This window comes from uncultured Streptococcus sp., from assembly GCF_963456385.1.
Taxonomy (GTDB): domain Bacteria; phylum Bacillota; class Bacilli; order Lactobacillales; family Streptococcaceae; genus Streptococcus.
The window spans coordinates 57672-113780 of the sequence record NZ_CAUOLF010000003.1 but is presented as its reverse complement, the minus strand read 5'-3'; the positions used below and the strand labels follow the sequence as shown (position 1 = coordinate 113780).

Sequence of the window (56109 nt, the reverse complement as noted above, 5' to 3'; positions counted from 1 at the left end):
ATCTCATCGGCGCCCTTGGAAATATCCACCTTTAAGGTATGCTCCTTGCCGATAATTTGGATACTGCCTGCTGGAATCGTCCGAGCCTGAACGTCACCTGCCGGTGTCTTAATCACGACAGCCGAGCGGTTGCCAATGAGGGCACGGGCAATGGGAACGATGCTTTTCGTCTCTTCTGCACTCAAGCCAAAGACCGTAGCAATGCCATAGGGATTAGACAATTGGGAAATCACCTTCCCCTGCTCTACCACTTCAACAGCAGCTTGCATTCCCAAAGGCACCTTGTCAATAAAGAGAATCTCATCCACGATTGGAATCTTCTGGCTAATGCGGTTATTGACCAGAACCCCATCATCCGCTTGCAAGATTGCAGCGGTAATCTGATAGCCCTTGGCTAGATAGGCATTGATCAGCTGGGCAACTAAGTCAAAATCAATGATCTTCGGCACTACCACGATGTATTTCCCATCAATCGGATGATGAACCAAGTCGAGAATATCTACCGTGAGCCCAATCCCCAGACCCAGACCGCCTGGAGTACGGGGATTATGACCAATCATGGTAGACTCAGTAATGACCGTCTCTGTGATGGTTTCCATGGCAACATCGCCGATAACAGGCGTCGCTTCATTAATCCGAATCAAATCAACTTGTCCCAGTTCAAAGGCTGTTTGCTCCATCAATTTTCTCAGAGATTGATAAATCCCGTGGACATTTTCCTTGGTCCCTTTGATACCTGTTGTATCCGCAATGGCTGAGGCAAGAAAGTGAATGCTTCCATCATCTTGCACTTCAGCTAAGGCAGACTCGGTCGAAGAATTTCCTATGTCTACTCCAATGATTCGTTTCACATTTTCACCTCCACCAAGATTAGGCTATTTTGAGCAGCATTTATAAAAGCAGTGATAATAATCTTTTCTCAACCCAAAATAGCCTTGATAAACCGGATTAGTTGTCGCCTTTCAACTTCTTGCGGCGCTCATAATTTTCAGCGGCTTCTCTGACAAAGCCCGCACAGATAACAGCTCCATATTGTTTTTCCAATTCATTGGCAATGTCCAATAATTCCTGTTTGGAAGACCGGTAAGGGCGCAGGGCATTGTAGATTTCCAGCACACGCGCATCCGGAACCTTGGTCAGTTCGGCAGCCCGAGAAAAGTTATACTGGATTGCTTCACGGCCGGCATTCTTAGCAATTTCACCTTGCTTGATCAAAATCTCTGGCTTAATCCGCAAATCCTCTGCAGTCACATAGCCAGACAAGATATTTTCCAGTGTAATATCTTCGAATTTCTTATCCTGACCAACCTTTATCCAGTCTGGATGTTTTTTAGAAATAGGATAATCAGCCGCTGTCGCTTCATCAGAACTGATAGGACGATTGGCTGCTCCTTGACTAGCTGAGCCGCTATCGCTTAGCTCGGCTAATATTTGTTTTACTAATGTTTCTACTGATTCACTCATTCTGATTTCTCCTTGTAGACATCATATGCATTAAATCACCTGACATTCATCAGCTGGTTTTCCTCTTTTAACCAGTTTCGTTTCCTTAATATGCAGCAAGGCTGAGTATGCCTGGTACTTAGGACGAGCCATTTGGTCGTTAAGGGTTGGCACCGGATTTGGTGTTTCACCCTTGGCATACTTAGCAGCATTTTTACCAATCAAACGATAGGTTTCAGGAGTTAACAAAGGTGCCTGCGGGAAGAGTTCCAGATTACTGAGCGGTGGCAAATCACGTTGGTGAATAACCGTTGTTCCCTTAGACTGAACACCGATAGAAATGCCAGAACCAGACAAGTGGTCTCCTTCTACCGCTACAAAGGCAACGTCAGAAGAACGATAGACCTTGACAATGCGAGCCTTGAGCCCTTCTTCTTCGATACCAGCCACCAGCTGACGAAGTACTTCCGTATGAGGAATGTCCACCATTGTCTTCACCTGCTGTTCCCCAAAGGCAGGTCCAACTGCAATAACGACTTCATCCGTTGACTGGCTAGGCTTAGCCACACCAACTGTACGGATGACAGCTTTTTCATTGGACACAGGCTTTGTGGCAGGCTTTTCGCTTGTTTTAGCAGCTGTTTCGTTGGTATTGGCGCTCATCTCTTTCATCACTTCTGCAATAATGGAGCGCAGTAAAGTTTCATTTATCTCTGTCATCTTAGCTCCTCCTATACATCACGCGGGTCAATCGCTTTAGGAATGTCTTTGACTTTTTCCCATTCTTCGCCGACCAGACGATGGCCTGTACCGACACCAACATAGTCATTCGGTGAATTCACCGCTGAAATAACATTCCAATCTCGATCAAAGATAGCAGATGTTTGCAGGAAATCCCCTGCTACACGTTGCTTGAACAAATTGAGCAGCTCATTGGCAACTTCAGGGAAGCCATTATTAGCCAAGGCTTTTATCAAATCAGCCCCTTGAACTCCGCGTTCCAGAATACCTTGAGCAGCCTTGATGTCTTCAACCTTATCCCGCTCTGGCATATCTTTAGAGCCATGAGCATAGGTAGCTGCTTCGACTTCTTCGTCGGTAATCGGCGGCAGGCCCAAGCCTTTGAAAAGAGCTTGCATAACGCGTGCTGCCTTGTTCCGAACCTTCACAACTTCCTCTTCACGTACAGGACGAAGACCACCGTCTACCCGCAGGTCACGTTGCAAGACATTGTAGTCGTCAAAGTCTTCCGCATCCCAGTTAGATCCGGCAAACATATTGTCATAGTTTGGTGTAGCAGAGTAGCCAGAGTTGATAAAGTCTGTACCTGGCGCAAACTGCATCAAAGTCCGAACAGAGCGACGTAAGTCTGAGTGAGTAAAGGTTTGGTCATTTGATGAAGCACATTCCAAATCAAGCATGCTGGCAATCAAGTTTTCAGCAACGACTGCTCGAATACCACTTGGAACAGCTGCTGGAATACCGATACAGCTTACTGATCCATTCTGAGTTCCTTGAACCCCAGCTGCTTTTGTTACATAGAGACAGCGAGCTTCCAGATAGAGCATGGACTTGCCTTCGGCTTGTCCCATTTGCACTTCAGACCCTGTACCAGAAGTGAAGCGCATCTTAAGTCCACGAGAGGCATAGGCTGAAGCCAGAAAGGCCTTGGACCAAGGTGTATCATCTCCATCGGTGAAGACATCTTCTGTACCATAAACAGAGATGGTCTCAGCATAGGCCGTAAAGCCACGCATACCAAATTCTAGTTCTGTCGCTTCTTCCAAGGAGCACTGAGTCAGCACCCCAGGACGGCCCACTTGTGAGCCAATCATCAGAGACAGGGCATTGAAAGGAGCGTAACGCACTACGGCAACCGTTGTTTCCTGCTCTGCAAAACCACGCAGAGCTCCTTCAGCCGCATCTGCTGCAATCTGCACTGGATTATCATTAACATTAGTGACGTGGGCTTGAGTAGCTGTTTGCTTACGGGTCCGCATCTTTTGCAGACACATCATGATTTCCACGACATTCATCTGATTGACCACTTCAATGATTTTAGCCGGAGTCATGGCCTTGGTCAGCTTGATGATTTCTGTCCGAGGTACATTCGGTGTCAATATTTTATTGGCAATCTCTCTTGAGTCCATCTGAATAACTTCTTCAGCTCGGCTCAGGTCAATCCCATAGTTGGCAATGAACTGGTCAATCAGGTCAAATTCTTCTTTTGGTTTGCCGTCTAACTCAACCACTTTCCCATTTTGAATCTTGATACTGGGTTTAGGGTCATTGGGGCTTTCCATAGCTACCAAACCTTCTTCAACCCATTCTTTTACAAATCCATCTTGGTTGATAGGGCGTTCGCTTAATACTTCAAAACGTTTGGATCTCATACCGTTTCCTCCCTCTCACTCTTAAATGTAAGATGGCTGTGAGTTGGTTGGCTCGTCACCCATACTGCCTAAAAGTGCCAGTCCAACTTCACGCGCTGAGATAACTGATTGTCTAACTGCTCCAGAATCCCCACTGATAAAGAGGATAGCTTCATTTGAGTGGCTGGTGCCACCATTTCCTGGAGAAGCATAGCCTACAACAGTAACGTTTGCAGCCTTAACAGCTGTATCCGCCATAACAACACCAATGGCTGCAGGTGCTCCGACAATCAAGCCAAAGGCACGACCGTATTCAGCACCAAAGGCAGTCTGACAAGCATAGCTAGCACGCGCAGTATACTGGAGTTCAATATGCCCTGCATCATTAGCATAAACATCGCCGAAGGTTCGATCTACTTCCTTCAAGGTTACTTCTACAGCTCGTCTGACATCTGATACATCTTCGCCACCAAAGATAATCAAACTTCCGTGTCCAGCACCACCCTTAGTATCACGAGGCAGTTCGATTTTAACAATTTCTGTATTGGTTGCTTTGACCGCTTCATCAGCAGCCATGATATGAGGACCTGCACCGGTACGAGCACCGACCACACCGATTGAGCGATAGCTCTTTTCTAGCTTCATAGCATCCAGCACCTGCTGGTCCACATTGGCAATGACAAGTCCAATTGTATCGCCTATCGGATTAACACCGACAAATTCTGTAATATTGCATTTGTTTTCCATAAGACAGCTCCTTTCGCTGACATATATTTTGAAGCGCTTACAATTTTAGGGAATAAGGAAATCAGATAAGAGGTGCACCATAGCTATACGCCTCTTTCTGATTCCTTTTTTTAAACTTTTTTTGGGTCAAAAGAATAGATTATTCTAAGGTTTTCTGTTAGAATGAATATGGTTGTTTTTTAAAAAGGAAGATTTTTCCGCGTTCTCCAAAAAAGCCTAACCAACTTTTTTAGGAATGCCAAGCTAAGCCTACAAGAAATATACTTGACAGGCCTTTCCCTTCAGAAATAACAATCGCAGAGGCAGATAACAGATGATAAACTTTTCGCAGGGTTGCTCATCTTTTATCTGTTTTTTTTATTTTCCATCATTACAGAATGGCAGGACAGCAGGCCGCTGTCCTGCCATTCTAGTAAATCTGATAGTTGAATCTTCCAACAAACTAGCCTTGCCAGTCAGCTGGATAGGTCACATAGATAAAGCGGGCCTTATCTCTGACAGAGAACTGAATGTCACTGCCTTTAGGGATGAAGAGTACTTCACCAGGGCCAGCTGTCATGACTTCGTCACCAACGATAATATCAAGACGCCCTTCAATAACATAGTCCACTTCATCATAGTCCAGATGCCAAGGGAAAGTTGTCTTTTCCATAGTCATCAGCCCCAAGCCCAATCTTGGACTCTCATCTAAGGTCAGCAAGTCTCGTGTATAAACTTGATGGCTCGAATCACCTGTATCCAAGCGATCTTCTGGACGAACATCCAGACCAGGCAGGGCGATAGAAGCTACGCCTGCCTTGCTGACTTTTTTCCCACCATCTTTAGTAGCTAATTCTTCCAATAGAATCTTACGAACCAATGTTTCTAGGTCAGAACGATTAATATCTGCCATACTTCATACCTCCAAGTCTAAGCTTCCTTCTTCGTTAAGAAGAAAGCCAGTAATACCGCTGTGATACCGCCGACAAATTTACCAATCATCATCGGCACAATCATTTCCGGTTTTTGACCAGCTGTGAAGCCTAGGTGATCTCCGATAACAAAGGAAGCAGATACGGCAAAGGCTACGTTGATAATCTTACCGCGTTTGTCCATATCCTTCATCATTTGGAACATGGCAATGTTATTAGCCAGAGAAGCTACCAAACCAGCTGCACCAACTTCGTTCATTCCTAGGGATTTTCCGATAGCAGAAAGCGGTTTGTTGGCTACCTTGGTAAAGACAGCTACCAAACCAAAGGCTCCAGCCAAGGTTACGGCAATCGTTCCGACAACTTCAAAGGCTTCTTTCAGTGTCTCAGCACCTTTTGGATAGATGCTGATGAGCCATTCATTTCCAGTCAGAAGCTGCGCTGCACCAAAAGCCAAACCAAGCGTTGCCAAGATAACAATAATCTGACCAAACACTTCAAAACCTTTAATCATGGCATTAGGTGCCAAAAGCAATCCTATGAAAATCAGAGCAGATACAATGATAATCGGGATAAGATTGACAACCAAGGTTCCAAAAGGCAGACCTGGCACGAAAATTCCTCCGAGGAGACAGCCAATCGGAACAGTTACCAAACCGTATAGGATTCCGCGAGCCAAAAGCGGACGGTCATCTTTTTCAATAATACCCAAGGCAACTGGAATCGTAAAGACGATGGTTGGCCCCATCATAGAGCCCAGTACAAAGGCAGCGAAATTTCCTACTGCTGGATCCTGAGCCAGACTGAGAGCCAGAGGAGCTCCTCCCATATCATTGGCAATGAAGGTTGTCGCAAAGATAGACGGGTCAGCCCCCACCAAGCCATACAAAGGCACGACAATCGGTTTCAAGACATCCGCCAAGAGGGGAGCGATTACCATAATCCCAGCCATAGACAGAGCCAAAGCTCCCATAGCCATGATACCTTCTTCAAATTTTTCACTTAGTCCTAGTTTGCCACCGATACATTTATCCACTGCACCGATCAGCATGAATAGAACCATGATATAAATGATAATTTCATTGATACTCATAACATTACCTTAGTTTCTAATATTCTTCATCACTGTGATAGTCAACCTTGTCAATGATAGCCACAACGACCATATCCACAGGGATATTCGTCTTATTTAGGCTCATCCGGGCAGAACTGCCAGTGGTTACCATTACTTGGTCTCCTTCGCCTGCACCGATGCAGTCGGCCACAATAAGCAGAGCTGGGTCACTTTGATGTTCATTTAGCTGCCGTTCGACCACTAAAAATTTCAAACCATTTAAATTTTCGTCTTTTCTAGTCGCCCAAAGGCTTCCTTTTACTTTACCAACAAACATCTCTACCCACTCCTTTATTCTATGATTTCTATTTTTTGACGTTTTAGATAATCTCTCGCCAAGGCTGTCACAATCATTCCTTTTTCTATTTTAAAGTTTCCATTTTCAGGTAAGCCCATTTCTCTCAGCCTCTTCTCTGTAAGCAAAACCGGCTTGCTCGGAGCCTTAGTCTTCTGGCTGACTTCTTCTGCCACCGCCCGTTTCACTTCCGGGCGAGGCTCTTCAGCCTGATCGCTTTCTAGGAGTGCTAAGAGTTGGCCTTCTTTATAAAATTGCAGACCGTAGCGAATCAGCTTTTCTCGCTGTCCCTGCAGTTCCTGATACAAGTACACTTTAGAAGATTGCTTGTACTGCTGAATAGCAAAGGCGCTGTCTGACACTAGAACTTTTTTGCCTTTCAAAAGACTCTTTAAAATGACTGCTTCCTCCACCGCTAAAGGGCAAAGGGATGAGAGTCTTAGAAAAGCATCAAAACCAAGCGACTCAACAACAACAATCTCTGCTGTGCAAGAATCTTTTACGACTTGAAAGCCTTCCCCTTCTAATAAGTCAGGAATCTTATCGCCTCCAATGACGTATACTGAGGGTTTCTGAGGCTTTTTCTTCAACTTTTCCATCAGGCGGTCTGTAATCAAATCTACCAAATGATCTAGATTTTCCATTCTTTACCTACCTTTTATTTGCTCATAGGACTTATTTTTTAATAATCCGTCCGCGTGTTCCTTTTTTGAAACCACAAGCATTGGCTTCATCGTAGTCAATATGCATATAAGTCGCAAACTTGGGACTAACACGGATAACCACATCGTCAAAAATCAGCGGACGAGCACCTTCTACTCTGACTTGTACAATCTCGTGATTTTTTACATTCAGACGTTCGGCATCTTCCGGTGTCATATGAACATGACGCTTAGCTACAATCAGGCCCTTATCCAGACAAACTGCCTTGTCCCCATGAGCCAAGATGACACCCGGTGTTCCTTCGATATCGCCACTTTCGCGAATGGGAGCCTTGGTGCCCAGCTGCAAACAATCGGTCAGGGAAACTTCTACCTGAGAATGTTTGCGAACAGGCCCCAGAATAACCACATTGTGAAAAGCGCCTTTTGGACCGACAACTGTCAGCCTTTCTTGACTAGCGAACTGGCCTGGCTGTGATAGGTCTTTTGCTTTTGTTAATTGATAGTTGGGACCAAACAAGGCTTCCAAATCTTCCTGACTCAAATGGACATGACGTCCGCTCGCCTCTACCTCAAATGACCCCTGCAATTCTTCCTGAACTTTATCAATTACTTTATTTACCAAATTTTCTAAAGTCATTGCTGTTCTTCTTTCTCTTGTTATTAGCTTGCTATCAACCAGAGCAAGACTTCAATTGATTTTAATAATTGAGAAACCTTACAAGCAAATTGATCTCTGTCACCATCAGCAGCCTGCTCCAATTCTTTGCGCAGGAGGGTCGTTTCGATATATGTTTCATAGCAATTCAGCTGCCAAGTCGGCTCCTGATAACTCATCATAACCGTTTCTTGATCTAACTGCCGACTGACCCGAATGGCCTGCAATTCTGCATTGCTAGGCAGGTCTGTCTGGTAATCAGAAATATCATCCAGAATATGCTGACCAACGATTTGTTCTACTATGTTCAATAGTTGGCCAACTTGCTCACACTTTTCATCCTGAAAAGCTTGATGCAATTCTCTCTGGTTCTTCAAAAAGCAAGTATAAAGTTTAGTCAGTCTAAATAGTCGTGGATACACAGCAGAGTCCTCAAGGTTTGTAATCGGCACCCTGATAGCATCAGCAGCTGAAGCTGTTTTCCCTTTGGTCTGACCTGAAGAAATGATTCGAATATGGTGATCATTGAGAAAACCTCTGGCTGCTGGCGTCAGTTTTTCATCTTTGTTTAATTCAAAGACACCGTTATCAGCGAGAACGGATTCTCTATAAAGCTTTCTGATCTTAGCTTCTGTAAAAACTGACATGTATTCACATCCTTCTACTCCGTTGATACTCTGTGAAAATCAATCTGATACTCTCCGAAAATCAACATTTTCGTTTACGTATAGAGCTACTGCTCATAAGCTTCATTTTCACTGAGTATTCTATTTACCTCAGGGCCTGTATCAGGCCTAAACGCTACAATACAGGCCCTTTCAGCAAATATTTATCTGTCCCAAATTATTTGGGAAGAATAACTTCCACTTCAGCATGTGGACGTGGAATTACGTGAACTGAAATCAATTCACCAACATTTTCAGCTGCAGCTGCTCCAGCATCTGTCGCTGCTTTGACTGCGCCCACATCACCACGAACCATTACAGTTACCAATCCAGCACCGACTTGTTCTTTACCAATCAAAGTTACGTTAGCGGCTTTGACCATTGCATCAGCTGCTTCGATTGCGCCAACGAGTCCTTTTGTTTCTACCATTCCTAATGCATTTGCGTTTGCCATGTTTATTTCCTCCGATTATTCTCTTGTTTTTAATTTTATCCGAAAGTCTGTAATCTTATTCTTGATGAGGCAAGATTACTTCTACTTCTGCGTGTGGACGTGGGATTACGTGAACTGAAATCAATTCACCAACGTTTTCAGCTGCAGCTGCTCCAGCATCTGTCGCTGCTTTGACTGCACCGACATCACCACGAACCAAGACTGTTACCAATCCAGCGCCGACTTGTTCTTTACCAACTAAAGTTACGTTAGCGGCTTTGACCATTGCATCAGCTGCTTCGATTGCGCCAACGAGTCCTTTTGTTTCTACCATTCCTAATGCATTTGCGTTTGCCATGATTGTATCCTCCAATTATAATATTTAATATTGACTATTTTAGTTTTTCCAATACACGTTGAACCAACAAGGTTACCAGTTCTTCTTCGTTTGATCCGTCAACTGCTGCTGCTTTTGGTTCTTCCACTGCCATATTTTCTGCTTGTCGCAGGTCTGACAGTTCTGATGTACCGTAAGCTACACGACGGATATTGAAGAGATTGAGCGGGCTGACATTATCAGATGTCGCGCTGCCACCCACTGCTCCACAACCCAAAGTAAAGGCTGGGAAGAGGCCAGTCGTTGCACCGACACCACCCAGAGCTGCTGGCGTATTGATCAGCAGACGAGATACTGGTTTTTTCAGTGCAAATTCACGAATAATTTCTTCGTTTTGACTGTGGATAGCAAGAGTGTGGCCTGCACCTTCATGATGCAAGATCTTAATACTCAGCTCACAAGCTTCCAACCAGTCCTTGACAGTGTAGAAACCTAAGACTGGAGCCAGTTTTTCCATAGAATATGGATACTGCTTGCCGACGCCTGTTTCTTCTGCAATCAAGACCCGAGCATCAGCTGGAACTGAAATACCAGCTAACTCAGCAATCACTTGCGGTGTTTTACCAACCATTTTCGGATTCATCGCACCACTCGGCTGGATAATGAAGGAGCCTAGTTTCTTAGCATCTTCTGCTGGAACAAAGTAAGCACCTTGTTTCTTGAACTCTGCTACAACCTTTTCCTTCATATCTTCTTCCACGATGATAGACTGCTCAGACGCACAAATCACACCATTGTCAAAGGTTTTAGAATCCAAAATCTGACGAACTGCTTTTGGCACATCTGCTGTTCTTTCGATGAAGGCTGGACCGTTACCAGGACCTACACCGATTGCTGGTGTACCAGATGAGTATGCTGCTTTGACCATGGCATTTCCGCCAGTCGCCAAAATCAAATTTGTATCCTTGTGTCGCATCAACTCATTTGTAGCTGCGATGGATACCCGATGAATCGCACTGATGGCTCCATCTGGACATCCAGCTGACTTAGCAGCTTTCTTGATGATTTCCACAGTTTCCTCAATACACTTAAGAGCATTTGGGTGAGGAGAGAAGACGATACTGTTTCCTGCCTTCAAAGCGATCAAAGCCTTATACATAACCGTTGAGGTCGGGTTGGTTGATGGAATCAAGCCAGCAATGACACCGACTGGAACGCCAACTTCCAAGACTTTCTTTTCCTTGTCTTCGCTGAGAACCCCAACCGTTTTCATATCCTTGATTTCTTCAAGAATACCTTTGGAAGCAAGAGCATTTTTCAATACTTTGTCTTCCCAGCGGCCAAAGCCAGTTTCCTGAGCCGCCATTTTAGCTAGGCGTTCACGCTCATCATAACAAGCTTTCGCTACTACTTTTACAATGGTATCAATTTGCTCTTGGCTCATTTTAGCAAGTTCTGCTTGGGCTTTCTTTGCATCTCGAATCAAATTCCTTACTTCCTGAATTGATACCAAATCTTTATCTTCTAAAAACATCCGCAATTACTCCTCTCCTATTGTTTCCATCAAAGTCTCAACGAGAAGTTTCTTGTTGGCAAATTTGATTTCTTTCTTGCTGAGACGGATACCTTCTTGATGATAGGCAAGGCTGCGTAGTTCGACGACTTTTAGTTTTTCCAGTTCTTCTCTGGTGTAGGTCCTTGTCTCTCCTTCAAGCTTCTCTGCTGGTTCAGCCTTAGTTTCCTTTACAGGCTGAGGCTTTTCTTCGATTTTTTCTGAAGGGATTGTTTCCGCCGTAGAAGCAATCTCTTTTTTAGCTGTTTTACTGTTTCTCTTTGGTACAAAGAGAATGTCTGTCTGGTTATCCAGCCTAGAAATTACATGGCTGGCCAGATAGTAAGGTTTATCCTGTACCAACTCAACTGCCGCATCAACCGCTGAGCGGACTGCACTGACATCGCCTATTAATTGAACTGTGTTCAAACCAGCTTTGACCGTTTCAATATTAAGCAATGATACATTGGCAGCCTTCAAAGCCGCATCTGCCGCAACTACAGCACCTAGATAACCTTTTACTTCAATTAAACCTAGTGCTCTATCTGCCATTTAATCAACCCCTAATCAATAACTTTTAGGATCATTTGCTACTGCGATAACTGCATTCGCAAATGCGTCGCAGGCAGCTCGGCAGGCTGACTGTGATCCGACTAGAAGTCCGCCGGCAAAGTTGGTTTCGCTCGGTGGTCCATAGAAGGCTCCAACTTGCACATCTGCCGCTTTCAAAGCTGCATCCAGTGCCACCATAGCTTCACCCGGTGGAGCAATCAAGTAAGCAATTGCTGTTCCTTCTTCTGCATTAGCTCCCTCTGACAGGTAAGAACCTGCACGAGAGATACAATGAGCAAAATAAGGAATGCTGTCATCATCATTGGCACTGTAGAAGCTAGCCCCATTTTCGATTTCATAGACTGCTACATCCAAACCGCTGCGAACTTCTTCTGGGTTTGGACCAGCCAAGATACCGATGACTTCACCAGCCAGCTTAGTTGAAGCGTTGCCTGCACCAGCGTACATACTGCGAGCATAGACTACTTCGACATCTGCTGCCTTAGTTGCTTCATCCAAGGCTACATAAGTGACATCATCACAGTCAGAAGTGATAATTCCCAGGCTTCTGTGATGTGGTTTAAGCTCCAAAGAAGCCGCCAAACCTGCATCCACGTTCGAAATCAGAAGGGCACTTAATACACTTGCACCTAATCGATCATTTTTCAAAGCCACTACCTCCTATTATTTCAAATCAATTCCTGATTTCTTATTATCAAGAATCTTCTTAATGATTTCTGCTACATAGGCTCCAGCTTCAACGGCTGGTGTTCCGCCTTTATGAATATTGGAAACAACAGTCCGTTTCGCTTCCGGCATACCAACTGTTGGCTTGTAAGCCAGATAAGCACTCATGGACTCAGCTGTTACCAGACCTGGACGCTCACCAACCAGCATACAAATAACTTCTGCACCAGTCAGCTCTGCGATTTGGTCCATAGCCGCCACCCGAGCATGCTTGATAAAGAGTACCTCACCAAAGTCCAGTCCGAACATTTTCAGACCTTGTTTCAGAGCCGGCAAGAAGTCTTTAACATTAGCCTCGATAGCTGATGAGCTAAGACCATCACCAACGACAATCTGAACTTTGGCATTAGGTTTGCATTTTTCCTTGATAATCGCCTGCTGATCTTCTGGGAAGATGCGGCCAAAATCTGGACGTGTCAAGTACTCATCCTTAGTTGCTGCCTTGGTCTGTACAGGAATGAAGCCCATTTCCTTAACAAATTCATCAGATACGTAAGAGAAGACCGCATCCTGAGCTGCCGCATGGTCTGCACGGAAACGCAAAACACTTTGTGTCTTGTAGCGATCACCTGCCCGCCATAAGCCCAGACGTGCCGGAGTAAATTTCTTAATCTTCCTGTAGGCTTCTTCATTGATGGCATTTGGAACCAAGAACTGTTCCTGAATATCTACTTCTGTTATATCCGGAATGATGCCATCTTCAATCACTGAAGTGTCTTGTTTGACTTCCTCCTGCAGAGAAACCGCAGGTTTTTCAGCTTTATTCTGGTCAGTCGCTGCTGTTTCTTTAACAGCTGAGTCGCCGCCCATCTCATTTAACAATGAGCGAATCATTTCTTTTAATTGCAATTCATCCACAATGATTTCCTCCTTGCTAATTTTGTCTCATAAAGATGGAGCCGTCTCCGCCGATTTCTGTCAGGTGGCCATCTTCCATCAAGCCCATCTTTTCCATCCACTCTTCAAATTCCTTGATTGGACGTTTGTTGAGAAGTGAACGCATGGTTGCTGTTTCATGGTAACCAGTTGTTTGATAGTTAAGCATGATATCGTCACCATGAGGAATCGCCATGATGTAGTTAACATTAGCTGCTCCGAGAAGAACCAAGAGATTTTCAGCATCGTTTTGGTCAGCTTTCATGTGGTTAGTGTAACAGATATCACAACCCATTGAGATACCAGTCAGTTTGCCCATGAAGTGGTCTTCCAAACCAGCCCGGATAACCTGCTTAGAATCATAGAGATATTCAGGTCCGATGAATCCAACAACGGTGTTCACCAAGAATGGATCGAAGCGTTTAGCGAAACCATAACAACGAGCTTCCATAGTCACTTGGTCTGCTCCATGGTGAGCATCAGATGAAAGTTCAGAACCTTGACCTGTTTCAAAGTACATGACATTCGGCCCAGCAGCTGTTCCCACTTTCAGAGCTGTATCCCAAGCTTCTTGAATGATTTTAGCATCAAAACCAAAGGCTTCATTTCCTTTTTCAGAACCAGCGATAGACTGGAAGACCAATCCTGTCGGAGCACCTTGATTCATGGCTTCAATCTGAGTAGTAACGTGAGCTAGCACACAGTGCTGAGTTGGAATCTTGTACTCTTCGATGAAGTCGTTAAACTTATGCAAGACCCGCTTGACGCTTTCTACTGAGTCGTCTACTGGGTTCAATCCTAAGAGAGCATCCCCACATCCATAGGCAAAACCTTCCATAGTAGAAGCCATAATCCCGTCTGGATCGTCTGTGGTATGGTTTGGTTGAAGACGAGAAGAGAATGTTCCCGGCATACCAATCGTTGTATTGGCATGTTTGGTAATGACAATCTTATTGGCAGCTACAATCAAGTCCAAGTTGGTCATCAACTTAGCAACCGCTGCTACCATTTCAGAAGTCAACCCACGAGACAGCCACTGAATGTCCACGTTCTTAGTCTTGTTATCCAAGATCCACTCACGCAGTTCTTCTACTGTCCAGTTCTTAATCTTTTCGTAAGTACGAAGATTGACGTCGTCAATGATAATCCGTGTTACTTCATCTTCTTCATAAGGCACTACCGGATTATTGAACAAATCAGACAGTTTCAGCTGAGCTAGTACAACCTTAGCAGCGACACGCTCTTCAGCAGATTCTGCTGCTACTCCGGCTAGCTGGTCTCCGGATTTGTACTCATTGGCTTTGGCCAGCACTTCTTTTACGGATTTAAATTCGTAAAGCCGACCAAACAATTTTGTTTTCAAAATCATGGATTACTTCCTCCTTTGTGTTAATAAAAGTTTAATTAAACACCAATGTTTTCACGACAATCGGTAAGACCGAGCCTTCAATGACTGGATTACCAATATCAATATAGTCGCCATTTTGAACATCCACTGAGTCAATGCAGACAAATGGATAATCCTTAGGCAACTGAGCAAAGAGACATTGACCTAAAACCTTGGCCATATCTTCTCTGACCACCACTAGCAGCGGAATTTTCTTTTCAATGCTTTCGCTCATTCCGCCAACAATAGCCTCTGCGTATTCCAAAACCCGGGCGAAGCTTGGGCTTTTTTCTCCATTGATTGCCAAAGCCACCTGCTGGACTTCATTTTCCAGTGTGAACCAGGCCACCTTGTCCTTGATAATCTGCTGCAGTCCCTCCTTATCCTCATGCTCATCAGAAGCAGCCAGTTTGAGAACTGGAATGTTCTTAATAGGGAGGATATCAGAGATGTAGGTAATGGTACTGCCGCTGACATCAGTCGTATGGCTGCCTGCTCCAACAACGGTTGCCCGAATGGTCTCAGCTGACTGGATGACTTTCTTTTGATCAAAAATCTTGGATTTGCTCAGCGCTCTGCCAAGCAGGATACCGATATCTCCATAGCGGAAATCATCCGCCGAGGTCGTTTCCAAGTATATTCCATCAGCTACACCACCAGAGAAAGATACGCAGTGGAGATCATAGTTCAACTTGAGACCGTGGTTGGTCTGTAGGAGCTCATAGTAAGGACTGTGATTGTCAATTCCTACAGACTGTTCTAATACGGAGACCATTTCTTGAATCAGCCGATCCAAATCAGCCCGATGGACCGTTTCACCAACTGCAAGCTGAAGCCCCTGCTCTGCAATAATAGTCTGCAGTTTTGGAGCAATATAGCTAATCCGCTGGGTCTGCGGATCCATTTTTATCAGCCGACCTCCGATATCAAAACACCCTGTATCAATCACATCTCCTTCTCGGAAAACTGCCAGATTGGAAGTCCCCCCACCAATATCAATATTGACGACTGATGTATGATGCTCTTGGGAATACTGATGGCTGCAGGCCCCTTTACCAGCGATGATACTCTCAAGGTCTGGCCCAGCCGTCGCAACAACAAAGTCACCAGCATAACCACTCAGCGCTTGGAGCACCTGACTGGCATTTTCCTTGCGAGCCGTCTCACCAGTAATGATGACTGCTCCCATCTGAATATCTTTTTTCTGAATGCCTGCCTTCGCATACTCATTCAGAACAAAGTTTTTGATCTTATCCACCTCGATCAAAAGTTGATCCGAAATTGGTGTGAAGATAATTTCACTTTTATAAAGAACTTTTTTATCTGTAATATAGACACGAGGAATAGTAAACACAGAAGCAATATTCTCGATGGTAAGCTCTGACAAGATCAGCTGTGTAGTGGCTGTCCCGATATCAAGCCCCACACTCAAAATTTTATCTGACATACTAAAAACCTCCAAAAAAAGACGCTCAAAGTAATGCAAACAAACTGAGTTCATTTACATTCTTCAAGCGTCATTGCTTTTTTCGACTGACATCATTGTTAGTCTGGTAGTATTTATTTTTTAAAACGAATGGTCGTTGTCGTTCCCTCATAGTCTGAGTGGATAGACAAGGTTCCAAACAATTTTCCTTGGACAAAGCGCTCCACCAAGAGTAGACCCAAATGATTCTCAAAGGAATGCTCTCGATTGTAACCGCTACCATTATCCAGTGCTTTTAAAGTTATTATATCATTTTTAAGTCCAACCTGCAAACGGATTTGCGGTTTTTCTGGATTTTTTTTGTCCTTAAAAGCATGTTCATAGCTGTTCTGCAGTAATTCATTGACGATTAGTGCCAGTGAAGTAGCCCGGCTGCTGTCGAGACAGAGTTCCGGTTCCAGGCTGTAGGTCAGGGTTATTTCCCTATGCCCGGAAAAACAGCGCTGAACATTTTCGATAACTTTTTTCAGCAGATGCTCAATCTGAATGCTGTCATCCTGCTGAGAAGACAGGAGCTCGTGGGTCGCCGCTATGGAGAGCACACGGTTCATACTGTCATTAAGAGCTTTTTTGGTGTCTGCTCCTGGACTTTGCTGAGCCTGTAGTCGTAGCAAGGAAACAACGGTTTGCAAGTTATTCTTTACCCGATGGTTCATTTCACGAATGGTAGTTGTATGGGTTAAGAGCTGCGCTTCCTTTTCCTTAATATCTGTAATATCCTTACAGATCATGACCACATTTTCACTCTCAGCCAGCAGGTAGCGCTTGACCAAAAAGCAATAAGTGCCATAATGTACCTCAACTTGGTGAGGTTTTTCTTGAGGGGCTTGCGGTCCCAGTTGCTGGATTTCTTCAAAAGTCAGACTGTCTAAGACCAGATTGCTATAGTGCATTCCTTCAATCGAGTCCATATAGCCCAGCTTATGGCGATAAGAATCAGCGGCTGCTTGATTGAAATACTTGAGATAACCCTGCTGGTCAAAGACCAGACAAGCTTCATCTATATGATCAAATAAAACAAACTGCTCTTGGGCTGAAATCTCAGGAGTGCTCCGTAACTCAAAACCGTCGTTCTCTTTATCTAAAGAAAAGTGGTCCGGTAAAGTCTGAGGAGCATTTCTTTCGATAATCAGCGTTCCAATGACGCGCTCTTCTCTCACTATCGGAAAGACCGTCTGATGGATGGCTAAGCCCTCCTGCGATCTGGCCGAAAGCCCTATCGAAGGAGCGCCCGTCTCCAAGGTCCGGATAACACCTGGCTCATTTTCCAGATAGGCCATAGCACCTACAACCGAGTTTTCGTACAAGCTGAGCTTGCTTTCCGGTTTTTTGTGAAAGATGACAATGGCATGTTCCGAAAAGATGTTCTTTACATCAATGAAGACATCTTCATTGGCATAAGCTGAGTTTTTCAATAATTCGTCAGCCTGTTGGACAAGATGCTCGATATCAGCCTCATCCAAATTTGTCTGTTCCTGACAAAGCTGCTTTATCTTATCTTTATACATCATTACACATCATCTTGGAGCACCAGCAATTTAGCAATCTCAATCATCGGCACTCTCTTTTGCATACTAATTGTCCGAATGCGCTTGAAAGCTTCTGGCTCTGACAAATGATCACGAGCCATCAGTAAGCCTTTGGCCTTTTCAATCACAATCCGATCGTCTATCTTTTTCGACAGCTTGACCATTTCATTGGACATCTGCTGAAGCTGGCGGCCCTTCTCAATGCAGACCTCTACCATAGGAATCAAGGATTTGGCATCCAAAGGTTTAACCAAGTAAGCACTAATCCCATTGGTTTTAGCTTTTTGAACATAGTGTTCTTCACTGTAGGCTGACAGTAGAATCACACTGTAGGCTAAAGCATCTTCGAGTATCTTCTTACCCGCTGTCAGGCCATCTAGAAGCGGAAGCTTGATGTCCATCATGACCAAGTCACAACGATATTTCTGACACAAATCAATAGCCTCAAAGCCATCGGATGCCTCAGCCACCACTTCATAATCAGCTGCTTCTAATATATTTCGGATATCTAATCTTACAATTGGATCATCATCAACAATTAGTATTCTGCCTTTCATACTTCCCCTCGACAGTTTGATTTTTTATGTCCGCGTTACGACAGTGCTGGAGAAGCCCAAAATCTCTTCCAGACCTTGTAAAACGGCAATGAGAGCTGCCTCAACAGAAGAAACGTCACCTGTCATCACGACAGAGCCGCTGAAACGATCCACAAAACCAACTTGAACATCCGCAGCCTTGGTCGCAATATCAACCGCAATGATAGCCGCTTCACTCGGAGTGATCGTCAAGATTCCAATCGCATCCTTGATTTCTGCCTGCAATCCTAATTTTTCAAAAATGACTTCATCAGGATTAGCGATAAGGTGCGCCAAGGTCACTTGTTTCCCAGGAACGTATTCCTGTATCATTCTTTGTTTTTCTTCCAATTTAGTAAACCTTCTTCATGATTTTAAACCTTCAGAAGTGTACTGCATGCTCTTAATCATTATACAATAATTTTGGCATAACAGCAATTCAGAGGATTAAAACGCTTTCTCTAATACTTTAAGCAGTTCTTCTGCCGTAGGGACGCGAGGGTTAGTCGGAGTACAGCCATCATGCAGAGCAGCTTCTGAAATTTCTACCTTGTACTGAGCAAAAGCATCTGCTTTCACACCATATTCTCTGAGAGAAGTTGGCATCTCCAGCTTTCTTTGTAGTTTCTTGATGGCTTCAACCAGCTGTCTTACTCCTGACACAGGACTTGAAGCACTGCATCCCAATAGTTTGGCAATATCTTGATAGCGGCTCGCTACAGTCTTGTCTGTCGCCTGCCGGTTCCGATTGTTGAATTCGATACCAGCATTATACTGAATGACATGGGGCATTAAAATACTGTTTAAACGACCATGAGGTACATGGAACTTAGCTCCTGCCGCATGTGCCAGACTGTGATTGATACCCAAAGAAGCTGTGTTAAAGGCCATACCAGCCAGAGTGGATGCTGCATGCATCTTTTCACGCGCTTCTACATCCTGACCATTTTTGTAGGCTTTAGGCAAGTATTCAAAGACCAGCTTGATCGCCTTTTCAGCCAAGGCATCAGAGAAGTCCGTAGCCTTGGTCGATACATAAGCTTCAATGGCATGGGTCAGTACATCCATTCCAGTGTCAGCCGTTATGTTACCAGGAAGGGACAGAACCAAATCCGCATCTAAGATTGCAACATCCGGAAGGATTTCTTTGGTCACTAAAGGATATTTGGTCCCTCTCTCTGAATCCGTGATGACAGAAAAGGACGTTACTTCAGATCCAGTTCCGCTCGTTGTAGGAATGGCAATGAGAATGGCCTCTGAGAAGGCACCCTGCTTCTTGGCAAAATAATACATAGCCTTGGAAGCATCAATGGCAGAGCCTCCGCCAATAGAAAGCACAATGCTGATTGGTCTGTCTCCTGCACTCTTGATACCAGCCACAACTGTTTCGATTGGCGGATCAGGCACAATATCTGTGAAAACAACAATATCATTGCTGTCATCAAAGTTGGCTAAAATAGCATCCAGCGTGCCAGATGTCTTCAAAAAAGGATCGGCAACGACTAAAATATGCTCGTTTTTATAATGGCTTAATTGCTGCAGAGCGCCCTTGCCCACATGCAATTCAGTCTTATAGGAAATCTTATACATCTTTTCTCCTTTCTGTTGTATCTGTTTTTAAACAAAAAGAAACTATATGAAAATAAGACTGCTCCCCTACACACGTCACAGCATTTTCATATAGCTTCATTGCTTATTTATCTTCAGTACCCCTTTGTACTATATTGAATTATAACACAAAAGCGCTTTCATGGCAATAAAAAAGTCATTAATATAAGAAGTTTTTAGTGCCGCTTCTCCTTGCAAAGCCAAGCTTATTTGAAGGATTAAATTTTTATTAAAATTTAGTTCATTTTCCTTGTAATTCCCTGTGAAAGGTGTTACAATCTAGTTACTAGGAAATTGATTTTAGTACTTTTAAGGATATGGAAGTCTGGTGCAAATCCAGCGCGGTCCCGCCACTGTGATAAGCTTTTCAGCTTTAAGTCAGGTCTTTATTCTTAAATTTTAGTAGATTTCATGCCTCGATGTAAGGTAGTGATGTCAGTTTGGAACAAACATTTTAGCTTAGTTTCCATTATTGACTCTACGTTTAAGTACGTTAATTTTCTAAAGATGAGGTTTCTCTTGTCTTTCTGCAAAGGAGCAGAGTCAATAATTGGAAAGCTAGTGCTAATCAACGAAGCTTAGCATGAAGATACGATGATGTATAGGCGGCTTTCTTTTTTAGAAGATCAAAATAAGTTCTGTCCTTCCAAGACTTGGTAAAGTCAATTTGGAAAGACAGAACTTTTTCTGTTTCTTTTTGTCACTGGCGTTTGCTTGCCCAACGCTCAACATCCGCCTTGGTGATATTGTGGAAGACCTTGGCACCTCTTTCATAGGCGATGTCTTCCTGGTTTTTAGTAAAGTTGATTACTCGAGCCAAGGCAAAGAAGTAATCTGATAGACGGTTGACAAAAATCAGGACATTATTGTTAATTTCTGTAGTCCACATAGCCCCTACGATATGACGCTCTGCCCGTCTTGCAATGGTCCGAGCCACATGAATCATGGAAGCAATCTCGTCACCGCCTGGCAGGATAAACCTTTCCAGAGCCGGTGGAATTTCTGCGTAGGTATCAATCCTCTCCTCAATCCAGTCAATCAGCTGCTGATCGACCTTATAAGGGTAAACTCCCTGAGGAGTAGAGAGGTCTGAACCACAGTCAAAGAGATAATGCTGCAGCTGGAGCAGCTCATCTCTCAGCTTATCATCCTTGTCCAGCTTGGTAATAGTATAACCAATCCAAGAGTTCAGCTCATCAATGGTTCCGTAAGCATTCACTCGTTCTGCATCCTTGGCAACACTTTGGCCGCCAACTAGCTTGGTCAAGCCCTTGTCACCTGTTTTTGTATAGAGTTGCATATTTTTCCTCCTTTAAGTCACATTTTTGCGAATATCAACATAATCTTCTTCTTTCAAGCTGCCTTCAGCAAAGGTTGGCATGTGCTCCATGGTATAGACAGCATTTTCCAGCAGAAAGAAAGCCAAAGGACAGCCCGAGCCTTCACCTAGCCGCATATCCAGCAAAAGCATGGGCTCCAGTCCTAGAAAGTTACTGACCAGTTTGTAAGCAGGCTCCGTCGAAGCATGGGAAGCAAATGCATAGTCCAAGACATGAGGAGTCAGCTGATGGGCAATCAGAAGCCCCGTCAGAGAGATAAGACCGTCCACTACACAAGGCAGCTGATAGCTGGCACAGGCGAGATGAGTGCCTGCCATAGCCAGCATATCTAGCCCACCAAGCTTAGCGGTCAGATCAAGAATATCTCCATAAGGAGCATGACGATCCAAACACCGCTGGATAATGGCTGTTTTATGAGCCTTCATATCCTGAGTCAGACCAGCTCCATAGCCTGTGACATCTTCTGCTTTTAGACCGAGAACCGCTGCAATGACAGCAGCCGAGGTGGTGGTGTTGCCAATCCCCATTTCTCCTGTTCCAAAGAGACGATAGCCGTCTTTGATCAAGGCCTCTGTCTTCTTGTAGCCGACTAGAATTGCCGCTATAGCCTGCTCGCGAGTCATGGCTGATTCCCTGAGCATATTGCGCGTCCCATGACAAACCTTGTCCTTATTTTCCTCAAAGATATCCTTCTTGCAGCCAATGTCTACCAGACAGATGTCTGAACCTGCATGTTCTGAAATGGCACACAAGCCTGATTTCCCTACTAGAATATTGCGAGCAACAGTATAGGTCGTTTCCTGAGGGTTGGCAGAAACGCCTTCAGCCACAATGCCATTATCTGCCACATAGACGAGGACAATCTTCTTCTCTAGGTCAATAGGTCCAGAAAACATGGCATGCAAGCGAGCATAGATAGTCTCGAGCTTTCCCAAGGACCCCGGAGGTTTCCCTAATTGATCACAATAGCGCTGGCCTTCTTGAACCTTGTCTTTGTCTAATGGAAGAATCTGCTCAATAATTTTTTCTAAGTCTTTCAAACTAGTCTGTCTCCTCCCTGACCGGCTGCACCCCTTCAAAAATAATCCTGCTCAAGGTCCGAGTCTGATAATAAGCCCCACTGGCTGAGCGAGCTAGCTCAGACTCTAGCTTAGGCAAGACTTCTAGCTGTTCCCTGCTCAGCAACAGACCAACCAATGTACCACTATGGGCAACATTGAGGCCTAAACACTGGTGTTCTTTTACCAAAGCCAGTAATTCTTTCAGATAGGGTTTGGGTAGCCGTTGGTTGTTCAACAAAGCACTATAGCTCGCTAAATGGCCAAGTTTTTCCAAACTCTTCTCCTGACAAGCCTCCTGAAAGAGAGGAAGCAAACACTTAGACTCCTCAGCCGGATAGCTAGAACTGTCCTTCATCCGAACCAAGTCAAGAGTTGTCACCATTTCCACAGGCTCCAAGATATAGACATAGAGCTCCGGTCGCCAGTCTGTCTGCCAGACCACTTGACCAGTCAGGGGCTCAATGACCGTCCAGTCCGCAAAAGCCACCGAGTCAGTAGGCTCAATCTCGGCACAGAGACGAGTTAAATCTGATGCCTTTAGAGGCTGCTTTTGTCCCAGAGCAGCTGCCTGCAGGCAGCTAATCATATCAGCTGTGCTGCTGGAATAGCCCTTGCTGATAGGCAGGTCTGACTCCTGAACAAAAGAGAAATCATTGGCCACAGGCAGGAGCTCCAAAGCTCGCCTTACCTTTTCACCTTGGGGTTGCCTTGCGAGAGACGAAACCCCGTCCAATCTCACTCGACTGCGCTTCTCAATCCCATAGGAGAGCAAGATCTCCTGCTCTCCTACTAAACCTTGAAATAATTCACCGCAAGAACCTGGACAGGACACGATTCCCTTAGTCATAAGGAGCCTCTTTCGCCAAGACCTCTGTCAGACAAGCCAGAAGCTGTTCATTCTCCTGATGACTGCGGATGGCTATGCGGTAATGACGTTCTGTCAGATCATGATAATTTTGACAGGAACGGATAAAAATCTTTCTCTGCCGAAGCTCCTGACGCAGATCCTGCCGACCTAAATATTCAAAGAAGATATAGTTGACACTAGGCTTGACCGGCCGAATCTGTGAAAATGCAGTCATTCCTTGAAAAAGGAAATCTCTTTCTACTCGAAGCCACTCCTTGGTAGCTTGCTGATAGGCCTGATCCTCCAAAAGGACAGGCAGGGCGTGATCCGCCATAGCATTGACCGACCAAGGAGCGCGGTTCCCCTCTATCTCATCAAAGCAAGTTGGATGACAGCTGAGAGCATAGCCCAATCTCAGACCAGGAATAGCATAAAACTTGGTCAGAGACCGCACCACTACTGTATTTGGATAGGTGGCCAGACAGGAGACGAAGCTATAGTCCTCCTCATCGTTCAGAAAGTCTATAAAAGCCTCATCTAGTATCAAAAAGATTTGCCGCTCCTGCAAGTAGTCAGCTAACTTTTCTAACTCAGTACGCCGAATCAAGGTACCCGTCGGATTATTAGGATTGCAGATGAGTACAGCGTCTCCTGCAGTCAGTGAATCCAAGGCTGGCAACATGTCAGTTAGACTCCACTCATAGGATGGGGAAGGGAGGCTAAAGCGCTCTACCTTGGCCTGTACCTGCGAGAAGGCTTTCTCATATTCCATGAAAGTAGGGCTCAGAGTAAGGACTGTTTTTGGACGCAGGAAGCGGGCCAACTCATAAAAGACTTCTACCGCGCCATTTGCCAGCAGTACATTGTCCTTTTCTAGGCCATGATGATGTGCCAAAAGCTCTCTGGAGTGGCTGTAGCTGATGTCTGGATAATGAACCAGCCAATCAATGGACTCGGTCAGACAAGCCCTTAGCTTTTGAGAAATCCCCAGAGGATTGATATTGGCACTGAAATCCAGACAGTCTTCTAGAGAAAAACCAAATTCCTCAGCCAAAGCTGCCGCATTTCCCCCGTGCTCTACTTTCATAAATAGACATTCCTTCCTCGTTTCCTTGTTAGAATCTAGTATACCATATTCGGCTTTTCGTCCCTAGTCTGACTCCAGATAAGCCTGAAGACGGTCAATTCCTTCGTTTTCCGTCGCTGATATTTCAAAAATTTCCTTGGCTCCAGCCGCTTTCAGCTGCCGCCGTGCTTTTTCGATTTGTTCTTCCTTATCAGCCATATCAATCTTGGTGACAATGCCAATCACTTCTTTATTGAAGAGGGAAGAAAAGCCTTGAGGAAAGGTCTGCATCTGATTGGAAGCCGCCACCAAGAGACCAATAACATCAGCCTCCGTTGCCGTCACGTTCAGAGCATTATAATACTTACGATGCTGGAGAAATTCTCCAGGCGTGTCAATGATGGCATCATAGAACTCAATAGCCTGAGTCTTAAAGTAGCTTAGCTCCAAGCCTTTCAGTCGCTGGGTCAGAGTAGTCTTACCCACTCCGACTGGACCAACAAACATGATTCTTTTCATATTTTGCATCCATTCCTCTCTATGACAGGGGACCGCCCGCTATTTACTGAGCTGGGCTTCCTTACTATCTAGTTTGATAGTTTCCCTGCCGTTGAGCAGTACACCTTTATTTTCATCGCGGCCTTGCAGGTAGTAAAGTGCATCTTCCTGGCCGTAAGTTTCAATTGCCTTAGTTTGCAAAAGACCGATTCCCTTGCTAGGATCTCTCAGAAGATTGAAGATGATACCCATTTGCAGTTTAGGGAAATCCTTGAGCATAGCATAGTCGCCATTACTGTCACCGGCAATCAGGATTGGTTCTTGATTGTCATGATTGACAGCAATCAGCTTCTTAATAGTCTCTGTCTTGCCCTCCCCCTGAGTCTGAGCATAGTTGGTATCGTATTCCGGCTGAATCACTCCCTTGTCATCCTTTTTCAGGCGCATAGCAGTAACATTTTCTTTAGGAATATTGTAGCCATACTTAGAATTGCTAGCATAAGGGATAATCACATCGATATAAGACGCTGAGCAGATATAGACATCAATGCCGTTAGCCATCAGAGTCTTATAGAGATTTTGCATTTCCTTGACCGAGCGAACACCGCGCTTGAAGGTCACGGTGATTTGGCCTGACTCACCTTTCAAGCCTTCTGGACTTTCCCAAGTTTCAGAAGTCAGCTTGTCCTCAAGAGCCTGGTCAATAGACTTTTCAGATAGGGCTTGAACTTCTTCAGAAGTCATACCTGCATAGAGGTAGGTCACCCATGGATAGCTGATGTCAGAGCTGAAAGTGTCACCAATCGCTTCGTAAAGATAGCGGAGTTTAGCAGCAAAGTCTTGGTATTCATCAGTCTTTTTGACTTCTTCCAGAGACTTGTCTCCTTGCATTCCCTTATAGCTATTGTAAATAGCTGTATAGTCAGAAAGCAAGTCAGCCGCAATCTTGTCGATGTTTACTGGCTCACCATCTTTGTTATGGTAATCCTCAACAAAATCGTCGCTCGGTATATTGGTCCGCACTGCTTGGTCAAATTCTTCCGGCGTCATCTTGAAGGCCAGATTTTCAATTTGATAGGTAAAGGTTGCTTCGCCAATATCGTTAATGACTGTCGTATTGTCCCAGTCAAAGACGGCATAAGGTTTTTTATTTTTATCATAGCTAGAGCTGGTGTTCCCATTTTCCTTGATGAGCTTGGTCAGACGGGCATAAAGCTTGTCTTCCCAGACGCCCTTATCCAAAGTCTTAGCCTTGTCCTTATCTGTTGTCTCCGTCTTAGCCGAGGATGACTCAGTCGTCGTCTTATTATTCCCCGCTTGACAAGCTCCCAGAAGCAAAGCCAAACTACAAAGCAGCACAATTCCTTTTGTCCGCATAGAAACAATCCTCCATAAAAAATAATAGTGCGCAAAAAAATGGCATAGAAAACCCCTTTGATTCTGAAACACTCGCTTCATTGCGATCAAATCAGGCTTCCTTGCCATTTTCTATACTGTTATTATATTATAAACTATCTGGCAGACTTTGTCAATGAAGCGCTTTCAGATTTGTGAAAAAATAAAGGCAGAGAAAAATTATTTCTCTGCCTTAGCAAAGTTTTCTTCTAAATGTTGCAAGATTTTCTTACGTTTAGACATTTGGTAGTCATAATGAATCATAATAAGCGCATAACTTAAAATACTACCGAGTATCATCATCATCATATCACCATCTTTTAAATACAATATGGAAAGTAGTACCACACATGGGGTACCAAGTAATTGTGTTATTCTAATTACTTTATAATGTTTTTTTGCTTTTTCTATAAACTCCTTTCCCTCAGAACCTTCTAAATTTACTATAGAAAAAGTGGTTTTCTTTTTCATAGAAACCATTGCCATTCTAGTAATAATCCCAGTAAGAAAGATGGTTAAAATTAGTATTATTAATCGAATGTTAAAAGAATCTACTACAAGTTTCTTTGCTATCATCCTTAACAATGGACCAACTATCAGTATAAAGGCAGGGGTATAGGTCTGAATTTTCTCAGTATTTTGTAAAACGTTAGATAGTTTTAATTGTTCCTTCTCTAAATCATAATAAAGGGCCTTACCCTGATACCAGCCTAAGTTTACTAAATTAGAATATTTCTTCATTCATTTTCCTTTTAAAGTATATTTTTTATCATTGTTTAACTATATTGGGTATATTCGGTACACCACTTAAATTTTTGTCAGCTAGTAAAAATACCTCAAATCAGTTCATCACTTTTCGGATGTTTCCTTATATAAATAGCTGCATAAAACGCATCTACCATGACAGCTGGCAAAGTCAAGGTCAACAAAATTCCCAATAAAACACCAAAAGCAATCTGAATATAGCCTGTTAGGAGGGAGGGAATGATTGTTGCCCCGGCAAAAGCTACAGCAAAATTATTCCACCATGTTTTCTTTCTATTTCCCTCTTTTACTTGATTAAAAGCCCAGACTTTCCCCTGATTCTTTGGGAGATAGTACCAAGCATAGAGACCACAAGCAAAGATAAAAAGGAACATCATCAATATTACATAAAATGGAGTGAGAGGGGATTGATATATCTCCTTAGCTCCTATAGAACTACCGTCTGAAATAACCATTAGTAAACAAATAAAATTTGTAACTATCACTAAGCTTAACACTGTGAGGGCTATCAAATAATATGTTAAAGCCTTCCATGCGTTTACCAAATAGGGAATAAAAGAAATGATAATACCTAATATATTCACAAGACCGCAAAACAAAGAAAGTCCTTTAAAGATGCCTAGATTGTCTTCATAAGTTCCACCCACATACAGAAAACCAGTTAATGCTAAAGCAATCCATGGATATAACTTAATATAAACTAAACTAACACCATGTGTAATCAAGGGACCATGGTATCTCTCTATATCAGTAATCTTTGCTTGATTTTTTCTATTTATCTTTGCCATTAACTAAACCACCCTCCTATTGTTTTTAAGCCATCATTGCTTTTCTCAACTCTTCTTTTGCTTGTTGAACAATAAATAACTGTTCGTTCTCTTTGGCCAATTCCTCAAAACATGTCAGCACCTTTTCTTCATCACGATTGAGCTTCGCATTTATGCCTTTGTAGTAAAGATTAAACAAATAAGAAAACCTATTTTTAGCAGTATGAGTCTCAAAAAAGGGATTAGGCTGTTTATTTATTACTAAATCATGAATCGCTTGCATTTCTTCTAGCAAAGAATCTTTGAGCTTTAAAAGGGATTTTCTATTTGTCGCCACTCCTTGCAAACTAGACAGCCAATATTGATACTTCTCTTCGTCTGCTAAATAAATAGAACACAGTATCAATTGTCTAAAAATCGTTAACTGTCTAAAAGTTGTTACTTTCTCTAAACTATGATTTGAAATCGTTGTTTCCAATATACTCAGAGCATCTTTAAATCTTCCTTCGGCAAGCTCTATCCTACATTTTCTAAATGTAGTAAAATAGATAGTTTCCGCTTTTTTCCCAGGTTTGCAAATCCCTACAAAGTATCTATAGGCATCCAAATCAATATCCTCTAAAAATAGATTATTAATCCGAATACTCAATTGTATACCACAAAAGATAAGATAAGCCAAAAGAGAGAGATAAATTATCCAAAACAATACGTTAATATGGGGCAGGCCAAGCCATATATACCCAAGCCATATATAAAATAAGAAAATCCAAAAAATAATACCATAAATCATTTGATAAATACTTTTTTTCTTCAATGCTTTATAGCGCTGCTCACCAGTTCCTTGTCTTTGCATCAGCTGGCTCCTTCTATCGTTGATTTTCCCTTAACTTGAGTTTCTTGTAGCGATTACTACCTTCTTGAACAAAAAGAATTATACTATAGTAATATTTTTTCTTCATTTTGCAGCTCCTATACTGATATTTTTGTTTCTTCTAAACTTCTCAGTATTAATTACTCTTATCCATTTTAAATCATTCTTGATAAACAATCCAGTTATAGCGGATGCATTCACATTTACTTCTTCACTCTTAATAAAAAAAGGGAAATCGTTTCTTCGACAATCCCCCTTCAATTCTACCATTTATCAGGCACTTGATTTCTCCAGCCTGTGAAAACTTGTGCATAGCCCAATAGATACAAGGGCGTCAATGCAATGCTCAAGCCTACTAATGCAATAATCATATAGATTCCTGACAGCATAAACAGGCGAGTGATGACTGCTACTGCTGCTGACAGGCAGCACAGGACGATGGCGTGAATCTGCAAAATGTTGATCTTTTGTTTCTGTTCAAAATATCTCAATTTTGAAACGATCACCATCTGATAGAGCAAATTGATCAGCTGATAAGACAAGCTGAGTATGATAAAAATCATAAAAAATGCTAAGTAGTTCTCACCAAAAAAGATGGAACCCCAAAAAAGCAATTCAAAATGCAGAAATAGGTAAGAGCTGGTCGGAATGAGCTGCAAGGCTTTGGTATCAAAAAACTTTTGGAACAATAAGAAGGCTAGCAACAAGATAGCGATGTGCCCAATAGTAAACTGCATGACCATCATGCTCCGCTCATGCATCTCACCGCGTAAGAAAATCGAAACGATAGATACCAGTGAGATAAAAAACAACTCAATTAAACCAGCCTTATAAAAATCTAAGTTTCTGATTGGATTACAATCCGTAACAAGAACATTCAAAAATTCATAATATCTCTTTTTCATATTATAACTCCCATTTATTAAAAAAATTCCCTAAACTTTTCGGAACTTTCTATAAAAAAATTCCATATTTCATTATATCATACAGTATATAGGCTAAGGAAGTCTTATAAAATATTGGTATATCAATAAAGTATAGATACCTTTCTCAATCATTCGCCAAGTTGGCATTTTTCCGCTATAATAGTAGGGATGAACATCAAAGAAGAAATTATTAACTTAGCAAAAGAAATTGGGATTTCTAAGATTGGCTTTACGACAGCGGATGATTTCGACTATCTGGAGAAATCACTGCTCTCGGCTGTAGACGAAGGGCGAAATTCAGGATTTGAACATAAGAACATTGAGGAGCGGATTAAGCCTAAGCTGAGTCTAGCTTCAGCCAAGACCATCATCTCTATCGCAGTCGCCTACCCCCACAAGCTCAAGCAACAGCCTCAGAAAACAACCTACAAGCGGGGAAAATTCACCCCTAACAGCTGGGGGCTGGACTACCATTATGTCCTGCAGGACAAGCTGGACCGGCTTGCCAAGGGAATCGAAGAACTGACCGCTGACTTTGAATACAAGGGCATGGTGGACACGGGCGCCTTGGTCGATACCGCCGTGGCCCAAAGAGCAGGAATCGGCTTTATCGGCAAGAATGGCTTGGTCATCTCCAAGGAATTTGGCTCCTATATGTTTCTGGGCGAACTCATCACCAATCTGGACATCGAGCCTGATCAGCCTGTCGACTACGGCTGCGGAGACTGCAATCGCTGCGTGACAGCCTGCCCTACTTCCTGCCTGATTGGTGACGGCAGCATGAATGCCAAGCGTTGTCTATCCTTTCAGACTCAGGACAAGGGCGTCATGGATCTGGAATTTCGTAAGAAGATTAAAACGGTCATATATGGCTGTGATATCTGTCAAATCTGCTGTCCTTATAATAAAGGCTTGGACAATCCGCTCGCAACAGAAATTGACCCCGACCTTTCTCATCCCGAGCTCCTGCCTTTCTTGGAGCTTTCCAACGGTCAGTTTAAGGAGAAATTCGGTCATGTGGCCGGCAGCTGGCGGGGGAAAAATATCCTGCAGCGCAATGCCATCATCGCTCTGGCAAATGCCAATGACCGCTCTGCCATTCCCAAAATGCTGGAAATTATCGACAAGGGGCAAAATCCGATTCATGTCGCTACAGCTATCTGGGCTCTGAGTCAGCTGGTGCGTGAGGTCCATCCAGAAATTATAGAACTAGTCATGGGCATCAAAAATCCGACTCCGCAAATCCAAGAAGAGCAAGGCCGTTTCCTAGAGAAATTTGGCCTAGAAGAAAAACTTGTGATAGAAAACTAAACCGCTGAGACGTAACTATCTCAGCGGTTTCTTTATTTTTCTTCTTGTTTGCGGATTTCTTTGATAATGGAGCCCATCTTGACCGACTCGTCGTTAAAATAGCGGTAAATCCGGCCATCTCCATCTCCCATGTAGCTGATAGGAGAAAAACGGTCACTGCGGAAAGCGTCATTCTCATCAATCAAGTCTTCATCAACCACGCGCCGAGTGACACGGGCGATGACATTGGTCAAGGCACCGCATTCGACCATATCCAGCACCTGACATTCAATGGATACAGGGCATTGGTCTACCAGCGGCGCATCCACGGTCTCGCCGATTGTGTAGCTAAGACCGGTCAGGGCAAACTTGTCCTTGCGGCTGTTGAAGCCAGCAATTTCAGACTCTTTGGTCAAATCCTTCTCAGGGACATTGATTGTGAATTGCTGGTGCTTGGTAATCTCTGTAATAGCATTCCCCTTGGTACGCATGGCAATAACCATCATACTGCCCAAGGAATAAACCGAGCTTGAGGTTGAAATATTATAACCGTGGACATCGTCCTTATAGCCTAAGAAGAAGACCGGAAAGCCGAAGTAAAGTTTTCTCGTTTCAAAAGTACGTTTCATATATGTTCCTTTATGTTTAATTTTAAAATAGATCAGCTAGTTAAGATATTCGTCAGCTGAAATGTCCTTTGTCGCCTATCAATTTTTTTGTCACGGGGTGATGAGCCTGGATAGGAAGCTCAAAGTTCTTTATCTCATCAACGATTTCCCCGTCTGCCATGACCAAAATCCGATGGCAGAGAGCATAGCTCAGCTTGAAGTCATGCGAGATGAAAAGATAGGTCAGCTGGTATTTCTCCCACAAATCATATAGCAGGCGTAACAATCTGCCTTGAACAATGGGATCCAGACCGCTCAGAGCCTCATCAAAGATGAGAATATCTGGCTTTAAGAGCAGGCCGCGGGCGATGCAAATCCGTTGGAGCTGGCCACCACTGAGCTGGCGTGCCGGCTGACTCAGAAAGCTTTTGTCTAGACCGACGTCTTCTAGAATGGTCTCTATCTCTTCTCTAGCCACATCCTTTGGCAGGGCCTCTGTCAAGACCTGCTCGACTGTAAAGTTCGGATTGACCGAATGGAGCGAGTCTTGAAAGACCAACAGAATTCTCACGCCAGACTTTTTGACTGAGTAGGGCTGACCATCCAGCAGGATCTCACCCTGGCTAGGTTTTTCTAGGCCAAGCAGCAATTTCGCCAGTGTGCTCTTACCGCTGCCGCTCTCGCCCATCAGGCCGATAATTTCACCTTTCTGGACGGTGAAATTGCAGTCTTTGACAACCATTTTGCCATCGAATTTTTTAAATACATGTCTACATTCCAGCATCGTCTCTCACCAACCGTTCGTATGGATTTCCTAAGATAAGGTCTTGGCTATAGGATTGCGAAGGACTTTCAAGGAGCTTGGCCACTGACCCTTCCTCCATGATAGCCCCCTGATACATGACAAGCATCTTGCCTCCCAGCTCCTGCGCCAAATGATAATCATGGGTCACTGTGATGAGGGTCTTTCCCTTAGCTAGCTGCTCTTTTAAGATAAGGATAATCTGCTCTCGGTTATGGATATCCAGCGCTGAAGTAGGCTCATCCAATATAATGGTCTCTGGCTCTAGGCAAAGCAAGATAGCCAGCATGACTCGCTGCAGCATACCGCCGCTGAGCTCAAAAGGATATTTTTTCAAAAGTTCTTCCGGCTCTCCCAGTCTGACTTCTTTCATAGAGGCTACGGCCTTAGTCAGACAAACGCTCTTTGAAATCTTGCTATGGCTGCGCAGGGTCTCCCAAAAGTGACTTTGAATAGTCTGAAAAGGATTAAACATAGCCATCGGATTTTGCGACATGTAGGCCACTTGACTGCCTCGCAGCTGCTGCCAAGCTTTGAGAGAATTTCGCTCCAAAGCCATGGTGCCGTAGTGAACTTCTCCTTGCAGGCTTAAAGATGAAGGTAGCTGCCCAATCAATATCTTGGTTAAGAGGGTTTTACCAGAACCACTCTCCCCAATAATGACCAGAGACTGACCTGCCTCCACTTCAAAGCTGATGTCCTGCAGAATGGTCTTTTGCTCGATTTGGGCTGTCAGTTTCTTTACTGCTATTTTTTCCATATCTGTTTCCAGCCTTTCTCCTCAAAGCATTCGGCAAATAGATTAAAGGCGACCACAGTCAGGAAGATAGCCAGTCCGGGCGCCAGCATCATCCAAGTTGCCGTTTGAAAATGGCTTCTAGCATCATGCAGCATCATGCCCCACTCGGTAATGTTGGGTTGGACACCGATTCCCAGAAAGGAAAAGCCAGAAATCATGAGAATGATATTCCCGATATTCATCAGCACAATAATCAATATGGGCTTGTAGATAAAGGGCAAGATATGAGTTTTGAGAATATGAATCTGGGAGAGTCCCATGGTCTGGCCAGAAATGACATAGGCTTCCTCCTTGGCACTCTTGACCAGATTGGCCGTCACCCTTGCATAGTAGACCCACTCTATGATAACAATGGCTAGAATCATATTGGTCATTCCCTGTCCCAATATCCCAACTGTAGCTAGCGATAGCAGGAAGCTAGGAAAGGCAGAAATAACATTTGCAAACCATAAGAAGGTCGCTTCCGTCTTTCCTTGGTACCATCCAATCAGCAGTCCGACTGTCACACCGATGACCACTTCCAGCAGACTGATGGTCAGGGATAAAAAGAGAGAATAACGAGCTCCATGCAGCAGACGAGACAAGACGTCTCTGCCTAGCTGATCCGTTCCTAGCAGATGAACAGCATCAGGTGGCATCAGTTTATTGGAAATCTCTACATGCTGGGGGTCAAAGGTGGATAGATAGGGTGCAAAGAGAGCGCAGATGAAGAGAGCCAGCAAAATGACACTTGAAAAAATAAATCGTTTAGACATTACTCCTCCTTTTTCTGACTCTAGGGTCTATCCAGAGCGGCAGCTGCTGGGTGAGAACATTATTCCCCAAGAATAATAGGCCAAATAAAAGCATACAGCACTGAATAATGGGCAGGTCCACAGACTGGAGCGCATCTACAAAGAGGGAGCCGACACCATTCCAAGAGAAGACTTCTTCAACAATTAAGGAGCCTGTCAGGAGATAGACCAAGGTCAGGCTCAGGCCTGTCGCAATGGCTGGCAGGGAATTTCTCAAGAGATGATTCTTGACCAGGAAGAACTTGCTGACTCCGCGCAGGAGGGCATTTTCAACATGGACACTGTTCATCTGCTCCAGCACAGCCTTGCGGATCAAAGCGGTATATTGGCCAATCAAAGACATACTAAGGGTCAGACTAGGAAGAATCAAGCTGCTAAAATCCTGCTTGCCCGAAACTGGCAGCCATCTCAGCTGAACAGCAAAAACCACAATCAGCATGTAGCCTAACCAAAAGCTGGGCATGGAAACGCTGGAAAAGGATAGAAAGCGAACGACCTTATCAAAGAGAGATTCCTTATAGACCGCACTGAAAATACCTAAAGGTATGGATGTCAGCAAAATGAGGACAAAGGAAGTCAGTCCCAGAGAAAGGGTGGACTGGAAACGCTCTAACACCAGGGGCAGGACAGGAACCTTTAATAGATAAGATGTCCCAAAATCCCCACGAAGAGCCTTAGTCAGCCAGCCTAGATACTGCTGGGGCCAAGGTTGATTGAGTCCCAGATATTCTCTGGCTTTTTCCAAGGATTGAGGAGTCACTTGAATCTTAGATACCCTTAAATAGTTTTCTGCTTGATCCGCCGAGGACAGCTTGGCCAAGAGAAAGGTCAAGACTGATATCATCAAGAGGGCAGCAAAGAGAGAAACTATTGTTTTAAATAAATCTTTTTTCATGTTTCTTAAAAGAAAAGGGGCGGCTGATAAGCTTTTCAACTTAGCAGCACTACTCCCTTTATATGCAAATTTTTATGTATGAAGTTAGCTTTTATTTTTTCTCAATGTAGCGCAGTGGGAAGGCATTTTCTTCTGGAGCAAAACGCATGCCATCAAGTTCTCCCTTGCGGTAGACGGAAACAACGGATTGATAAGTGATTGGAATATAGATAGCTTCATCATGGAGCATGGTGAGGACTTTCTTGTAGCCTTCATCAACTTTTGCTTCGTCTGGCTCAACCAGAGTCGCCTTTATAATGCTGTCCATTTCTGACTTAGATGGCAGAGCTTCTAGGGAAACATTTTCTGGGTGGCCATGGTCTGCTGGTGAAGTCAGGGCAGTCATCCAAGCATGCGGATCCCAAGGTGCTCCCCAAGAGAAGGTCAGCATCAAATCAAAGTCGCCCGTCTTAATATTTTCCCAATAGTCATCTTCTTCCATGGCTTTGAGCTGAACGTCAATACCGATTTTCTTCCATTCGCCTTGGAAGTACTCAACCAAGTCCTTGTCTGTCGCCTTAGAAGAGATATAAGGGACATTGAGACTCAATTTCTTGCCATCTTTTTCGCGGATACCGTCAGAGCCTTTCTTCCAGCCTGCTTGATCCAGCATCTTTTCAGCCAGTTCGATATCGTATTCATAGGGAGTCAGATTGGCGTCAGAGTGCGGAGTAGACTTGGAGAAGATGGTATCAGCCGGTGTTTCTGTGCCGCGGAAAATGTCTTTCGCGATAGACTTCTTATCAACCGCATGGTTCATCGCCTGACGGACAGTCTTGTCTTTGAAAATTTCTTGCTTGGCATTCAAGAGCATGAGGCGGCTGGACATAGGCTGAGATACGTCTGTCGTGTACTTATCATCCTTGGCATACTTGGCAAAGTTATCCAGACCGATAACGCCATTTCCATAGATCAAGTCAACATTGCCAGACTCAAACTCAAGAGCACGGGTTTGTGGGTCTGGGATAATCTTGACCGTTACTTCTTTCAGTTTAGGCTTTTCACCCCAGTAATTTTCATTACGGGCAAAAGTGATGTACTCATTTGCCTTCTTGTCTTTGACAACCCATTGACCGGTTCCGATTGGCTTTTTGAGGTTGTCCTTAGTTGTGTCATCTCCGTCAGGGAAGGCAGCATCAGCTACGAAGCGGATTGGACGAATCATTGATAAATCATAGAGAGTCGCACTGTAGGCTTGTTTGAGCTTAATCTCAAAGGTATGCTCATCGACAACTCGGTAGCTTTCCAATTGGTTAGTAAAGTCAAACCAAGTGTGGTTTTTCTTATTTTCTTCTGAAAAGACTGTATCGAAATTGCGTTTGACATTCTCTGCATTAAAGTCAGAGTCGTCTGAGAATTTTGCCTTTCTCAGCTTGAAGGTATAGGTTTTACCATCTTCGCTGATATCCCAGCTTTCTGCCAAGGCTGGCTCGATTTTCCCATTGTCACCGTAGCGGACCAGGCCTTCATAGACCATATCCTGAATGACAAATTGGTCTGGATTGTAGCGGTGAGGGTTGACATCCCCAAAGTCTTCACCCCAGACCATAGTGAGTTTGTCTTTCTCATTGACCTGTTGGGAAGAGTTTGAGTTTTGCTGGCAGGCTACCAAGAATAAAGGCAGCAAGAGGACAACTAATAAAAATAATTTTTTTCTCATTTTTATTGAATCACTTTCTTGTATTCATATTTTTTTTGATTGCAGTCCCAAGAGATAGGGGGAATGCAGTTTTTTTAGCTGTTGATTTTTGATGATTAACTCATGCGATTGTACTTGCTGTTGAGAGCATCCCCGAACTTGGTAAAGAGGAGAATAGTCAGAATCAGCAAGATACAAGGGAAGACTACAATCCAAGGGGCTTCCTGAATGTAAATCCGGCCATCATTAATCATGGCTCCCCACTCAGGCGACGGTGCCTGAGCTCCCAAGCCGACAAAGCTGAGACCAGCGATTTCCATGATAATGGTGCTGATGTCAAAGCTCATGGTTGTCAGAATCTGAGGAAATAGACTAGGAAAATAATAGTTTTTCAGGGTAGTCCAAAAACTATTGCCATACATTTTCGAGGACTGGATATAGGGTTCATTTTTCAGTTGCAGGGTCATGGAACGCATCAGGTAGGCGTACTTGGTCCAGGCCGTCAGGCAGATAGCGATGAGTGTCTGCTGGAGACCGATCCCCAAGATACTGACGATGGCAATGACCAAAATGATAGATGGGAAAGATTGAAAGACCGTGATTACCAGCAAGATGAGCTGGTCGAATTTCCCGCCGATGAAGGCGCTGGTCACTCCGATAAAGGAGCCCACCGCCGCAATCAGCATCAAAATCATCAGGGCCGGCAGGACCGTTTCTGCGCCTCCGCTCACGGCACGTGCAAAGACAGAGCGGCCTAGAGCGTCCGTTCCGAACCACTCACTGCTGCTCGGTCCTTGCAGGGCTTGACCTAGATTGACCTTGGTCAAACTGTCACCCAAGAGACGAGGAGCCAAGGAGGATAGGACTAGGGCCAGGATGATAAGGCCGCCCAAAATCAGGAGTTTTCGATTGATTTTCTTATCCATACGAACCCTCCTTGCTTGCTTTTAATTTCTTCATACGCGGCAGCAGTTTGGGATTTTCCTGAGCCAGTCGGATGCGAGGATTGAGCCAAACCGTGAGCAGTTGAAAGACTAGATTTACAGTCAAGACTCCCGCTGTGATAAAGAGGACCGCCCCCTGAATGAGGGGATAATCCCGATTGGCGACTACGCCAATCAGCATCTTACCGATGCCCGGCCAGGAAAAGAGGTGCTCGATAATAGCCACACCGCCTAAGAGCGAGCCCAGAGAAAGGCTGACCAAGGTCAGAAGAAAGGGCAAGACATTGTAAATCACATCGTGCAACAGGATATGGCCCTCTCGAATCCCTCGACCTCGCGCACCTTCGACTTCTGGCGAATGCAGTACTTCTATCAGAGCAGTTCGCAGCTGCGGGATATAGCGAGTGGACATGATCATGGCCAGTGTCATGACTGGCAAGACTAGACCCAGCTCATTAGCCGTTGCCTGAATGGGAAACCAGTGAAGCTGAACAGAAAAAATCAGAATCAGGATAATTCCCATAACAAAGCTAGGAATGGCATTCAGGAAGACCAGACCTGCCATCAGGAAGCGGTCGATAGGCTTTCCAGCATGGTAGGATGTGTAGAGAGCTGTCGGCAGGGAAATCCCCAGAGTCGCTAGCAGGGTATAAAAAGCTAGGTAGACTGTATTGGGAAAATAGAAAACCAGCTGCTCCCAGACCGAAGCTCCAGAATTATAGGTCACACCAAAGTCACCATGGACAATCCTGCCCAGCCAGGCCAGATATTGCTCCATAAAGCTGCCATTCAGTCCCATCTCTGCTCGTTTGATTTCCAACAGTTCCTTGGTATAAGGAATGCCCTGAGCGTTGAGGATGCTCTCAGCCGGATCTCCCGGTGCTAGATAAACCAGTAAAAAGGAGATAAAGCTGACGCAGAGCAGGATGAGGACGAATTGCAGAATAGTTTTGATAATAAATTTAATCATGCGCCTCCCTTTCAGATGTCTGGTAGCTTCCAGGCTTCTTGCTAGCTACAGCCAACAGCACTTCGCCTTGGTGGACGACCAAGGTCGCTTTCTGGTAGAGGACCAGACCATCTTCCTTGGCAGTCACCTTTTCTAAAATATTGCCATAAATATCACAGATTTCACCGATGACCTGACCAGCCTGTACTGTTTGATTGGGACGGACAAAGCACATCCAGCAGCCCGACCTCTGACAGTTCAGATAGTAGCTGTCATCAAAGATCAGTGGCGCCTGCTTATAATAGGGCATGCTCCCTTCAAAAAGATAGCGGGCGACTTGTTTGACCGACTCTTTCATGGCCAGCACATCCTCTGGCAGACAGGTGCCGTTTTCTCCCCGCTCCAGCAGGATGCTAGGCAAACCATAGTCCACCGAGGCAGCGTGATAAAGATTGCCGCGGTCCTGAGATTGATAGATAATCGGTGTCCCAGAAGCCTGCAGCATCTGATAGGACTTTTCGACCACCTCTGGATTCGCCCGCAGAGAATAGTAACCATGAGGGGTCAGCAGTTCTTCCCGATTACCACTGTGCAGGTCAATCAGGAAGTCACTGACACTAAAGACCTGGCTCTCAATCACAGACCGAATCTGATAGCTGAGGCTGGAAACTGGCCCTTGGTCCTGAAAGATCCTGTTTAGATTGAGACCGTCCTCAGGTACAAGCGTCGTCTCCCGAGCCCAGAAGCCGCTGACATTGACTGCATGCAGGAGGAGGACAGAGCCCTGAAAGTTAAAGTCCCATTCATGCGCCAAGTCCATCAGCGCCTTAACTCCGACATACTCGCAGCCATGGACTGCAGCACTGATGGTCAGCAAGGGCTGGGTAGCCTGTCCTTTAAGCAGAGTGTACTGGATAGCCAGCTCATCTGTGATGGGCAGACTGCCTTGATAGCTGCTGCAAGGAGCCATAGAGTCTAGTTCTTGCTTAATCCTCATCTTTATCCTCCCTGTACTGACTGAGCAAGAGCTTGGTATAGTCACTCTTAGGAGCAGAGACGACCTCTCGCATGCTGCCCTTTTCTTGCACGATTCCGTCCTTGAGGACGACCAAATCTTCCGCAAAATTGCTGACCAGTGCGATGTCATGAGAGATGAAGAGAAAGGAGGTTTGCGAGCGCTCCTTGATATCTGCCAGCAGCTGCATGACCTCATATTGAACGGTCACATCCAGAGCACTGGTGATTTCATCGCAGATGAGCACATCGGGATTAATCACCAAGGCACGGGCAATAGCCGCCCGCTGGCATTCTCCTCCGCTCAGCTGGTGCGGCAGCCGCCGGGCAAGCTCAGGTGTCAGACCAACCGATCTCAGCAAGTCATGGATGGCCTGCTTTCTATCTGACTGCTGCTGGTAGAGAGAGAAGTTTCGACAGACCTCTTCTAGGCTCTGCTGAATGCTGCGCTTGGGATGAAAGGTCGACTGGGGCTGCTGGGCGATATACTGGACCCGAGCATAGTAGTCCCTATCCTTGTAGGCAGAGACTGGCTGGCCCAGTAGAGTCAGCTCCCCTTGGTCTGGCTTTAAAAAGCGGCAGATGAGTTTGGCAATGGTACTCTTACCTGAACCTGATTCACCGACCAGACCCAAAGCCTGTCCCTTTTCCAAGCTAATGTCAATATCAAAGACACCGATTCTCCGCTCGCCTATCTGACTGTACTCGTAGGTCAACTGGCGACCGATCAATACTTGATTCATAGCTGCTCCCCTTCTCTAAATGCTGCTAGCTTAGGCACGGCCTTCAGCAATTTCTGGGTATAGGCCTGCTCAGGATGGCAGAGAACTTGATGGGCTGGACCGATTTCGACAATCTGTCCTTCCTTCATGACGACTACTTTTTGCGCCAGATGCTCAGCTACGCTGATATCATGAGTGACAAAGAGAATGGCCATGTTTTCCTCCTGATGAAGCTTGCTCAAGAGAACAAGCAGCTTCATTTTCGACAGGACATCCAGAGCGCTAGTCGGCTCATCAGCCAGCAATAGTTTGGGTCTGCTAGCTAGAGCTAGCGCCACACCGACTAGCTGCATCATACCGCCACTGAGCTCGAAAGGATACTTATTGACGACTTTTTCAGGCAGCAGCCCCACCATCTCTAGGCATTCTTCCAAGGGACGGAGATTTGCTGCTTGGTGGCTCTGATTTTTCACCAAGTCCTGATAATGCTTTTTGATCTTACGGCGGTTATTAAAGCTGAGACTGGCATGCTGGCTAATCCAGGCCACTTCTCGGCCCACAAAAGGCAGATAAATACGGTGGTCCTGGGGCTGAATTTCCTGCCCCTCAAAAGTAATACTGCCCTCTGTTACTGTCAGCCCCCTGAGAGGGAGACCCAGCAGCATTTTGAGCAGGGTAGACTTGCCACTGCCACTCTCGCCCACAATCGAAAGGGACTCCCCCTCAGCAAGAGAGAGGGAGACCCGATCGAGAATGACTTTATCTGCTGACTGCACCAGCAGATCTTTCATTTCCAGCATGTTTTATTCCTTTGATAGTTTGTTGCTGACGTGATAGTAGTCTGTCGGATGGGATTCCAGACCAGAGACCGACTTGTCCATTACCAGAGCGACCTTGAAGAAGCCGATGATGGTAAAGCCGTAGTCCTTATCCATGATTTCTTGGATTTCCTTGCTGAGCTGATTGCGCTTAGCTGGATCAGTTTCAGTCGCCAGCTCTTCGATTTTCTTGTCTGCTTCTGGGTTGCTGTAGTGACCGATATTGGCTGTACCATTGGTCTTAACGGCACTGTTGAAGAAGGCATATGGATCACCGATAGGAGCTGCTACCACCGCGTAAGGTGTGAAGGCATAGTCCTTTTCACTGGCAACGGCACTGACTTCAACTTTCTTAATAGTCGCTTCGATTCCGACTTCCTTGAGTTGTTGTTGGCTTGCTTCTACAGCCAGCGGCATTTCAGGCAGACGAGTAAAGGACAGCAGCTCAATGCTGACTTTTTGATCGTCTTTTTCACGGTAGCCATCGCCGTCAGTATCCTTGTAGCCAGCTTCATCCAAGAGTTTCTTAGCCTTGTCTACGTTAAATTCATGGACGCTCTTTTGCAGAGCAAAGGCAAACCCTTTAGGGAAAGGTCCAACAGCTGGTACAGCTGAGCCTTTAAAGAGGGATTCAGAGTAGGTCTTCTTGTCTACCAAGGTATCTAAAGCCTGACGGAACTTGTCATCTGCTACGTAAGGATTTTCAAAGTTATAGTAATATGCTAGGTAGCGAGAACCTTCTACTTCAGAAATTTTGTAGTTCTTATCGGAAGCATAGGTACTTAGATTTGCATAAGGCAGACCATAGACGGCATCGACTTCCTTAGACTTGAGGGCTGCAGAAATAGCTGTCGGATCAGAGAAGTATTTGATCTTCAGATTAGCAACTTTTGGCTTGCCATCCCAGTAGTCATCATAAGCCTTGAGCTCTGCTCCGCTCTCAGGAGTGTACTTGGTCACCATGTAAGGGCCAGTTCCGACAGGAGCCTTGTCAGATGCACTCTTGCCAGTCGTATCGACAATGGCGGAGTATGGCTCTGCCAAGAGATTCGCCATGATCGGTTGCACAGCCTTTGTCTTGATGGTCACAGTTTGACCCTCTGCAGATATGCTGTCAATGCCCATATCTGATGCTGCCCGTTCGCTGGTCTTAATCAAGCGTTCCAGAGAGGCTTTGACCTTTTCACCAGTCATTTTTTCACCATTTTGGAAAGTCACCTTATCCTTGAGGGTAATTTTCCACTCTAGGTCTGAGACTGCTTCGATTTTCTCAGCCAGCCAAGGTTTTACCTCAAGTTTGTCGTCCATCTTAAAGAGGGTTTCTCCCACTCCGTAACGGACCGTGAACCAGCCATTGTATTCCGCTGCTGGATCTACATTTGCTGGAAACTGGGTATAGCCAATAGTTACAGTCTTGCTGTCACTATCGCCAGTAGGCTCACTGGTTTTGCTAGGGTTTACACAGGAGGCTAGGGCTAGGCCTGCCAAGGCTAGAGCCATAATCTTTTTAAAATGTTTCATAAAATATTCAAATTCCTTTTCTATTTTGTAAACTACTTTAAGACGGTCTGTCCTAGTCAAATCTAAATACGCTTCGCTCTCTGTCTAAGGTGGTTCTATGTCCTGAAGATGAGAGAGCAAACGAATGAAAAACAAGTGATTGCTCATTCTATTTCCTCCTTGGGGATGTGCTTGTCTTAATCTTTTCCTTCCAGATAGCTTCGAGCATCTTCGACAAAGGCAGTTGGCAGAGCCAAGTCTGCCTGCAACTCATCGCGATAAGCTCGGATGACTTCTGCCTCTCGGCCAGAGACAACCTTTTCTGCCCAGTCGGGGTCTAGGAGCAGGGCCTTGCCGAGGGCAAAGAGCGGAATCCCCGCATCCAATACACGCTGGGCATCCTGCTTGGTCTCAATCTGACCGACACCAATCAGGGGCACTCTATCATTAATTTTTCTGATAATTTTTTCAATCACTGGCTCCGAGTCCTGAGAATCTCTGATAGACGAGCGCCAGACATCAGAGGTCGAAATATGCAGATAGTCCACCTGATGATAGATGAGCTGCTCCAGCAACTGCAGGGTATCATAAAGCTGGATTCCTGGCTCTTCAATCTCTTCCGGAGAAAAGCGGTAGCCAATCAGGAAGGGACGGTCGGCCTCTTCTTTGACCAGTTGCTTGGCTCTTTTCAGCAAGGTCTTTGGAAAGCGCAGGCGGTTGTTAAGGCTGCCGCCCCACTTGTCCTGACGGACATTGGAATGGGGAGAGACAAACTGCTGGATCAGGTAGGTATTGGCTCCATGAAGCTCGACACCATCAAAGCCAGCCTGAATTGCCCGTCTAATAGCTGACAGAAAGTCCTCTATCACCTGCTCCACTTCAGCGTTCTTGAGCGCCCTCGGCTCCGCCAGATAATCGCGTGGAGCCTTAACAGCACTGGGTGCTACTGGCTGACCGTCAATCAAATCAGGCAGAACCATACGACCGCCATGATAGAGCTGAACAATAGCCAGAGCCCCTTGGTCCTTGATGGCCTTGGCCAGACGGCTAAGCCCCTCAATCTTATCGTCCTCGGCGCCGCTGAAGCTCTCCGCAAAGGACTTGCCCAGAGGACGGACATAGGTACTGCCAGTGATGACCATGCCAACCGACCTCGAACGGCGGGCAAAAAAGTCAATATCTGCCTGAGAAACATAGCCGCCCGGATCACTAGCGCAGATGGTCATGGGAGCCAAGACAACGCGATTGCGCACAGTCTGACCATTTTTAAAAGTAAATTTATCCTGAATCTGTGTATTCATCTGGTCACCTCTTTCCCAAGATAAATCATATTGTTTGTTTTTTTATAATAAATCCTTAGAGTAAGGTCGCCTGCCAAGTCTGGTCACGCTCTTCCAAGAGCAGCACTCGTCCTTGGGGGACATCAATGTTCCAAAAAACAGCCTCTCCATCAACCAAATGCTGGTAAATCAAGCGAAGGACTCCCAAATGAGCTACTAGAGCGATTGAGTCCTCAGTACTATCTAGCAGGCGGTCTGTTGCTGCCCAGACTCTGGTCTGAAAGTCAGCGAACACTTCTGCCTCAGGAGGCGTAATCTCAAAGGGAGCCTCCAGCCAAGCCTGCCAGATTTCTGGAAAGGCTGCCTGAATCTCATCAGCTGTCAAACCTTCCCATTGTCCGAAACCTCGCTCGTCAAAATCAGCTAAGGCCTTGACTTGCCTGTCTGGAAAAGCCAGCTGGGCTGTTTCCTGCGTCCGCTTGAGACTACTAGTGTAGATTGCATCGACCGTGTGCTCCTGCATCAGTAGCGCCAGCTGCTTGGAGTCCGCTTGGCCTTGCTCGTTGATAGAGACATCATGGCTGCCGTAGAAACAGCGCCTGCGGTTGTAGTCTGTCTGACCATGCCGCATCAAATACCATCTTTTCATCCCAGCACCACCAATCCTAAAAGATAGAGGAGCTGGGCAATTTCGACATAGGCTCCCAGCGTATCGCCTGTGTGGCCATCAATTTTATTATAAACGAACCGGCGATAGCCGATTGCTCCCAAAAATACTAAGCCGTAAGCCAGAAGGCCTCTCCAACTGAAAACCAGCAGAGATAAGAGTAAGGGAAGAAGCTGGGCAAGCAGGATATGACTAGTCTTGCTACCACTGAAGAAATTTCCCGAGCCGCCGCCTTCTCTAGCATAGGTCATCCGGTAAAGCTGTAGGCTCAGACCGGCCTTGCCAATCATGGTCAGACTAGCCACGATAAACCAGCGAGGCTCTGGCAGATAAGAGTAGAGAACCAGCATCAGAGCATAGTAGAGAATGAGCGCCAGAACGCCATTGCTGCCAATCCGGCTGTCCTTCATAATCTCCAGCATCCGCTCCTTCTTACGAGAAGAGAAGAGCCCATCCGCCGTATCCGCCAAGGCATCTAAGTGAAAACCACCTGTCAGCAGAACATCGAAAGCAAGGGTCAGAACCCAAGCGACAATCCCTGGTAAGACTAGGCTCACCAGGAAATAAAATCCACCTGAAATCAAACCCAGCAAGAGGCCAAAGAGGGTCAGAAAAGGAAGTCCCCGTCGCAGATAGGAAATATCCACTGCCTTTGGAATCACAATCCGGCTAAAAAATTGGGTATAGATAATCAATGCCTTTATCATTTCAACTGCTGAGCGAGGCCGCAAATGACTAGATAAGCCTCACTCGCCTCCTTTGCAATCAGTTGGTTGATCTTGCCCTGCACATCACGAAAGAAGCGCCCTAGTCTGGTCTCTGGGACAATGCCCAGGCCAACTTCATCCGTTACAATCCAGCACTCAGCATTTGTCTGACGGATTGTAGATAGGAGCTCTTGCCATTCTTCTTCCAAGAGCTGCAGCAAGAAAGACTGCTCCTGCCGACTGAGAAAGTGTTCCTCGGTCAGCTCCAGCTTGTCTGGAAAATGCTGAGCAATCAAATCAAAGAGGCGATTGCTAGTCAGAAGAGTGGCACAGTCCAGCAGGTAAACTGGATGCGACTGCTCTCGCAGCCAGTCGGCCAGCCCTGCATACTGCTCCTGAGTCGTCCAGGAAGCCGGCCGGCGCTCTTGGTGCAGCCGAATCCGCTCCTGCCATTCTGGATCTTCTCCTCGGGGAAGACCAGTCGCAATATAGCAAACTCGCTCTCGGTCCGCCAACTGCTCCTCCGCAAATGCCGACTTACCGCTTCTGGCCCCGCCTGTCACTAACACAATCTTAGCCATTTGCTTCTTCTTTCATTGCTTGAAATGCCCGCTCAAAGGCCGCCAAGGTCTGGTCTAGGTCCTCTCTAGTATGGGCACTTGACATAAAGTTGGTTTCATACTGAGATGGCGCCAGATAGATGCCTTGCTCCAGCAAGAGACCGTGCAGTCGTGCAAACTGAGCATGGTCAGCCGCCTTAGAATCCTCAAAATTGCGAACTGGCTTCTGACTGAAGAAGAAGCCAAACATGGTACCTTTTGATACGACTTGCAAATCAATACTGTACTTGTCTGCTAGATTTCGCAAGCCATCACAGAGGTAGCTTGTTTTCTCTTCGATCTCAGCAAAGAGCTCCGGTGTCAGCTGTTTCAGCGTTTCGTAACCGGCCGTCATGGCGACTGGATTGCCCGACAAGGTACCAGCCTGATAGATGCTGCCTAGAGGCGCTACCTGATCCATATAGACAGCCTTACCGCCAAAGGCTGCGACTGGAAAGCCGCCACCGATAACCTTGCCCAAGCAGACAAGGTCTGGCTCTGTCTGATAGAGGCCGACTGCCCCCTGATAATGAGCTCGGAAACCACTCATGACCTCATCAACGATGAAGAGAGAGCCGTATTCCTGAGTGAGGGAGCGAATAGTACTGATAAAGTCCGCATCCGCAGGAATCAAGCCCATATTGCCAGCAACGGCTTCTAAAATGACACAGGCAATGTCGTCTCCGTGCTTTTCAAAGCAAGCCTTGAGAGCATCTGTGTCATTGTAAGGTAAAGCCAGAGTTTCCCCAGCTACCTGAGCAATGACTCCGGCAGAATCAGCAATCCCAAAGCTGGCCAAGCCTGAACCAGCCTGAACCAAAAAGGAATCGCTGTGGCCGTGATAGCAGCCGATAAATTTGACAATTTTAGAGCGCTTGGTCACTCCACGCGCTACCCGAATGGCGCTCATGGTCGCTTCCGTTCCCGAATTGACCATCCGCATTCTTTCCATGAAAGGCAGGCGCTCCTGCACCAGCTGGCCGAGGGCAATTTCTCTGGGACTAGGAGCACCAAAGCTGGTTCCCTCCCAAATAGCTTCCACAACTGCTGGTAACACATCCTTAGGAGCATGCCCCAAAATCATAGGCCCCCAAGACAGGACGTAGTCAATATAACGGTTGCCATCGACATCATGCAAATAGGCTCCGCTGGCTTTTTCGATAAAAAGCGGATGGCCGCCCACAGCCTTAAAAGCCCTGACAGGACTGTTGACACCGCCGGGAAAGAGCTTTTGAGCCTCTGTGAAATATTGGTTGGAATGTTCTCTCTTCAAGTTGGTCCTCCTTATCTAGAAAACTGCTGATTTTCCGCAGTCTCTATCCTTCTCTCAGATAGCCGGCCACATCCTTGGCAAAATAAGTGATAATCAAGTCTGCCCCAGCCCGCTTCATACTGGTCAAAGTTTCCATGACTATAGCTTTTTCATTGATCCAGCCCTGCTGGGCTGCTGCCTTGACCATGGCGTATTCTCCACTGACATTATAGGTCACCAGAGGCAACCGAGTTTCCTGACGCAGCTCTCTGAGGATATCCAGAAAGGCCAGAGCCGGCTTAACCATGAGAAAGTCTGCTCCCTGCTCCTCATCGCTCTTGGCTTCTCTCAAAGCCTCCAATCGATTGGCCGGATCCATCTGATAGGTCTTGCGGTCACCAAAGGCCGGAGCACTCTCACCAGCATCTCGGAAAGGTCCATAAAAGCTAGAGGCAAACTTAATGGCATAGGACATGATCGGAATGTCTTCAAAGCCCGCTGCATCAAGTCCCTGACGAATAGCCGCCACAAAACCGTCCATGGCATTGGAAGGCGCAATGACATCTGCTCCAGCCCTGGCTTGGCTGACAGCGACTTCTGTCAGTCTAGTCAGAGACAGATCATTATCCACTTCTTCCCCTCGCAAAATACCGCAATGGCCGTGACTGGTAAACTCACAGAGACAGGTGTCTGCAATGACGACCGTCTCAGGAAAATGCTTCTTGATCAGACGGATAGCTTCTTGGACAATGCCATTTTCAGCTGAAGCCTGACTGCCTATTTCGTCCTTTTCTGACGGAATGCCAAAGACGATAAAAGCTCGAATACCTAAGTCCACACATTCCTGAACTTCTGGCAGCAAATCCTCGATGGAGAACTGATAAACTCCCGGCATGGAAGCTACTTCTTGCTTTTCAGTCAAGCCTTCCTTGACAAACAAGGGTTGGATAAAATCATCCACAGACAGCTTGGTTTCTCGAACCAGCTGCCGCAGACCGCTGCTTCTTCTCAGCCTGCGATGTCTATAAAATTCCATGCTTCTTCTCTTCTTTCTTGATTATTTCCTTGACCATTTCCTCAACAGAAGGACTCTGGGGCTGGTAGTCTACCCTATAGCCGGACCCCTTAACAGCCTGAGCCGTTGTCTGGCCAATCACTGCAATCTGATGGCTGGATGCTAGATGGGGCTGAATAGCACAAAAACTCTGCCAAGCCGACGGACTGGCAAAGGTCCAAATCACATCCTCTTGGGACAGATAGGTCTCGAGCTGGTCCTGACCAGCAGGATTTGAGGTTGTTTCGTACATAGGCCAAGCCCAGACATCATGACCTGCTTCTTTTAACTTCTCAGCCAGACTGGGATTGGACAGGCTGCTCTGAGGCAGCAAGATCTTCTGCGTCGGCAGAGCCAAATCCAGCCACTCTTGAATAAAGTCAAGACCATAGTGGCTGCTGGCCTGAAAATCACAGACTCGGCCTAGCTTGTCCAGCGCCTGACTGGTCTGCGGCCCAATGGTCGCAATCTGGTAGTCAGCTTTCATATAGGGACTAAAAGCCTCCACTGCGACAGCACTGGTAAAAAAGACCCAGTCGGCTTCTGGCGGAATTGCTTGGACAGCTTCTGGCAAGGGCAGAGACTGACATCGAATGAGAGGAACATGATGTGTCTCAAATCCAGCCTGTTTGATCTTTTCTAGCCAGGCAGAGTCCGGCGCCTGCTCCCTGGTAAAGATTATTTTTTTAACCATGGCATTCCTACTGCTCCCTTATCGGCTAACTGGCGCACAGCCTGCTCTGCCAATTCCTGACCATCCTGCCCTTGAAGGCTGACAAAGACACATTGGCCGTCCTCCTTGGCCAGCATGGCCTCTAGCTGATAGTCCTGACCGTTTTTCTGGGCAAAAGCAGCGATAGGGAAGGTGCAGTCTGCATTCATCTGAGCCAAAACTGCCCGTTCAACTGCCACTTCAGCTGCTGTCTTCTCATCCTGAACAGCCGCTAACAGACTCCGCAACTCCTCATCCTCTTCCCGGCATTCCACCGCCAAAGCGCCCTGAGAAATAGCCGGCAGGCAAAGACTGGTCTCTAAAGTCTGAATGTGAAGTCGGCTTTGGTCCAGCCAGCCCAAGCGTTTAAGACCGGCCATAGCCAAGACAATCGCATCGTACTCGCCTTCTTCCAGCTTCTTGATGCGTGTATCAATGTTGCCTCGAAGTGGTTTAAAAGCCAAATCCGGTCTCTGAGCCTGCAGCTGAACCTGTCGGCGAATGCTGCTGGTTCCTATAAGAGCGCCCTCAGAAAGATTAGCCAGCGTCTGGCCAGCTTGACGGAAAATCAAGCAATCTCGAACATCTTCTCGCTGACTAATCGCACCGAGCGCACAGCCCTCAGCTAGCTTAGCCGGCATGTCCTTGAGACTGTGGACCGCCATATCAATCTCACCAGCTAAGAGGGCTCGCTCAATTTCCTTGACAAAGACTCCCTTGCCGCCAATTTCCTGGAGGCTGACATGGGTCAAGCGATCTCCTTTTGTGGTATAGGGAACGAGGACAAAGTCCCGCTCTGGATGGAGCGCCTTGAGCTGGTCCACTAACTGTTGGGTCTGGGTCATGGCCAGCTTACTCTTGCGGGTTCCTACCTTAATGACCTTCATCTTTTCCCCTTTCTCTGTGCAAGCCAAATATCTTGGCAATCAAGGCAATGTCATAGTCTGAATGCTCTCCGACTGACAGCTCTTTGAGCTGCAAGATTGGCTCCTTCAGGACTTGGTTGATAATACTCTTCATGTGCTTGGAAATCTGCTTCTGCTCCCGCTCTGTCAAATCCGGAATCTTGCGATTAAGGCTTTCCATGGCCGAAGCTTGAGCTTCCAAAGCCTTATCCCTGATTTCCTGAATCAGAGGAATAATACCCAGCTGCTGACGCCAGTCAGCAAACTTGACCAGCTCCTCATCAATCTCCAAAGCAATCCGAGCAGCAATCTCCTGCCGTTCCGCTTTGTATTGCTCCAGTTGATTGGTTAGATTTTCGATATTATAGAGTTTGAGAGACGAGCTCGGATGGCAGGAACGAGGCAGACAGAGGTCAAACACGACCGCACCCTCCTTAAGCATGGAGGGAAAGATAATGTATTCTTCCGTTTTAACCGCTGAAAAGACCACATCCGCATCCGCCAGCACCGCTTCCAACTCATCCCAGCCATGGGCAGATACCCTGTCTTCTGTCAGAAAAGGCTGGGCCTTGCTGACTGTACGGTTGAGGAGCATGACTGACTTGAAAGGCCGCTGTAAGGCATACTTGGTCACCAGCTGACCAATCTCTCCCAGACCAATAATAGCTACCTTTTTGCTGGTGTAATCTAGGCCTAAACGATCCAGCTCTTGGATAGCTGTCAGGCCGATAGAAATAGGCCGGTCATTAATCCGATAAGAATCATGCATGCGCTTAGCAAAGGTCAGCGCCTGCTTGAAAGCCTGATTGAGAACAATTCCAGTCGTACCAGCATCTTGCGCTGTCAAGAAAGCCTGCTTGAGCTGGCCCAAGACCTGACTTTCACCGACAATCTTGGATTCCAATCCGATAGAAACCCGCAGCAAATGCCGCAAGGCATCATCCCCCTCACGAAAGACTAAATACTCTTCCAGCTCCTTGACAGGAATTTGAAACCAGTCCGCCAAAAAATGCTTGGAATAGTAGCGGCCAGTGTGCAGCTGGTCCACCACCAGATAGAGCTCGGTCCGATTGCAGGTGGACAGAATAATATTTTCCAAGATACTTTTTTCTCTTTTCAGGAGCTTCAGAGCTTTGAGCCCCTCCTGATCTGAAAAATGCGCTTTTTCCAAAATTGTCAGCGGCGTTTCCCGATGGGTCAAACCCACATATAATAGGTGCATGCTTCTTTCCTTCTTTTAAAGTTGGTCTAAAATTGCTTCTATCTTCTTGCGAATCTCCTTGGAACGGCTGGGCGAAAGACCGTTGGTCGAGATCATGACAGACACGTCCTTCTTTCTCGCAATGGCTACATTGTAGAAGTCAGAAAAGGTCTTGTCGCCCGTATTGTTCACCAGCTGACTGGGTGCCGCCTCCTCCATAATCTGACGGTTGACTTCCTCCTGATCTGTACAGGCAAAGACCAGCTTCGCGCCTTCCAAATCACCTGTCTGGTAGGGTCTAGCTAGCCACTGGACCTCCGCCTGCGGAATGTCAGCATGCAGAGTCGGACTGATTACTGTCACAGCAGCCTGCTCAGTCAACAGGGTCTTAATCTTCCGCGCTGCGACCTTGCCGCCTCCCACTACCACGACTTTCTTCTCTCTGATATTAATCATGACTGGATACATGCTAGCTTCTCCTATTTCTTTTCCCGAAAGATTTTCGCGCTGCGTTTGTAGACTGTATCCGGCTCCTCTAGACGATCATTGACCAATCGAGCCAGTACAAAAAAGTAATCCGACAGACGGTTGATATAGATCAAGCCGATCTCATTGACTGCTTCTTCTGCCTCTATAACAGCTACCATGCGCCGCTCTAAGCGTCTGGTCATGGTGCGAGCCACATGCAGGAGACTCGCAATCCGATGGCCGCCCGGAATGATAAAGCGGTCGATTTTCGGAGGGATATGCATATACTCATCCATCCGCTCCTCCAGCCAGCTGACATTGGCTGGCTCTTGCTTGTAGGGGCGTAACTCCCGCGGCGTAGCCAAGTCGCTGCCGCAGTCAAAGAGATGCTGCTGGATTTCCTCGCATTCCAGACGCAGGTCGTCCAAGATCGGATAGTCACGCATCTCAGATACGACATAGCCTAGATGAGAGCATAGCTCATCCATCGTTCCATAAGCTTCGACCCGAATATGGGTCTTGGATACTCGGTCCCCACCGTAGAGCCGTGTAAAGCCCTTGTCACCGTATTTCGTATAAATTCTCATTTTTCTTCTCTGTTGATGATTTGATAGATCTGCTCCATGTCCAAAGACTGGCGAAGGATGTCTGCCAACTTATCATACTCCCTGTCTTTAAAGTCTTTGATACTGACAAGCTGGTCCTCTAGTGGCTCTAAGCCCTTAGCCAGACGAAGTTCATTCAGGTACTGTCGAGTCCATTCTAGATTGTCAAAGACCCCATGAAGGTAGGTTCCTTGTACTTGCCCACCATAAGCCACTGCTCCATCTAGTCGCTCGGCTGCTTCACCATTTTGCTCCTTGATGATGGAGAATGGCTCCAGACTATCCGCCAGCTGGGTTTCCCCCATGTGAATCTCGTAGCCCTCTAGCTCTTGCCCCTCATGCAGGGCTCTGACCTGAGTCGTCCGCTTGACCGGCTGAAGTACCGTCTCTGTCTCTAAAATACCTAGACCGCTAATCTCTTCTAAGTCAGACTCTAGGTGCAGAGGGTCACTAATCTTCTGCCCCAGCAGCTGATAGCCGCCACAGATACCAAAGATTCGCACGCCCTGCTTTAGACACTCGAGAATCTCAGCTTCAAGACCAGACTCTCGCAGGTAGTTCATGTCTTCGATGGTGTTTTTGCTGCCCGGCAGAATCAAGAGATCCGGCCGACCAATTGCATCACCAGGCTGGACATAGCGGACAGAAACATCCGGCTGGATTTCTAAACTGTGGAAATCCGTAAAGTTGGACAGGCGCTTGAGGCTGACAACTGCGATATCCAGACTCTTTCTGCTATCAAAGCGCCGGCTTTTCTGCACCAGTGCGACACTGTCCTCGCTGTCAATATCCAGCTGGGCATAAGGCACGACTCCGATGACCGGCACCTGAGTCAGCTCCTCAATCATGTCAATACCAGACTGCAGCAAGGCCACATCGCCGCGGAATTTATTGATAATAACCCCCTTAATCCGCTTGCGGTCCTCAGGCGGCATGAGCTCAATCGTTCCGTAGATAGAGGCAAAGACGCCTCCCTTATCAATATCCGCCACTAAAATCACTGGCGCATCAACCAGCTTGGCCATGCCCATATTGACAATGTCTCGGTCATTGAGATTGATTTCAGCTGGACTGCCAGCACCCTCAATGACGATGATATCATTCTCAGCGCCCAGCTCCTCATAGACTTCCTTAATCTTAGGCAGGAGCTGCTGCTTGTATTCATGGTATTCGACGGCATCCATATCCCGCAGTACACGGCCTAAAAAGACGACCTGGGACTTGCGGTCAGATGTTGGCTTGAGCAGAACTGGATTCATGCGGACATCCGGCTCTTTACCAGCTGCCTCAGCCTGAACAACCTGAGCCCGGCCCATTTCATCTCCTTTTTTGGTAATAAAGGAATTAAGCGCCATATTCTGCGACTTAAAAGGCACCACTTCTAGGCCATCCTGCTTAAAAATCCGACAGAGGCCCGCCGCAATAATGCTTTTTCCAGCATCTGAGGCAGTCCCCTGTACCATCAATGATTTGACCATGTTCCATTTCCTCCTAGCTGCTCAAAGAAAGCAGCTTCATTTTCTGCCAGTGGCGTCTGGATAGTCTGATGAAGCTTGACAATCCAAGGTACAGCCAAGCCTGCCTCTACTAGCAGATCTCCCTGCTGGAAGAAATCAAACTTGCTGCCCTGTGCGATCAAATGCCCCTTCTCCAGTAGGTAGGCATAGTCACAGCAGTCATACATCAGATCCATGTCATGGCTGGATACGATAATGTTGGTTCCAGCCTGGACCAGCTTTTTCATGGTCGCTGCCATCTGGTCCCGCCCTTTTGGATCCAGTCCTGCCGTAGGCTCATCCAGCAGCAGATACTTGGGCTGCAGGGCCAGCATGCCAGCAATAGCCACCCGCTTTTTCTGGCCGTAGCTCAAATACTGCAAGGGTCTGTCCTGCAGATGGGAAATGTCCATCATCTCTAAAGCCGTCGCGACTCTGCTTGCTATCTCGTCTTCTTCATAGCCTAAGTTTTCCAAGGCCATACCAATATCGTCCTTCACAATGGTATAAAAGAGCTGCTGCTCTGGATTCTGAAAGACCATATTGACATGCTGCCGATACTGAAACAAGGCCTTCTTAGAGTCGCCCACAGGCTGACCATCATATAAAATGCTGCCCTTCTGCGGTTTGAGCAGGCGGGTGATAATTTTCATGATGGTAGACTTACCTGAGCCGTTAACTCCTAGAATGCCGGTAATCCGGCCTTCTTCGAAGTCCATAGAAATATCGTGCAGCGTTGGATTTTCGTCATACGCAAAAGAAATATTCTTCACTTGTAACATCTGAGTTTCCTATCTACTTTCCATTATAGTATAAAAGCAGTCTTCTTGTAAATGCGCTTTCATTATTCACTGTGCTCTGCATCAAATCTTAGCGTCAGCACCTCATTTAAATGCTGATTATCATCCAGCAGTTTGACAAAGAGAGTATTGGCTAATCTACCCCAAGCCTGGTGTTGCTTCCTTTTATTGTAAAAGGAGAATTTCAAGTCCAAGGTATCCCGAATGGTCACAAACTCATAGAAGACCAGGAAAATGAAGCGATACATGAGGACAATCAAGTCTAGCAGAACCCGCGGGACGTGCATGGCTTTAAAAAGCCGCAGCATCTGAGCAAAAGGTACCGTCAGGACAAAGAAATAAGTCGAAACCAAGGATGAGTAGATGCGCAAAAGGATAAAAATGGTCTGCTGGACAGAGGATTGGCTGATACCCAGATAACCCTGACCTAAAGGCAAGGCCAGCAAGAGCTGTTCCTGATTATTCTGATAGGTCAAGATAAAGGTCAAGAGACTAATCAGAATAAAAATACTGGCGTGCAGATACCACTTTAGATAGCGCAACCACGGAAGCCGAGCTAGATAGCAAGTCAGAGGCGCCACCAAGACAATGAGCCCTAGCTGCAGACTCCTGACACCAGAAAAACTGACAGCTAACAAGAGTACATAGATGACAAATTTATAAGCAACCGGCAGATTTTTCAACCGGTTTTGATAGGCGTATTTATCAATCGCAAACATGAGGTAGCTCTCCTTTCTAGCTATGTTTTGCAATACCTCCCAGCACAGAGCAACTCCGGTCCCAGACAAGCTGAATCGCTATCAAGAACCAGAGCTCGCTCTTACTGTTGAAGGCTTTTATTTATGTTCAGAAAGTTCCTTTTGTTGGCCTTGTTTTTTCCCTTTGTGGTAGCCAATGACATAGAAGATGATCCCCGCTCCGATACTGCCTTGCAGGGTAAAGAGCAGACTCTCTACTTCCGGACCTGCTGGCTCAAAAATCGGTGAAAACCAAGGCTCGTAGTCTTTTTGGATAGTGCTAATGGTTTTTTCAGCAGCGTCATCTGTTCCACTGTATTCCACACCCTTAGGGGCAAAGATAAAGGCAGCTAGAGTGACTGCTACTGCAGCCAAGATTAAGATGATATTCTTATATTTTTTCATTTGAACAGACCTGCTCTTTCTTTGATATTTTCTGAGATCAAGTTATAGAGGACAACTGTCAGCAATCCTTCTACGATAGCAATCGGGATTTGAGTGGTCAAGAAGACACCCATGAATTTCAATGCAGAACCAACAAAACCGCTATTAGCATCTGGGAAGACTAAACCGAGCTGGATAGAAGTTGTCGCATAAGTCGCCAAGTCCGCAATCACCGCACAGATAAAGATAGATACCGGTGTAGACAGCTTGATGGATTTAGCAAACTTATAGACAAAATAACCGACAAATGGACCAACCACTGCCATTGAGAAGGCATTGGCACCCAGAGTAGTCAAGCCGCCGTGAGCCAAGAGGAGGGCTTGGAAGAGCAAACAGATGGTTCCCAAAACGCTGATAACGGACGGACCAAACATAGCTGTCCCCAGACCAACCCCAGTCGGATGCGAGCTAGATCCTGTAACAGACGGAATCTTCAAAGAAGACAGGATAAAGATAAAGGCACCGGACAAGGCCAGCATGGTCTTGGAATTTGGATCCTCTGCAACGATTTTCTTGATACGCATCAAGCCGACCACAAAGAAAGGCAGGAATACGGCGAACCAGAAGATACACCAAAAGAGTGGAAGATAGCCTTCCATGATATGCATAGCTGACACAGACTGGGTACTCAGTACCGCCAAAATAGCCAACAAGGCCACAAAAGTTACTTTTTTATTTTTCAATAGTTTCATATTTTTTTCCTTTACTAAGAACCTAAGCTCAAAAGGATGAATGTTTATCCATGAACATGGGTTCTGATATTAAAAAATCTTCTTTTTCACGAGGAAGGTAGTAAAATAAGGCAGCTTGGTTTCTGGTGTGATTCTCTCGAGGCCCAGCAGGGTCTGCTGCTTATCCGTCGAAGAATTGCTAACCATAAAAGT

General features: G+C 45.8%; 63 protein-coding genes and 1 riboswitch (2 of these 64 running past the window's edge). Of the genes, 1 reads left to right on the top strand and 62 read right to left on the bottom strand.

All coding sequences use genetic code 11. The features are described 5' to 3' along the window. The 33 genes from RP262_RS02185 to RP262_RS02025 form a co-directional block, all read right to left on the bottom strand. Nucleotides 1-851, bottom strand: the start of a protein-coding gene (locus RP262_RS02185; RefSeq protein ID WP_311154149.1) for a diol dehydratase reactivase subunit alpha. 1006 nt of this gene lie to the left of the window's left edge; 851 of the gene's 1857 nt are visible here — the first part of the coding sequence; its start codon is at nucleotides 849-851; its stop codon lies off the left edge, out of view. A 97-nt stretch (nucleotides 852-948) separates the two neighbouring features. Next, a complete protein-coding gene (locus tag RP262_RS02180) occupies nucleotides 949-1464 on the bottom strand; it encodes a diol dehydratase small subunit (RefSeq protein ID WP_311154148.1) in 516 nt (171 codons plus the stop codon). Between the two features lie 30 nt (nucleotides 1465-1494). After that, nucleotides 1495-2163 carry a propanediol/glycerol family dehydratase medium subunit gene (locus RP262_RS02175; protein ID WP_161543453.1) on the bottom strand — a complete coding sequence of 223 codons (669 nt, stop codon included), beginning with the start codon at nucleotides 2161-2163 and terminating at the stop codon, nucleotides 1495-1497. An 11-nt stretch (nucleotides 2164-2174) separates the two neighbouring features. Further along, a complete protein-coding gene (locus tag RP262_RS02170) occupies nucleotides 2175-3836 on the bottom strand; it encodes a propanediol/glycerol family dehydratase large subunit (RefSeq protein WP_002896348.1) in 1662 nt (553 codons plus the stop codon). 21 nt (nucleotides 3837-3857) lie between these two features. Further along, a complete protein-coding gene (gene pduB / locus RP262_RS02165; protein ID WP_260425614.1) occupies nucleotides 3858-4589 on the bottom strand; it encodes a propanediol utilization microcompartment protein PduB in 732 nt (243 codons plus the stop codon). 415 nt (nucleotides 4590-5004) lie between these two features. Next, nucleotides 5005-5454 (bottom strand): cupin domain-containing protein, encoded by a 450-nt coding sequence (locus tag RP262_RS02160; RefSeq protein ID WP_002898196.1) that lies wholly within the window; start codon nucleotides 5452-5454, stop codon nucleotides 5005-5007. Nucleotides 5455-5471: 17 nt separating this feature from the next. After that, on the bottom strand, nucleotides 5472-6566 hold the full coding sequence (locus RP262_RS02155) for an ethanolamine utilization protein EutH (RefSeq protein WP_002910474.1): 1095 nt from the start codon (nucleotides 6564-6566) through the stop codon (nucleotides 5472-5474). A 16-nt stretch (nucleotides 6567-6582) separates the two neighbouring features. After that, complete coding sequence (locus RP262_RS02150; RefSeq protein WP_002896356.1) at nucleotides 6583-6864, bottom strand: EutN/CcmL family microcompartment protein; 282 nt, start codon at nucleotides 6862-6864, stop codon at nucleotides 6583-6585. 14 nt (nucleotides 6865-6878) lie between these two features. After that, complete coding sequence (locus RP262_RS02145) at nucleotides 6879-7526, bottom strand: hypothetical protein (RefSeq protein ID WP_002915823.1); 648 nt, start codon at nucleotides 7524-7526, stop codon at nucleotides 6879-6881. A gap of 31 nt (nucleotides 7527-7557) precedes the next feature. Beyond that, nucleotides 7558-8184: an ethanolamine utilization phosphate acetyltransferase EutD gene (gene eutD, locus RP262_RS02140; protein ID WP_002896361.1), complete on the bottom strand. Its 627-nt coding sequence runs from the start codon at nucleotides 8182-8184 to the stop codon at nucleotides 7558-7560. A gap of 23 nt (nucleotides 8185-8207) precedes the next feature. Then, nucleotides 8208-8849 (bottom strand): hypothetical protein, encoded by a 642-nt coding sequence (locus RP262_RS02135; protein ID WP_311154147.1) that lies wholly within the window; start codon nucleotides 8847-8849, stop codon nucleotides 8208-8210. 196 nt (nucleotides 8850-9045) lie between these two features. Then, complete coding sequence (gene pduA, locus RP262_RS02130; RefSeq protein WP_002896373.1) at nucleotides 9046-9321, bottom strand: propanediol utilization microcompartment protein PduA; 276 nt, start codon at nucleotides 9319-9321, stop codon at nucleotides 9046-9048. 55 nt (nucleotides 9322-9376) lie between these two features. Further along, the gene (gene pduA, locus RP262_RS02125) at nucleotides 9377-9658 is read right to left on the bottom strand and encodes a propanediol utilization microcompartment protein PduA (RefSeq protein WP_002910479.1); all 282 of its coding nucleotides are present in this window, start codon (nucleotides 9656-9658) and stop codon (nucleotides 9377-9379) included. 34 nt (nucleotides 9659-9692) lie between these two features. Further along, on the bottom strand, nucleotides 9693-11171 hold the full coding sequence (locus tag RP262_RS02120) for an acetaldehyde dehydrogenase (acetylating) (RefSeq protein ID WP_002898205.1): 1479 nt from the start codon (nucleotides 11169-11171) through the stop codon (nucleotides 9693-9695). 6 nt (nucleotides 11172-11177) lie between these two features. Then, the gene (locus RP262_RS02115) at nucleotides 11178-11741 is read right to left on the bottom strand and encodes a BMC domain-containing protein (protein ID WP_125438338.1); all 564 of its coding nucleotides are present in this window, start codon (nucleotides 11739-11741) and stop codon (nucleotides 11178-11180) included. A gap of 15 nt (nucleotides 11742-11756) precedes the next feature. Continuing rightward, nucleotides 11757-12410, bottom strand: coding sequence for an ethanolamine utilization microcompartment protein EutL (eutL, locus tag RP262_RS02110; RefSeq protein WP_032913438.1), 654 nt, complete (start codon nucleotides 12408-12410; stop codon nucleotides 11757-11759). A 15-nt stretch (nucleotides 12411-12425) separates the two neighbouring features. Beyond that, a complete protein-coding gene (gene eutC / locus RP262_RS02105) occupies nucleotides 12426-13346 on the bottom strand; it encodes an ethanolamine ammonia-lyase subunit EutC (RefSeq protein WP_311154146.1) in 921 nt (306 codons plus the stop codon). Between the two features lie 16 nt (nucleotides 13347-13362). Next, nucleotides 13363-14733, bottom strand: a complete 1371-nt coding sequence (locus tag RP262_RS02100; RefSeq protein WP_002915829.1) for an ethanolamine ammonia-lyase subunit EutB — start codon at nucleotides 14731-14733, stop codon at nucleotides 13363-13365. Between the two features lie 31 nt (nucleotides 14734-14764). Next, a complete protein-coding gene (gene eutA / locus RP262_RS02095) occupies nucleotides 14765-16198 on the bottom strand; it encodes an ethanolamine ammonia-lyase reactivating factor EutA (RefSeq protein WP_311154145.1) in 1434 nt (477 codons plus the stop codon). Nucleotides 16199-16311: 113 nt separating this feature from the next. Then, nucleotides 16312-17748 carry a histidine kinase N-terminal domain-containing protein gene (locus RP262_RS02090; RefSeq protein ID WP_311154144.1) on the bottom strand — a complete coding sequence of 479 codons (1437 nt, stop codon included), beginning with the start codon at nucleotides 17746-17748 and terminating at the stop codon, nucleotides 16312-16314. Beyond that, the gene (locus tag RP262_RS02085; protein ID WP_125435080.1) at nucleotides 17748-18323 is read right to left on the bottom strand and encodes an ANTAR domain-containing response regulator; all 576 of its coding nucleotides are present in this window, start codon (nucleotides 18321-18323) and stop codon (nucleotides 17748-17750) included. The genes RP262_RS02090 and RP262_RS02085 overlap by 1 nt, the downstream gene beginning before the upstream one ends. A gap of 24 nt (nucleotides 18324-18347) precedes the next feature. Beyond that, nucleotides 18348-18692 (bottom strand): BMC domain-containing protein, encoded by a 345-nt coding sequence (locus RP262_RS02080; protein WP_002898216.1) that lies wholly within the window; start codon nucleotides 18690-18692, stop codon nucleotides 18348-18350. Nucleotides 18693-18788: 96 nt separating this feature from the next. Further along, nucleotides 18789-19931: a 1-propanol dehydrogenase PduQ gene (locus RP262_RS02075; protein WP_311154143.1), complete on the bottom strand. Its 1143-nt coding sequence runs from the start codon at nucleotides 19929-19931 to the stop codon at nucleotides 18789-18791. Between the two features lie 310 nt (nucleotides 19932-20241). Continuing rightward, nucleotides 20242-20390: riboswitch (adenosylcobalamin (AdoCbl) riboswitch) on the top strand. Between the two features lie 259 nt (nucleotides 20391-20649). Continuing rightward, a complete protein-coding gene (locus tag RP262_RS02070) occupies nucleotides 20650-21249 on the bottom strand; it encodes a cob(I)yrinic acid a,c-diamide adenosyltransferase (RefSeq protein WP_002898218.1) in 600 nt (199 codons plus the stop codon). Nucleotides 21250-21261: 12 nt separating this feature from the next. Then, nucleotides 21262-22329 (bottom strand): nicotinate-nucleotide--dimethylbenzimidazole phosphoribosyltransferase, encoded by a 1068-nt coding sequence (gene cobT / locus RP262_RS02065; RefSeq protein WP_311154142.1) that lies wholly within the window; start codon nucleotides 22327-22329, stop codon nucleotides 21262-21264. A gap of 1 nt (nucleotide 22330) precedes the next feature. Next, on the bottom strand, nucleotides 22331-23197 hold the full coding sequence (locus RP262_RS02060; RefSeq protein ID WP_311154141.1) for a kinase: 867 nt from the start codon (nucleotides 23195-23197) through the stop codon (nucleotides 22331-22333). Further along, nucleotides 23190-24284, bottom strand: coding sequence for a threonine-phosphate decarboxylase CobD (cobD, locus tag RP262_RS02055; RefSeq protein WP_311154140.1), 1095 nt, complete (start codon nucleotides 24282-24284; stop codon nucleotides 23190-23192). The genes RP262_RS02060 and cobD overlap by 8 nt, the downstream gene beginning before the upstream one ends. 63 nt (nucleotides 24285-24347) lie before the next feature. After that, nucleotides 24348-24782, bottom strand: coding sequence for a EutP/PduV family microcompartment system protein (locus RP262_RS02050; RefSeq protein ID WP_311154139.1), 435 nt, complete (start codon nucleotides 24780-24782; stop codon nucleotides 24348-24350). A gap of 39 nt (nucleotides 24783-24821) precedes the next feature. Beyond that, nucleotides 24822-26138 (bottom strand): haloacid dehalogenase-like hydrolase, encoded by a 1317-nt coding sequence (locus RP262_RS02045; RefSeq protein WP_311154138.1) that lies wholly within the window; start codon nucleotides 26136-26138, stop codon nucleotides 24822-24824. Nucleotides 26139-26336: 198 nt separating this feature from the next. Continuing rightward, nucleotides 26337-26897: a hypothetical protein gene (locus RP262_RS02040; RefSeq protein ID WP_311154137.1), complete on the bottom strand. Its 561-nt coding sequence runs from the start codon at nucleotides 26895-26897 to the stop codon at nucleotides 26337-26339. Nucleotides 26898-26992: 95 nt separating this feature from the next. Continuing rightward, the gene (locus RP262_RS02035; RefSeq protein ID WP_311154136.1) at nucleotides 26993-27709 is read right to left on the bottom strand and encodes a hypothetical protein; all 717 of its coding nucleotides are present in this window, start codon (nucleotides 27707-27709) and stop codon (nucleotides 26993-26995) included. A 25-nt stretch (nucleotides 27710-27734) separates the two neighbouring features. Then, on the bottom strand, nucleotides 27735-28541 hold the full coding sequence (locus tag RP262_RS02030) for a hypothetical protein (RefSeq protein WP_311154135.1): 807 nt from the start codon (nucleotides 28539-28541) through the stop codon (nucleotides 27735-27737). A gap of 281 nt (nucleotides 28542-28822) precedes the next feature. Continuing rightward, nucleotides 28823-29464 (bottom strand): lantibiotic ABC transporter permease, encoded by a 642-nt coding sequence (locus RP262_RS02025; RefSeq protein WP_311154134.1) that lies wholly within the window; start codon nucleotides 29462-29464, stop codon nucleotides 28823-28825. A gap of 189 nt (nucleotides 29465-29653) precedes the next feature. Here RP262_RS02025 and queG point away from each other — a divergent pair, with 189 nt between their 5' ends. Beyond that, entirely contained in the window at nucleotides 29654-30796 is a 1143-nt protein-coding gene (gene queG / locus RP262_RS02020; RefSeq protein ID WP_311154133.1) for a tRNA epoxyqueuosine(34) reductase QueG, read from the top strand. A gap of 32 nt (nucleotides 30797-30828) precedes the next feature. Here the strand turns inward: queG and RP262_RS02015 are convergent, their stop codons facing one another. From RP262_RS02015 to RP262_RS01875, 29 genes are all read right to left on the bottom strand, one after another. Further along, the gene (locus tag RP262_RS02015) at nucleotides 30829-31404 is read right to left on the bottom strand and encodes a flavin reductase family protein (protein ID WP_311154132.1); all 576 of its coding nucleotides are present in this window, start codon (nucleotides 31402-31404) and stop codon (nucleotides 30829-30831) included. 52 nt (nucleotides 31405-31456) lie between these two features. Then, the gene (locus tag RP262_RS02010) at nucleotides 31457-32167 is read right to left on the bottom strand and encodes an ATP-binding cassette domain-containing protein (protein WP_311154131.1); all 711 of its coding nucleotides are present in this window, start codon (nucleotides 32165-32167) and stop codon (nucleotides 31457-31459) included. Then, nucleotides 32154-32945, bottom strand: coding sequence for an ABC transporter ATP-binding protein (locus tag RP262_RS02005; RefSeq protein ID WP_311154130.1), 792 nt, complete (start codon nucleotides 32943-32945; stop codon nucleotides 32154-32156). The genes RP262_RS02010 and RP262_RS02005 overlap by 14 nt, the downstream gene beginning before the upstream one ends. After that, nucleotides 32933-33739 (bottom strand): ABC transporter permease, encoded by an 807-nt coding sequence (locus RP262_RS02000; RefSeq protein ID WP_311154129.1) that lies wholly within the window; start codon nucleotides 33737-33739, stop codon nucleotides 32933-32935. Before RP262_RS02000 ends, RP262_RS02005 begins: the two co-directional genes overlap by 13 nt. Then, complete coding sequence (locus RP262_RS01995; protein ID WP_311154128.1) at nucleotides 33732-34673, bottom strand: ABC transporter permease; 942 nt, start codon at nucleotides 34671-34673, stop codon at nucleotides 33732-33734. The genes RP262_RS02000 and RP262_RS01995 overlap by 8 nt, the downstream gene beginning before the upstream one ends. Before the next feature lie 91 nt (nucleotides 34674-34764). Next, nucleotides 34765-36372 carry a nickel ABC transporter substrate-binding protein gene (gene nikA, locus RP262_RS01990; protein ID WP_311154127.1) on the bottom strand — a complete coding sequence of 536 codons (1608 nt, stop codon included), beginning with the start codon at nucleotides 36370-36372 and terminating at the stop codon, nucleotides 34765-34767. Between the two features lie 95 nt (nucleotides 36373-36467). Next, nucleotides 36468-37277 carry an ABC transporter permease gene (locus tag RP262_RS01985; RefSeq protein ID WP_311154126.1) on the bottom strand — a complete coding sequence of 270 codons (810 nt, stop codon included), beginning with the start codon at nucleotides 37275-37277 and terminating at the stop codon, nucleotides 36468-36470. Beyond that, a complete protein-coding gene (locus RP262_RS01980; RefSeq protein WP_311154125.1) occupies nucleotides 37270-38265 on the bottom strand; it encodes an ABC transporter permease in 996 nt (331 codons plus the stop codon). Before RP262_RS01980 ends, RP262_RS01985 begins: the two co-directional genes overlap by 8 nt. Continuing rightward, nucleotides 38258-39241, bottom strand: a complete 984-nt coding sequence (locus RP262_RS01975; protein WP_311154124.1) for a M14 family metallopeptidase — start codon at nucleotides 39239-39241, stop codon at nucleotides 38258-38260. Before RP262_RS01975 ends, RP262_RS01980 begins: the two co-directional genes overlap by 8 nt. Beyond that, complete coding sequence (locus tag RP262_RS01970) at nucleotides 39231-40001, bottom strand: dipeptide/oligopeptide/nickel ABC transporter ATP-binding protein (protein ID WP_311154123.1); 771 nt, start codon at nucleotides 39999-40001, stop codon at nucleotides 39231-39233. Before RP262_RS01970 ends, RP262_RS01975 begins: the two co-directional genes overlap by 11 nt. After that, nucleotides 39998-40780: an ABC transporter ATP-binding protein gene (locus tag RP262_RS01965; protein WP_311154122.1), complete on the bottom strand. Its 783-nt coding sequence runs from the start codon at nucleotides 40778-40780 to the stop codon at nucleotides 39998-40000. The genes RP262_RS01970 and RP262_RS01965 overlap by 4 nt, the downstream gene beginning before the upstream one ends. Before the next feature lie 3 nt (nucleotides 40781-40783). Next, on the bottom strand, nucleotides 40784-42379 hold the full coding sequence (locus RP262_RS01960; RefSeq protein ID WP_311154121.1) for an ABC transporter substrate-binding protein: 1596 nt from the start codon (nucleotides 42377-42379) through the stop codon (nucleotides 40784-40786). Between the two features lie 116 nt (nucleotides 42380-42495). Further along, a complete protein-coding gene (locus tag RP262_RS01955) occupies nucleotides 42496-43599 on the bottom strand; it encodes an NADH-dependent flavin oxidoreductase (protein ID WP_311154120.1) in 1104 nt (367 codons plus the stop codon). 55 nt (nucleotides 43600-43654) lie between these two features. Continuing rightward, nucleotides 43655-44227, bottom strand: a complete 573-nt coding sequence (locus RP262_RS01950; RefSeq protein WP_311154119.1) for a histidine phosphatase family protein — start codon at nucleotides 44225-44227, stop codon at nucleotides 43655-43657. Continuing rightward, the gene (gene cobS, locus RP262_RS01945) at nucleotides 44224-44952 is read right to left on the bottom strand and encodes an adenosylcobinamide-GDP ribazoletransferase (RefSeq protein ID WP_311154118.1); all 729 of its coding nucleotides are present in this window, start codon (nucleotides 44950-44952) and stop codon (nucleotides 44224-44226) included. Before cobS ends, RP262_RS01950 begins: the two co-directional genes overlap by 4 nt. After that, nucleotides 44949-45533 (bottom strand): bifunctional adenosylcobinamide kinase/adenosylcobinamide-phosphate guanylyltransferase, encoded by a 585-nt coding sequence (gene cobU / locus RP262_RS01940; RefSeq protein WP_125377389.1) that lies wholly within the window; start codon nucleotides 45531-45533, stop codon nucleotides 44949-44951. The genes cobS and cobU overlap by 4 nt, the downstream gene beginning before the upstream one ends. Continuing rightward, nucleotides 45526-46824, bottom strand: coding sequence for a glutamate-1-semialdehyde 2,1-aminomutase (hemL, locus tag RP262_RS01935; protein WP_311154117.1), 1299 nt, complete (start codon nucleotides 46822-46824; stop codon nucleotides 45526-45528). Before hemL ends, cobU begins: the two co-directional genes overlap by 8 nt. Nucleotides 46825-46867: 43 nt before the next feature. Next, entirely contained in the window at nucleotides 46868-47839 is a 972-nt protein-coding gene (gene hemB / locus RP262_RS01930; RefSeq protein WP_311154116.1) for a porphobilinogen synthase, read from the bottom strand. Continuing rightward, nucleotides 47826-48551, bottom strand: a complete 726-nt coding sequence (locus tag RP262_RS01925) for a uroporphyrinogen-III synthase (RefSeq protein ID WP_311154115.1) — start codon at nucleotides 48549-48551, stop codon at nucleotides 47826-47828. Before RP262_RS01925 ends, hemB begins: the two co-directional genes overlap by 14 nt. Beyond that, the gene (gene hemC / locus RP262_RS01920; protein ID WP_311154114.1) at nucleotides 48536-49456 is read right to left on the bottom strand and encodes a hydroxymethylbilane synthase; all 921 of its coding nucleotides are present in this window, start codon (nucleotides 49454-49456) and stop codon (nucleotides 48536-48538) included. Before hemC ends, RP262_RS01925 begins: the two co-directional genes overlap by 16 nt. Next, nucleotides 49443-50696: a glutamyl-tRNA reductase gene (gene hemA, locus RP262_RS01915; RefSeq protein WP_311154113.1), complete on the bottom strand. Its 1254-nt coding sequence runs from the start codon at nucleotides 50694-50696 to the stop codon at nucleotides 49443-49445. The genes hemC and hemA overlap by 14 nt, the downstream gene beginning before the upstream one ends. Before the next feature lie 15 nt (nucleotides 50697-50711). After that, nucleotides 50712-51143 (bottom strand): NAD(P)-dependent oxidoreductase, encoded by a 432-nt coding sequence (locus RP262_RS01910; protein WP_311154112.1) that lies wholly within the window; start codon nucleotides 51141-51143, stop codon nucleotides 50712-50714. Between the two features lie 11 nt (nucleotides 51144-51154). Then, nucleotides 51155-51730: a cob(I)yrinic acid a,c-diamide adenosyltransferase gene (locus tag RP262_RS01905; RefSeq protein ID WP_002898252.1), complete on the bottom strand. Its 576-nt coding sequence runs from the start codon at nucleotides 51728-51730 to the stop codon at nucleotides 51155-51157. Then, a complete protein-coding gene (locus RP262_RS01900) occupies nucleotides 51727-53226 on the bottom strand; it encodes a cobyric acid synthase (protein WP_311154111.1) in 1500 nt (499 codons plus the stop codon). Before RP262_RS01900 ends, RP262_RS01905 begins: the two co-directional genes overlap by 4 nt. Beyond that, nucleotides 53211-54026, bottom strand: a complete 816-nt coding sequence (locus RP262_RS01895; RefSeq protein WP_048772443.1) for an energy-coupling factor ABC transporter ATP-binding protein — start codon at nucleotides 54024-54026, stop codon at nucleotides 53211-53213. Before RP262_RS01895 ends, RP262_RS01900 begins: the two co-directional genes overlap by 16 nt. A 62-nt stretch (nucleotides 54027-54088) precedes the next feature. Continuing rightward, complete coding sequence (locus RP262_RS01890; protein ID WP_032909763.1) at nucleotides 54089-54763, bottom strand: CbiQ family ECF transporter T component; 675 nt, start codon at nucleotides 54761-54763, stop codon at nucleotides 54089-54091. A gap of 117 nt (nucleotides 54764-54880) precedes the next feature. Next, on the bottom strand, nucleotides 54881-55186 hold the full coding sequence (locus RP262_RS01885) for an energy-coupling factor ABC transporter substrate-binding protein (RefSeq protein ID WP_311154110.1): 306 nt from the start codon (nucleotides 55184-55186) through the stop codon (nucleotides 54881-54883). Further along, the gene (locus RP262_RS01880; protein ID WP_002898257.1) at nucleotides 55183-55917 is read right to left on the bottom strand and encodes an energy-coupling factor ABC transporter permease; all 735 of its coding nucleotides are present in this window, start codon (nucleotides 55915-55917) and stop codon (nucleotides 55183-55185) included. Before RP262_RS01880 ends, RP262_RS01885 begins: the two co-directional genes overlap by 4 nt. A gap of 69 nt (nucleotides 55918-55986) precedes the next feature. Next, a protein-coding gene (locus RP262_RS01875; protein WP_311154109.1) for a cobalt-factor II C(20)-methyltransferase crosses the window boundary here: on the bottom strand, nucleotides 55987-56109 show its 3' portion. 579 nt of this gene lie beyond the right edge of the window; 123 of the gene's 702 nt are visible here — the last part of the coding sequence; the start codon falls outside the window, past its right edge — the gene reads right to left on this strand; it ends in the stop codon at nucleotides 55987-55989.

What these genes read in the sequence shown, in the direction of transcription:
- RP262_RS02180 (WP_311154148.1), bottom strand. Translation starts at nt 1,464, where the DNA reads ATGAGTGAATCAGTAGAAACATTAGTAAAACAAATATTAGCCGAGCTA.
- RP262_RS02175 (WP_161543453.1), bottom strand. Translation starts at nt 2,163, where the DNA reads ATGACAGAGATAAATGAAACTTTACTGCGCTCCATTATTGCAGAAGTG.
- RP262_RS02170 (WP_002896348.1), bottom strand. Translation starts at nt 3,836, where the DNA reads ATGAGATCCAAACGTTTTGAAGTATTAAGCGAACGCCCTATCAACCAA.
- RP262_RS02160 (WP_002898196.1), bottom strand. Translation starts at nt 5,454, where the DNA reads ATGGCAGATATTAATCGTTCTGACCTAGAAACATTGGTTCGTAAGATT.
- RP262_RS02155 (WP_002910474.1), bottom strand. Translation starts at nt 6,566, where the DNA reads ATGAGTATCAATGAAATTATCATTTATATCATGGTTCTATTCATGCTG.
- RP262_RS02150 (WP_002896356.1), bottom strand. Translation starts at nt 6,864, where the DNA reads ATGTTTGTTGGTAAAGTAAAAGGAAGCCTTTGGGCGACTAGAAAAGAC.
- RP262_RS02145 (WP_002915823.1), bottom strand. Translation starts at nt 7,526, where the DNA reads ATGGAAAATCTAGATCATTTGGTAGATTTGATTACAGACCGCCTGATG.
- eutD (WP_002896361.1), bottom strand. Translation starts at nt 8,184, where the DNA reads ATGACTTTAGAAAATTTGGTAAATAAAGTAATTGATAAAGTTCAGGAA.
- RP262_RS02135 (WP_311154147.1), bottom strand. Translation starts at nt 8,849, where the DNA reads ATGTCAGTTTTTACAGAAGCTAAGATCAGAAAGCTTTATAGAGAATCC.
- pduA (WP_002896373.1), bottom strand. Translation starts at nt 9,321, where the DNA reads ATGGCAAACGCAAATGCATTAGGAATGGTAGAAACAAAAGGACTCGTT.
- pduA (WP_002910479.1), bottom strand. Translation starts at nt 9,658, where the DNA reads ATGGCAAACGCAAATGCATTAGGAATGGTAGAAACAAAAGGACTCGTT.
- RP262_RS02120 (WP_002898205.1), bottom strand. Translation starts at nt 11,171, where the DNA reads ATGTTTTTAGAAGATAAAGATTTGGTATCAATTCAGGAAGTAAGGAAT.
- RP262_RS02115 (WP_125438338.1), bottom strand. Translation starts at nt 11,741, where the DNA reads ATGGCAGATAGAGCACTAGGTTTAATTGAAGTAAAAGGTTATCTAGGT.
- RP262_RS02100 (WP_002915829.1), bottom strand. Translation starts at nt 14,733, where the DNA reads ATGATTTTGAAAACAAAATTGTTTGGTCGGCTTTACGAATTTAAATCC.
- eutA (WP_311154145.1), bottom strand. Translation starts at nt 16,198, where the DNA reads ATGTCAGATAAAATTTTGAGTGTGGGGCTTGATATCGGGACAGCCACT.
- RP262_RS02090 (WP_311154144.1), bottom strand. Translation starts at nt 17,748, where the DNA reads ATGATGTATAAAGATAAGATAAAGCAGCTTTGTCAGGAACAGACAAAT.
- RP262_RS02085 (WP_125435080.1), bottom strand. Translation starts at nt 18,323, where the DNA reads ATGAAAGGCAGAATACTAATTGTTGATGATGATCCAATTGTAAGATTA.
- RP262_RS02075 (WP_311154143.1), bottom strand. Translation starts at nt 19,931, where the DNA reads ATGTATAAGATTTCCTATAAGACTGAATTGCATGTGGGCAAGGGCGCT.
- RP262_RS02070 (WP_002898218.1), bottom strand. Translation starts at nt 21,249, where the DNA reads ATGCAACTCTATACAAAAACAGGTGACAAGGGCTTGACCAAGCTAGTT.
- RP262_RS02060 (WP_311154141.1), bottom strand. Translation starts at nt 23,197, where the DNA reads ATGACTAAGGGAATCGTGTCCTGTCCAGGTTCTTGCGGTGAATTATTT.
- cobD (WP_311154140.1), bottom strand. Translation starts at nt 24,284, where the DNA reads ATGAAAGTAGAGCACGGGGGAAATGCGGCAGCTTTGGCTGAGGAATTT.
- RP262_RS02050 (WP_311154139.1), bottom strand. Translation starts at nt 24,782, where the DNA reads ATGAAAAGAATCATGTTTGTTGGTCCAGTCGGAGTGGGTAAGACTACT.
- RP262_RS02045 (WP_311154138.1), bottom strand. Translation starts at nt 26,138, where the DNA reads ATGCGGACAAAAGGAATTGTGCTGCTTTGTAGTTTGGCTTTGCTTCTG.
- RP262_RS02040 (WP_311154137.1), bottom strand. Translation starts at nt 26,897, where the DNA reads ATGAAGAAATATTCTAATTTAGTAAACTTAGGCTGGTATCAGGGTAAG.
- RP262_RS02035 (WP_311154136.1), bottom strand. Translation starts at nt 27,709, where the DNA reads ATGGCAAAGATAAATAGAAAAAATCAAGCAAAGATTACTGATATAGAG.
- RP262_RS02030 (WP_311154135.1), bottom strand. Translation starts at nt 28,541, where the DNA reads ATGCAAAGACAAGGAACTGGTGAGCAGCGCTATAAAGCATTGAAGAAA.
- RP262_RS02025 (WP_311154134.1), bottom strand. Translation starts at nt 29,464, where the DNA reads ATGAAAAAGAGATATTATGAATTTTTGAATGTTCTTGTTACGGATTGT.
- queG (WP_311154133.1), top strand. Translation starts at nt 29,654, where the DNA reads ATGAACATCAAAGAAGAAATTATTAACTTAGCAAAAGAAATTGGGATT.
- RP262_RS02015 (WP_311154132.1), bottom strand. Translation starts at nt 31,404, where the DNA reads ATGAAACGTACTTTTGAAACGAGAAAACTTTACTTCGGCTTTCCGGTC.
- RP262_RS02010 (WP_311154131.1), bottom strand. Translation starts at nt 32,167, where the DNA reads ATGCTGGAATGTAGACATGTATTTAAAAAATTCGATGGCAAAATGGTT.
- RP262_RS02005 (WP_311154130.1), bottom strand. Translation starts at nt 32,945, where the DNA reads ATGGAAAAAATAGCAGTAAAGAAACTGACAGCCCAAATCGAGCAAAAG.
- RP262_RS02000 (WP_311154129.1), bottom strand. Translation starts at nt 33,739, where the DNA reads ATGTCTAAACGATTTATTTTTTCAAGTGTCATTTTGCTGGCTCTCTTC.
- RP262_RS01995 (WP_311154128.1), bottom strand. Translation starts at nt 34,673, where the DNA reads ATGAAAAAAGATTTATTTAAAACAATAGTTTCTCTCTTTGCTGCCCTC.
- nikA (WP_311154127.1), bottom strand. Translation starts at nt 36,372, where the DNA reads ATGAGAAAAAAATTATTTTTATTAGTTGTCCTCTTGCTGCCTTTATTC.
- RP262_RS01985 (WP_311154126.1), bottom strand. Translation starts at nt 37,277, where the DNA reads ATGGATAAGAAAATCAATCGAAAACTCCTGATTTTGGGCGGCCTTATC.
- RP262_RS01980 (WP_311154125.1), bottom strand. Translation starts at nt 38,265, where the DNA reads ATGATTAAATTTATTATCAAAACTATTCTGCAATTCGTCCTCATCCTG.
- RP262_RS01975 (WP_311154124.1), bottom strand. Translation starts at nt 39,241, where the DNA reads ATGAGGATTAAGCAAGAACTAGACTCTATGGCTCCTTGCAGCAGCTAT.
- RP262_RS01970 (WP_311154123.1), bottom strand. Translation starts at nt 40,001, where the DNA reads ATGAATCAAGTATTGATCGGTCGCCAGTTGACCTACGAGTACAGTCAG.
- RP262_RS01965 (WP_311154122.1), bottom strand. Translation starts at nt 40,780, where the DNA reads ATGCTGGAAATGAAAGATCTGCTGGTGCAGTCAGCAGATAAAGTCATT.
- RP262_RS01955 (WP_311154120.1), bottom strand. Translation starts at nt 43,599, where the DNA reads ATGAATACACAGATTCAGGATAAATTTACTTTTAAAAATGGTCAGACT.
- RP262_RS01950 (WP_311154119.1), bottom strand. Translation starts at nt 44,227, where the DNA reads ATGAAAAGATGGTATTTGATGCGGCATGGTCAGACAGACTACAACCGC.
- cobS (WP_311154118.1), bottom strand. Translation starts at nt 44,952, where the DNA reads ATGATAAAGGCATTGATTATCTATACCCAATTTTTTAGCCGGATTGTG.
- cobU (WP_125377389.1), bottom strand. Translation starts at nt 45,533, where the DNA reads ATGGCTAAGATTGTGTTAGTGACAGGCGGGGCCAGAAGCGGTAAGTCG.
- hemB (WP_311154116.1), bottom strand. Translation starts at nt 47,839, where the DNA reads ATGGAATTTTATAGACATCGCAGGCTGAGAAGAAGCAGCGGTCTGCGG.
- RP262_RS01925 (WP_311154115.1), bottom strand. Translation starts at nt 48,551, where the DNA reads ATGGTTAAAAAAATAATCTTTACCAGGGAGCAGGCGCCGGACTCTGCC.
- hemC (WP_311154114.1), bottom strand. Translation starts at nt 49,456, where the DNA reads ATGAAGGTCATTAAGGTAGGAACCCGCAAGAGTAAGCTGGCCATGACC.
- hemA (WP_311154113.1), bottom strand. Translation starts at nt 50,696, where the DNA reads ATGCACCTATTATATGTGGGTTTGACCCATCGGGAAACGCCGCTGACA.
- RP262_RS01910 (WP_311154112.1), bottom strand. Translation starts at nt 51,143, where the DNA reads ATGTATCCAGTCATGATTAATATCAGAGAGAAGAAAGTCGTGGTAGTG.
- RP262_RS01905 (WP_002898252.1), bottom strand. Translation starts at nt 51,730, where the DNA reads ATGAGAATTTATACGAAATACGGTGACAAGGGCTTTACACGGCTCTAC.
- RP262_RS01900 (WP_311154111.1), bottom strand. Translation starts at nt 53,226, where the DNA reads ATGGTCAAATCATTGATGGTACAGGGGACTGCCTCAGATGCTGGAAAA.
- RP262_RS01895 (WP_048772443.1), bottom strand. Translation starts at nt 54,026, where the DNA reads ATGTTACAAGTGAAGAATATTTCTTTTGCGTATGACGAAAATCCAACG.
- RP262_RS01890 (WP_032909763.1), bottom strand. Translation starts at nt 54,763, where the DNA reads ATGTTTGCGATTGATAAATACGCCTATCAAAACCGGTTGAAAAATCTG.
- RP262_RS01885 (WP_311154110.1), bottom strand. Translation starts at nt 55,186, where the DNA reads ATGAAAAAATATAAGAATATCATCTTAATCTTGGCTGCAGTAGCAGTC.
- RP262_RS01880 (WP_002898257.1), bottom strand. Translation starts at nt 55,917, where the DNA reads ATGAAACTATTGAAAAATAAAAAAGTAACTTTTGTGGCCTTGTTGGCT.